The 57,671-nt window shown below is 41.4% G+C and carries 46 protein-coding genes, 1 tRNA gene, 4 pseudogenes, 1 CRISPR repeat array and 2 riboswitches (1 of these 54 running past the window's edge); of the genes and pseudogenes, 28 read left to right on the top strand and 23 right to left on the bottom strand.

Translation table 11 applies throughout. From position 1 onward, the window contains the following. Positions 1 to 207: 207 nt before the first annotated feature. The 3 genes from CDG76_RS18770 to CDG76_RS18760 all read right to left on the bottom strand — a co-directional run bounded on the left by CDG76_RS18770 (position 208) and on the right by CDG76_RS18760 (position 3,166). A complete protein-coding gene (locus CDG76_RS18770; protein WP_094350455.1) occupies positions 208 to 1,290 on the bottom strand; it encodes a glycosyl transferase in 1,083 nt (360 codons plus the stop codon). A gap of 126 nt (positions 1,291 to 1,416) precedes the next feature. After that, entirely contained in the window at positions 1,417 to 2,604 is a 1,188-nt protein-coding gene (locus CDG76_RS18765) for an aminotransferase class V-fold PLP-dependent enzyme (RefSeq protein WP_094350454.1), read from the bottom strand. A 103-nt stretch (positions 2,605 to 2,707) separates the two neighbouring features. Next, complete coding sequence (locus CDG76_RS18760) at positions 2,708 to 3,166, bottom strand: HIT family protein (RefSeq protein WP_094350453.1); 459 nt, start codon at positions 3,164 to 3,166, stop codon at positions 2,708 to 2,710. A gap of 295 nt (positions 3,167 to 3,461) precedes the next feature. Between CDG76_RS18760 and CDG76_RS18755 the strand changes: the two genes are divergently transcribed. The 9 genes from CDG76_RS18755 to ftsH2 all read left to right on the top strand — a co-directional run bounded on the left by CDG76_RS18755 (position 3,462) and on the right by ftsH2 (position 16,127). Then, on the top strand, positions 3,462 to 4,922 hold the full coding sequence (locus CDG76_RS18755) for a TM0106 family RecB-like putative nuclease (RefSeq protein WP_094350452.1): 1,461 nt from the start codon (positions 3,462 to 3,464) through the stop codon (positions 4,920 to 4,922). A 221-nt stretch (positions 4,923 to 5,143) separates the two neighbouring features. Next, the gene (locus CDG76_RS18750) at positions 5,144 to 6,328 is read left to right on the top strand and encodes an esterase-like activity of phytase family protein (protein ID WP_094350451.1); all 1,185 of its coding nucleotides are present in this window, start codon (positions 5,144 to 5,146) and stop codon (positions 6,326 to 6,328) included. A 400-nt stretch (positions 6,329 to 6,728) separates the two neighbouring features. Then, positions 6,729 to 8,351: a serine/threonine protein kinase gene (locus tag CDG76_RS18745; RefSeq protein ID WP_223265276.1), complete on the top strand. Its 1,623-nt coding sequence runs from the start codon at positions 6,729 to 6,731 to the stop codon at positions 8,349 to 8,351. 101 nt (positions 8,352 to 8,452) lie between these two features. Then, entirely contained in the window at positions 8,453 to 9,979 is a 1,527-nt protein-coding gene (locus tag CDG76_RS18740) for a serine/threonine protein kinase (RefSeq protein ID WP_094350534.1), read from the top strand. A gap of 110 nt (positions 9,980 to 10,089) precedes the next feature. Beyond that, a tRNA-Asp gene (locus CDG76_RS18735) sits at positions 10,090 to 10,163 on the top strand. 133 nt (positions 10,164 to 10,296) lie between these two features. Next, complete coding sequence (gene gltX / locus CDG76_RS18730) at positions 10,297 to 11,742, top strand: glutamate--tRNA ligase (protein WP_094350450.1); 1,446 nt, start codon at positions 10,297 to 10,299, stop codon at positions 11,740 to 11,742. Between the two features lie 208 nt (positions 11,743 to 11,950). Further along, positions 11,951 to 13,096 (top strand): RNA-guided endonuclease TnpB family protein, encoded by a 1,146-nt coding sequence (locus tag CDG76_RS18725; RefSeq protein ID WP_094350449.1) that lies wholly within the window; start codon positions 11,951 to 11,953, stop codon positions 13,094 to 13,096. 191 nt (positions 13,097 to 13,287) lie between these two features. Next, positions 13,288 to 13,782, top strand: a complete 495-nt coding sequence (locus CDG76_RS18720) for a hypothetical protein (protein ID WP_190240896.1) — start codon at positions 13,288 to 13,290, stop codon at positions 13,780 to 13,782. Between the two features lie 458 nt (positions 13,783 to 14,240). Then, positions 14,241 to 16,127, top strand: coding sequence for an ATP-dependent zinc metalloprotease FtsH2 (gene ftsH2, locus CDG76_RS18715; RefSeq protein ID WP_094350447.1), 1,887 nt, complete (start codon positions 14,241 to 14,243; stop codon positions 16,125 to 16,127). 123 nt (positions 16,128 to 16,250) lie between these two features. Here the strand turns inward: ftsH2 and CDG76_RS18710 are convergent. From CDG76_RS18710 to CDG76_RS18685, 6 genes and pseudogenes are all read right to left on the bottom strand, one after another. Beyond that, positions 16,251 to 16,463: pseudogene (locus CDG76_RS18710) on the bottom strand (putative dsRNA-binding protein); the annotation flags it as partial. Positions 16,464 to 16,562: 99 nt separating this feature from the next. After that, positions 16,563 to 18,143, bottom strand: coding sequence for a group II intron reverse transcriptase/maturase (locus CDG76_RS18705; protein WP_094347231.1), 1,581 nt, complete (start codon positions 18,141 to 18,143; stop codon positions 16,563 to 16,565). A gap of 559 nt (positions 18,144 to 18,702) precedes the next feature. Next, positions 18,703 to 19,167: pseudogene (locus tag CDG76_RS18700) on the bottom strand (ribonuclease III domain-containing protein); the annotation flags it as partial. Between the two features lie 109 nt (positions 19,168 to 19,276). Then, positions 19,277 to 19,411 carry an HNH endonuclease gene (locus CDG76_RS39660; RefSeq protein ID WP_094350445.1) on the bottom strand — a complete coding sequence of 45 codons (135 nt, stop codon included), beginning with the start codon at positions 19,409 to 19,411 and terminating at the stop codon, positions 19,277 to 19,279. Positions 19,412 to 20,000: 589 nt separating this feature from the next. After that, the gene (locus tag CDG76_RS18690) at positions 20,001 to 20,609 is read right to left on the bottom strand and encodes a hypothetical protein (protein WP_094350444.1); all 609 of its coding nucleotides are present in this window, start codon (positions 20,607 to 20,609) and stop codon (positions 20,001 to 20,003) included. A gap of 23 nt (positions 20,610 to 20,632) precedes the next feature. Next, positions 20,633 to 21,220: a Uma2 family endonuclease gene (locus CDG76_RS18685; RefSeq protein WP_094350443.1), complete on the bottom strand. Its 588-nt coding sequence runs from the start codon at positions 21,218 to 21,220 to the stop codon at positions 20,633 to 20,635. Between the two features lie 91 nt (positions 21,221 to 21,311). Between CDG76_RS18685 and bchD the strand changes: the two genes are divergently transcribed. Then, a complete protein-coding gene (gene bchD, locus CDG76_RS18680) occupies positions 21,312 to 23,345 on the top strand; it encodes a magnesium chelatase ATPase subunit D (protein ID WP_094350442.1) in 2,034 nt (677 codons plus the stop codon). Positions 23,346 to 23,417: 72 nt separating this feature from the next. Here the strand turns inward: bchD and CDG76_RS18675 are convergent, their stop codons facing one another. Continuing rightward, the gene (locus CDG76_RS18675) at positions 23,418 to 24,203 is read right to left on the bottom strand and encodes an RNA polymerase sigma factor SigF (protein WP_094350441.1); all 786 of its coding nucleotides are present in this window, start codon (positions 24,201 to 24,203) and stop codon (positions 23,418 to 23,420) included. A 532-nt stretch (positions 24,204 to 24,735) separates the two neighbouring features. Between CDG76_RS18675 and CDG76_RS18670 the strand changes: the two genes are divergently transcribed. From CDG76_RS18670 to CDG76_RS18635, 8 genes are all read left to right on the top strand, one after another. Next, complete coding sequence (locus CDG76_RS18670; protein ID WP_094350440.1) at positions 24,736 to 25,464, top strand: Bax inhibitor-1/YccA family protein; 729 nt, start codon at positions 24,736 to 24,738, stop codon at positions 25,462 to 25,464. Positions 25,465 to 25,595: 131 nt separating this feature from the next. Next, positions 25,596 to 26,751 (top strand): PCRF domain-containing protein gene (locus CDG76_RS18665; protein ID WP_143854118.1). Its coding sequence is split into 2 segments (ribosomal slippage): positions 25,596 to 25,670 and positions 25,672 to 26,751, totalling 1,155 coding nucleotides; the frame shifts between segments, so codons are not numbered across the junction. A 116-nt stretch (positions 26,752 to 26,867) separates the two neighbouring features. Continuing rightward, positions 26,868 to 27,990 (top strand): peptide chain release factor 2 gene (prfB, locus tag CDG76_RS18660; RefSeq protein WP_143854117.1). Its coding sequence is split into 2 segments (ribosomal slippage): positions 26,868 to 26,939 and positions 26,941 to 27,990, totalling 1,122 coding nucleotides; the frame shifts between segments, so codons are not numbered across the junction. Positions 27,991 to 28,120: 130 nt separating this feature from the next. Next, positions 28,121 to 28,276, top strand: coding sequence for a DUF3285 domain-containing protein (locus tag CDG76_RS18655; protein ID WP_094350437.1), 156 nt, complete (start codon positions 28,121 to 28,123; stop codon positions 28,274 to 28,276). Between the two features lie 39 nt (positions 28,277 to 28,315). Further along, complete coding sequence (ybeY, locus tag CDG76_RS18650; RefSeq protein ID WP_094350533.1) at positions 28,316 to 28,843, top strand: rRNA maturation RNase YbeY; 528 nt, start codon at positions 28,316 to 28,318, stop codon at positions 28,841 to 28,843. Between the two features lie 153 nt (positions 28,844 to 28,996). Continuing rightward, on the top strand, positions 28,997 to 29,452 hold the full coding sequence (locus tag CDG76_RS18645; protein ID WP_094350436.1) for a diacylglycerol kinase family protein: 456 nt from the start codon (positions 28,997 to 28,999) through the stop codon (positions 29,450 to 29,452). A 315-nt stretch (positions 29,453 to 29,767) separates the two neighbouring features. Further along, the gene (locus CDG76_RS18640; RefSeq protein WP_094350435.1) at positions 29,768 to 30,367 is read left to right on the top strand and encodes an anthranilate synthase component II; all 600 of its coding nucleotides are present in this window, start codon (positions 29,768 to 29,770) and stop codon (positions 30,365 to 30,367) included. Positions 30,368 to 30,370: 3 nt separating this feature from the next. Beyond that, positions 30,371 to 31,138 carry an MBL fold metallo-hydrolase gene (locus CDG76_RS18635; RefSeq protein ID WP_094350434.1) on the top strand — a complete coding sequence of 256 codons (768 nt, stop codon included), beginning with the start codon at positions 30,371 to 30,373 and terminating at the stop codon, positions 31,136 to 31,138. 91 nt (positions 31,139 to 31,229) lie between these two features. Here CDG76_RS18635 and CDG76_RS18630 read toward each other — a convergent pair whose 3' ends face one another. Next, positions 31,230 to 32,471 carry an FG-GAP repeat domain-containing protein gene (locus CDG76_RS18630; protein ID WP_094350433.1) on the bottom strand — a complete coding sequence of 414 codons (1,242 nt, stop codon included), beginning with the start codon at positions 32,469 to 32,471 and terminating at the stop codon, positions 31,230 to 31,232. A gap of 687 nt (positions 32,472 to 33,158) precedes the next feature. Here CDG76_RS18630 and CDG76_RS18625 point away from each other — a divergent pair. Further along, positions 33,159 to 34,469, top strand: a complete 1,311-nt coding sequence (locus CDG76_RS18625; RefSeq protein ID WP_094350432.1) for an aminopeptidase P N-terminal domain-containing protein — start codon at positions 33,159 to 33,161, stop codon at positions 34,467 to 34,469. A 230-nt stretch (positions 34,470 to 34,699) separates the two neighbouring features. Here the strand turns inward: CDG76_RS18625 and CDG76_RS18620 are convergent, their stop codons facing one another. After that, positions 34,700 to 35,887 (bottom strand): sensor histidine kinase, encoded by a 1,188-nt coding sequence (locus CDG76_RS18620; protein WP_094350431.1) that lies wholly within the window; start codon positions 35,885 to 35,887, stop codon positions 34,700 to 34,702. A gap of 441 nt (positions 35,888 to 36,328) precedes the next feature. Continuing rightward, positions 36,329 to 36,548, top strand: a riboswitch (cyclic di-AMP (ydaO/yuaA leader). 96 nt (positions 36,549 to 36,644) lie between these two features. Between CDG76_RS18620 and ntrB the strand changes: the two genes are divergently transcribed. The 4 genes from ntrB to CDG76_RS18600 all read left to right on the top strand — a co-directional run bounded on the left by ntrB (position 36,645) and on the right by CDG76_RS18600 (position 41,004). Next, positions 36,645 to 37,496, top strand: a complete 852-nt coding sequence (gene ntrB, locus CDG76_RS18615; RefSeq protein ID WP_190240895.1) for a nitrate ABC transporter permease — start codon at positions 36,645 to 36,647, stop codon at positions 37,494 to 37,496. A gap of 87 nt (positions 37,497 to 37,583) precedes the next feature. Then, on the top strand, positions 37,584 to 39,026 hold the full coding sequence (locus CDG76_RS18610) for an ABC transporter substrate-binding protein (protein ID WP_094350430.1): 1,443 nt from the start codon (positions 37,584 to 37,586) through the stop codon (positions 39,024 to 39,026). Between the two features lie 55 nt (positions 39,027 to 39,081). Further along, a complete protein-coding gene (locus CDG76_RS18605) occupies positions 39,082 to 39,918 on the top strand; it encodes an ABC transporter ATP-binding protein (protein WP_094350429.1) in 837 nt (278 codons plus the stop codon). A 16-nt stretch (positions 39,919 to 39,934) separates the two neighbouring features. After that, a riboswitch (cyclic di-AMP (ydaO/yuaA leader) is annotated at positions 39,935 to 40,150 on the top strand. A 233-nt stretch (positions 40,151 to 40,383) separates the two neighbouring features. After that, positions 40,384 to 41,004, top strand: a complete 621-nt coding sequence (locus CDG76_RS18600) for a universal stress protein (protein ID WP_094350428.1) — start codon at positions 40,384 to 40,386, stop codon at positions 41,002 to 41,004. Positions 41,005 to 41,335: 331 nt separating this feature from the next. Here CDG76_RS18600 and CDG76_RS18595 read toward each other — a convergent pair whose 3' ends face one another. The 3 genes and pseudogenes from CDG76_RS18595 to CDG76_RS38410 form a co-directional block, all read right to left on the bottom strand. Next, positions 41,336 to 41,548, bottom strand: a complete 213-nt coding sequence (locus tag CDG76_RS18595; protein ID WP_094350427.1) for a high light inducible protein — start codon at positions 41,546 to 41,548, stop codon at positions 41,336 to 41,338. A gap of 41 nt (positions 41,549 to 41,589) precedes the next feature. Beyond that, positions 41,590 to 41,802, bottom strand: coding sequence for a high light inducible protein (locus CDG76_RS18590; RefSeq protein WP_094350426.1), 213 nt, complete (start codon positions 41,800 to 41,802; stop codon positions 41,590 to 41,592). A gap of 41 nt (positions 41,803 to 41,843) precedes the next feature. Next, a pseudogene (locus CDG76_RS38410) lies at positions 41,844 to 42,047 on the bottom strand (high light inducible protein). A gap of 481 nt (positions 42,048 to 42,528) precedes the next feature. On the opposite strand from CDG76_RS38410, the gene CDG76_RS18580 reads away from it, so the two are divergent. The 4 genes from CDG76_RS18580 to CDG76_RS18565 all read left to right on the top strand — a co-directional run bounded on the left by CDG76_RS18580 (position 42,529) and on the right by CDG76_RS18565 (position 47,974). Next, positions 42,529 to 45,648: a hypothetical protein gene (locus tag CDG76_RS18580; protein WP_094350425.1), complete on the top strand. Its 3,120-nt coding sequence runs from the start codon at positions 42,529 to 42,531 to the stop codon at positions 45,646 to 45,648. 446 nt (positions 45,649 to 46,094) lie between these two features. Beyond that, complete coding sequence (locus CDG76_RS18575) at positions 46,095 to 46,367, top strand: hypothetical protein (protein WP_094350424.1); 273 nt, start codon at positions 46,095 to 46,097, stop codon at positions 46,365 to 46,367. Positions 46,368 to 46,649: 282 nt separating this feature from the next. Continuing rightward, entirely contained in the window at positions 46,650 to 46,892 is a 243-nt protein-coding gene (locus CDG76_RS18570; protein ID WP_094350423.1) for a hypothetical protein, read from the top strand. Between the two features lie 113 nt (positions 46,893 to 47,005). Then, the gene (locus CDG76_RS18565) at positions 47,006 to 47,974 is read left to right on the top strand and encodes an extracellular catalytic domain type 1 short-chain-length polyhydroxyalkanoate depolymerase (RefSeq protein WP_094350422.1); all 969 of its coding nucleotides are present in this window, start codon (positions 47,006 to 47,008) and stop codon (positions 47,972 to 47,974) included. A 185-nt stretch (positions 47,975 to 48,159) separates the two neighbouring features. On the opposite strand, the gene CDG76_RS18560 is transcribed toward CDG76_RS18565, so the two are convergent. From CDG76_RS18560 to CDG76_RS18540, 5 genes and pseudogenes are all read right to left on the bottom strand, one after another. Next, positions 48,160 to 48,990 (bottom strand): dienelactone hydrolase family protein, encoded by an 831-nt coding sequence (locus CDG76_RS18560; RefSeq protein WP_094350421.1) that lies wholly within the window; start codon positions 48,988 to 48,990, stop codon positions 48,160 to 48,162. Positions 48,991 to 49,296: 306 nt separating this feature from the next. Beyond that, positions 49,297 to 51,361: direct repeats of the CRISPR family, unit length 37 nt; unit sequence ATTGCAATTCATCAAAATCCCTATTAGGGATTGAAAC. A 44-nt stretch (positions 51,362 to 51,405) separates the two neighbouring features. Next, positions 51,406 to 51,928, bottom strand: a pseudogene (locus tag CDG76_RS18555) (hypothetical protein). Positions 51,929 to 51,933: 5 nt separating this feature from the next. After that, positions 51,934 to 52,455, bottom strand: a complete 522-nt coding sequence (locus CDG76_RS18550) for a DUF29 family protein (RefSeq protein WP_094350420.1) — start codon at positions 52,453 to 52,455, stop codon at positions 51,934 to 51,936. A 5-nt stretch (positions 52,456 to 52,460) separates the two neighbouring features. After that, the gene (locus tag CDG76_RS18545; RefSeq protein WP_094350419.1) at positions 52,461 to 52,979 is read right to left on the bottom strand and encodes a DUF29 family protein; all 519 of its coding nucleotides are present in this window, start codon (positions 52,977 to 52,979) and stop codon (positions 52,461 to 52,463) included. A gap of 103 nt (positions 52,980 to 53,082) precedes the next feature. Continuing rightward, entirely contained in the window at positions 53,083 to 53,706 is a 624-nt protein-coding gene (locus CDG76_RS18540; protein WP_094350418.1) for a class I SAM-dependent methyltransferase, read from the bottom strand. 93 nt (positions 53,707 to 53,799) lie between these two features. Between CDG76_RS18540 and hemH the strand changes: the two genes are divergently transcribed. Beyond that, complete coding sequence (hemH, locus tag CDG76_RS18535) at positions 53,800 to 54,966, top strand: ferrochelatase (RefSeq protein ID WP_094350417.1); 1,167 nt, start codon at positions 53,800 to 53,802, stop codon at positions 54,964 to 54,966. Between the two features lie 129 nt (positions 54,967 to 55,095). Here hemH and CDG76_RS18530 read toward each other — a convergent pair whose 3' ends face one another. The 3 genes from CDG76_RS18530 to CDG76_RS18520 all read right to left on the bottom strand — a co-directional run. Beyond that, positions 55,096 to 55,632 (bottom strand): DUF4126 domain-containing protein, encoded by a 537-nt coding sequence (locus CDG76_RS18530; protein ID WP_094350416.1) that lies wholly within the window; start codon positions 55,630 to 55,632, stop codon positions 55,096 to 55,098. A gap of 534 nt (positions 55,633 to 56,166) precedes the next feature. Continuing rightward, positions 56,167 to 57,462 (bottom strand): adenylosuccinate lyase, encoded by a 1,296-nt coding sequence (gene purB, locus CDG76_RS18525; RefSeq protein WP_094350415.1) that lies wholly within the window; start codon positions 57,460 to 57,462, stop codon positions 56,167 to 56,169. Between the two features lie 40 nt (positions 57,463 to 57,502). Beyond that, positions 57,503 to 57,671: the final stretch of a DUF421 domain-containing protein gene (locus CDG76_RS18520; protein WP_094350414.1), read on the bottom strand. 383 nt of this gene lie beyond the right edge of the window; 169 of the gene's 552 nt are visible here — the last part of the coding sequence; its start codon lies off the right edge, out of view; it ends in the stop codon at positions 57,503 to 57,505.

Below are 57,671 nucleotides of genomic sequence, written 5' to 3'. Positions count from 1 at the left end.
TTCGCTCCGAATTCAAAATTCAAAATTAATGATCCCCATAAATAAATTTAGGGGCTTGTATCATGAGTCGGTTTCGATCATTTCAAACAGTAATTTTTGCATCTTATTTAATCCATGTTTAATCCATGTTCCTTGGGTGGCTAATTCTAGAGTTTCTTTATCTATGCTTGAAGATTCCATTATTAATTGATGTTACTTTGAATAACTTTATTTCGTCTGTAAATAATTGATAACAGCTTTAGCGATCGCTTCATTACCATCCTTAGCAATTGGTTGAGGTTGCCTTGGAGGTTGTGGTAACTCATGGAGAAAATTCCAAGTCCCTTGAAAAAACTCAGATGGGGTGATGATTTGATGCTGATTATAATTAGTTATGCCTTTTACTATAAAAGTTGCTTCGGCAAAGTCTTCGCGCGGTATGGTAACAATTGGTAATCCTAGTATTGTGGCTTCCGAAAAAGTACTATAACCAGGTTTAGAGACGACTCGCGCACAAAGAGGCATAAAGTCTACAGGGCGGTATTTGCGATCGCTAATTTTCACTAAATTAGGTAAATCAGGGGCAGATTGATCGAATACGATAAATTGCCAATCTGGAAATCGCGCTAGGTTATCATAAGGGATTTGCTGTAAACCCAACCCACCAAAGGTCAACAAAATAGTTTTTTCAACTGGTGCAGTTATTCCCCACATAGAACGTAAATCATCAGCAGAGTGACGGGGGGAACCGCCTGTTAAGCCGACATCTGTGATATTATTAAAAGCTGGCATTGGTTCGTGGAAAGGCAGACGAAACAGGCGATCGCACTTTGCATACCAATCACTAATCCAATCTGCAACTGCGGTAAATTCACCTCCCCAATCTCGGTAGATCAAGTCCCAGCCAAAGTTACTCATCATCCAGCAGGGAATATTTGCCGCTTTGGCAAACCCAGGAGCGAGGAAGGGAATATCTGCCAAGATAAGATTAACGCGATTTTGACGGATAAAATTCACTTCTGAGGCAATCAGCGAATTTTGATGCTTCTTAATATCCAGCAACTTTTCTAAAGTCGCTACTTTATCCATTGTCAAACTATCTGTTTGTACCACACCCAAATCAAATGCACGAGGACGATAGATAAAATCGCCTTCTATATAGCACTCTAGCAACCAGCGTGGGGCAGTACTTACCACAATTAGCAGAACTTCTGGACATAACTTTTGAATTGTTGCAGCTACAGAAGCCGTGCGGGTAGCATGACCAAAGCCGTGGTTAGTTATTGCTAAATATAAGATTGGGCGTTCCATTTTTAAGTTAGGAGTTATTCAATTTTGGATTTTAGATTTTAGATTGACGAAAAAATCTAAAATCTGCATAGTTAGGAGTGAAAATTATAATTTTCACTCACATTTATAACTTACAATTCCTAACTTTTAACTAATGTTACAAAAAGTTTGAATCGTTTCAATCAATAAGTCGATTTCCGATTCTAAAGTAAAGTAATGAACGGTAGCGCGTATACAGCTAGGATCGGCAATTGTCCGAGTTAATATCCTTTGTGAGTCCAAAAATTGCACCAATTTCAAATTAGCTTGAGGTTGATTATTTTTAAGTTCAAAGGAGACTATACCGCTTTCAGGTGGGGAAGTTCGCAAACATTTAATATTGGGTAACGCCGTCAATTGTCGCCAAAGGTACTCACTGTTATGACAAATTTGCTCGTAACGTTCCTGTGACGTTCCCCATTGTTGATGAATTGCGATCGCTTCCTTTAACCCAAGATACAACGGATAAGATAATGTGGATACTTCGTATCGTCGCCCATCTGGAAGCCAATCTACAGGCTGAGATTGACTATCTACAACAATGCCATTCAAGCCAATAAACGTAGGTTTCAGACTTTCTCGTGCTTCTGGGCGGACATACAAGCCACCAGCACCCGCAGGGCCACATAACCATTTGTGACCAGTGAAAGCATAAAAATCTACTCCCAATTCAGTCAAGTTTAAAGGCAATAAACCAGCAGATTGGGCAGCATCTATCAGTAAAAAAGAATGATTATTCCTGCATACTTCGACAATTTTATCAAGAGGTAAAACTTGACCAGTATTCCAGAAAACATGACTCAATATCACAAGACGGGTATTGGGGCGCAAATGCTGGACAATAACTTCTACCGGATCGCCCTCATTTAAAGTCGCTTTTAGGGGACAAGTGGTAACTTCCACAGCGAATCTCCGCGAGATTTCCTGAGCTGTGGCAATCACGCCTGGATGTTCGCAGTCTGAAAGTAGCAAATGGTCGCCAGCACGCCACTCTATGCCCCACATGGCGATATTACAGCCAATTGTGACATTTTGGGTGAGAGTAATTGTTTCAGATGGTGCATGAAACTCAGAAGCGATCGCAGCTCTAGCAGCTTGAGTCTGGGGCGCTATCCAGCTATACGCCTCATTACCAAAGGGGCCTATTTCCTGAACATAAGCTTGAGTTTGGGCGATCGCATCCATTGCCCTTTGGGGCATCGGCCCTTGTCCTCCATAGTTGAAATAAGCCTTGTTACCTAAAGCAGGAAATTGCTCTCGATGCAGCTTGATTGGTGATGTAGAAATACTAGTCATAATTCACAAGGGATATCTGCTGTTTGCAGGTTATTGATATTCAAAAGTATTTGCACTTTGTGGTAAAAGCGATGAAATTAATTTAAGCCCTCACTGCTAAATTTCATCTCGTAATCAGTAACGATAAATGTTCTGTGACTTTATGTGCTAAATTGTGGGCTGTTTGAGAAGTAATCAAATGGTGTTTGAACTCTGATACATGATGCCACGGATTAGCCTTGCGGTCTGGATCGGACTCGTAACGGGGGAAGAGATGCCAATGAATATGTGGCTCACCATTTCCATAACAGGCATAATTCATTTTCCACGGATTAAAAGCGTTAACAATAGCTTTTCCTGCCAGCATCACCTCCTGAAATAGGGCAGACTGGATAACTGGGGGAAGTTCATGCAACTCTCGAATATGTTGTTTTAGAAGAATGAGGGAATATCCGCGATGAAACTGATGATCGCCAATCACAAAGATTGAATGCTCGAACTCGTGTATAAAGTAGGGATTTTGACCGTTTTTCCAGAGTGTGACACGCTCACAGATGAGACACGGTTCATGTTGTTCTGTCATGTACCCTTGTAATAATGGACAAACCGTGGTTTTGTTATTCTCCCTCAGTTGTAATTTAGGAGAAAAGCAAACGTTTATGCTGTTTACGCCAATAGCTAGCTGTTGACAGTATAAAATAAACAGCAAATTAAGCGTGGACGCGTTGGCGTAGCCCACCGTACCCCTACGGGGAAGCAAGCTACGCGTAGCGTCTGTCTACGACACGCTGCGCGAACGCAGAGAAGGTATCGCCACTTCCAAATTTTAATTGTCACAGTTACTCCCAGATTCTGCTAATTCTTGTTAACTTAAAAGGATGCTAATTAATGCTGAACTCCTACTGCAATACCAACGCTGTAAACGCCGACCTTTTCTAGATATCCACGGTGACAAAAGTCAGCGCGATGCCCCCAATGAGTTGCTACGGAAACTGCAACAGGACAAAATCGCTCATCAATTGAGTGCTTTGGCAAACGTGACTTATCACCAACCAGATTATTCTTATGGAAACTGGGAAAAGGCAGAGAAGGCAACTTTAGAATTGATGCAGCAGGGAGTTGAGTACATCTATAAAGGAGTATTGTTAGCAACTTATTCCGAAGCAGACACTCTGCTAAGTCGTCCAGATTTACTCGTGAAACAACCAGGACAATCCCATTTTGGAGATTGGATCTATGTCCCGGCGAATATTGAACTGGGTAAGCGCCCTAAGCAAGAATATCAGGTTGTTGCTGCATTTCATGCCCAAGTGTTGGCAACAGTGCAGGGAGTTGCGCCTGAAACAGCTTCACTCATATTACGAACCAAAAATAAGAATTATGCAGTGGATCTGTGCAAATGGACACCACGGATGCAGCAGATTCTGGAGGAGTTTATTCAAGTTTTAGAGTCACCGAATCCGCCAGAGGTGTTTATTTCTCGCCAAAAGTGCAATTTTTGCCATTGGTATAGTGAATGTTATGCGATCGCTCAATCTGAAAAACATCTCTCACTGCTACCAGGTGTAACACCCCTACGCTACACTCAACTCCAAGCCTTAGACATTACCACACTGGAATCTCTCGCTAATACCAGTCCCAGCAGCTTAGAAAATCTACTTGGTTTTGACAGCGAAGTAGCGCCCAAATTGGTAGTGCAAGCTCAATCTGCACTAGAAAAACGACCGTTAATTTTACCATATCCGCTACCAACAGAAGATATTACATTCACAGCGCCCATAGAGCTTTATTTTGATATTGAAGCCCAGCCAGACTTAGATTTAGATTATCTCTTAGGAGTTTTGGTTGTTAATAGACAAACTAATACAGAACAATTTTATTCCTTTTTAGCAGACAAACCAGAAGACGAAGAATTAGTTTGGCAGCAATTTTTAGATTTGGTTTGGCAATATCCCGAAGCGCCAATTTATCATTTTTGTGTCTACGAGTTTGATACAGTCAAACGGTTGGCAAAACTTTACGGTACTCCACACTCCTTAGTGCGTCCTGTACTGAATCGATTTGTGGATGTGTATGAACAATTAACCCAAAGTGTAGCATTACCAGTAGAAAGCTATGCCTTGAAAGCGATCGCTCGTTGGATAGGATTTGAGTGGCGCGATAAAGAAGCCAGTGGTGCCAAGTGTATTTACTGGTACGATCGATGGTTAGAAACAGGCGATCGCACCTTACTGGAAATTATCCAACGTTACAATGAAGATGACTGCCGCGCCACCCATAAAGTCAAAGATTGGCTCGTCAACTTTTTCCAAGATGAATATGGTTTGCGACGAGCTTAAGTAATTTCGTCTTTTCTAAAAGTTTTCAAACTCAAAATAAGTCTTGGAAAGTCTAAGTAAAAAAACATCATCTCAGACTTTCCGCAAAATTCAAAATGAAAAAATCCTGATTTAGTAAGGATTTCCAGGCTTATATCTGTCCAATTGCTTATTTAATTGATATTATTTCTAGGGACGTACAGTTATAAGTCCCTATAAATATTGATTCAACGAAAAAATCTATGCAGCTAATTAAAAAAATCTTCGTCTTTCCACGAATATTTTTGTTTTTAATTCCGATTCTAATTATTAGCATAGTATTCACAAAGCTACCATCCAATGGTGTTGAAATCAGTAGCATAGAATTTATCGGTGAAGCTACCTTACCGAAAGGTTTAATCTTTCAAAATACTGAAGTAGGAGGCTTATCTGGAATTACATATAATTCAAAAAATAACCTTTATTACGCTATTTCCGATGACCGTGGGCAAAAAGCTGCCACCCATTTATACACTTTGAAAATCGATTTGAGCAAAGGTTTACTACAAAAAGATGGGATTATTCCAGTCAGCGTTACCACATTACTAAATGAAAATGGTCAAACATTTCGTCCTGGTGAAACTGATACAGAAGGTATTGCATTAACTAATAAAGCAACTGTATTTATTTCTTCTGAAGGTAACGCTGAAAAATTCATCAATCCTTTTATTAAAGAGTTCTCACTATCTTCTGGCAGAGAAATTGTTACACTCCCCATACCAAATAAATTTTTACCAGATAAAACTAGTCAAAAAGGTATCCGCAACAATTTGGCTTTTGAGAGCCTCACAATCACACCTAATAACAAGCATTTATTCACAGCTACCGAAAATGCTCTAATTCAAGATGGTGTTGTAGCTAAACCTAATATCGGTAGTCCTTGCCGAATTTTGCAATACAACTTGCTCAACAACCAGTCAGAAAAGGAATTTCTTTACCAAACTGAACCAGTTGCACCATTTTTGAATCTGATTGGCAAATTTGCTAGTGGATTACCTGATTTACTTGCTCTCGATAATCAAGGACACTTCTTAAGTTTAGAAAGGTCTTTTACTGGTTTAGGATTTGCTATTTCCTTATTTCAGGTTTCTTTAGAAGAAGCTGATAATATTCATAATATTGATAGCCTTTTAGCAGTTGACTCCAAAAATATTAAACCTGTTAAGAAAAAACTGCTGTTAGATTTGAGAAAACTAGATGTACTGCTAGACAACATCGAAGGCTTAACTCTTGGTCCAAAACTACCGGATGGTCAACAATCATTAATTCTTATCAGTGATAACAATTTTAACTCCTTACAACGCACCCAAATACTGGCCTTTAAAATGAAAATTGAAAATCCACTTATTAAATTATTACGCCGTTTCATCCCAAATTTTAATCTTTAACCGTATAGAAATAAAAGTGTGTAGGCGTACCCGCACTTCTCTACGTTCGCGCAGCGTGTCGTAGACAGACGATGCGCGTAGCTTGCTTCCACGTTCGCTCAGTGACCATCGTAGACATCGCAGCTTGACTTCTATTTAGTTATTTTTGATTATTCCTGTGTATTCACGGAATCTACTAAGTAACTTTATCTAGCTTATTTATAGTTTACGTGTAATTTCTCAACCGTACTCCTTAATAAATATGTTACATAATGTTTAGCAGCTTTTGCGCAGAGCTTAAGCATATTTACAGCATATAATTAATTTTCTCAAAGTTCAGATATTTCTTAGATTTCAATTTAATAATTAGCTAGACTGAATTAAAGTATTTTGCCAATAACATTTTTTATAAATGATTTTTATGCCAGAAAAGAAAATTGAGAGTATGGTAGGGCAAAAAGTAGAATTAGACGATTACATCGGACAATTTTTAAACAATCGCTATTTAATCAGAGATTTGATTGGCAAAGGGGGAATGGGTAGAGTTTATCTAGCAGAAGATACTGCTAAAGGCGGTATGCCGATCGCAATCAAAATCCTATCACTCAGTTTGTCAAACCAACAAATGTCCCAACGTTTTGCCAGAGAGATTTTTATTGGCGCTCAATTGGGTCGCAAAAGTAAACATATTGTTCGCATTTTAAGTTATGGAGTTACTGAGGATAAAACTCCATTTTATGTAATGGAATATCTCCAAGGAAAAAATCTCAAACAAATTCTAAAAATTCAGCCCTTAACAATAACGAAGTTTTTAGAAATTTGTAATCAAATTTGTTTAGGCTTACAATGTGCCCACCAAGGTATCAGCCTTAAAGGAGAAATTTATCCTATTGTTCACAGAGATATTAAACCAGAAAATATATTTATTGCTGAAGATAGTAAAAAAGGTGAAATTGTTAAAATACTAGATTTTGGTATTGCCAAGTTTTTAACAGAGCGAAGTGGGATGACCCTAACAGATTCTTTTATTGGCAGTTTGCCTTATTGTTCTCCAGAACACATGGAAGGGCGTAAACTGCTAGATGTCCGCTCTGATATTTATAGTTTGGGAGTATTAATGTTTGAGATGCTGACAGGGAAACACCCATTTCAAACAAAAAGTAACTCCTTTGGTACTTGGTATCAAGCCCATCGCTTTCAAATGCCACCTACAGTTGAAGAAGTAAATCCGCAAGTTAAAATACCAGAAATATTAGAAAAAATATTAATGAGTTGTTTAGCTAAAGAAGTAAGCGAGCGCCCTCAGAATATCAACCAAATATTAGAAGATTTAGAAAAAGTTAATGCTCAAGTTAATAATGTTATTTATAGTAATAGTCCCGATATTATTAAAGTCTCACTTCCAGTTCAATTAGTACCCGCAACTTTACTATCAGAAAAAGAGTGTTTGCAGAAAAATTGGCCTAAAAATAAACCAATTGCGCTAATTGGATTTCCCCATTTACTACAGACTCCTCAAAAACCTATACCAACTTTTTGGGCAATGTTGCCCAAACAAGAGATTGCAAAATTTTTGGATAAAATACATAGTACTGAATTTATTAGTAAAATGAATGTGTACCCGATGCTACTGTGGGTAACAGTACTATATGACGCCCAACCTTCTACAACTAAGTGGCTCCCTTATTTTTTGGATCTAAAAGATAATAAGAGTCAAAATATAGCGCGTAGTTTAGCAGAAGTAGGCTACTATCATTTACTATTTTTCCCCTTAGAAGATCCAACTCATTGCTCTCATGTAACGACTTTAAATCTCACAGCTAAACAGCGTCAACAACTTATAGATTGGTTAGATATGAGTCAACAGTCAAATGAATTAATTTTGCCTAGTCAAGCCAAAAATATTCTAAAAACAGAGTACGAAAAGCTAAAGTTAGACATATTACGAAACTTAGCCACACATCAAAAATCTGAGACAGATGGTTTAAAAATTTGGATGACTAAATTCTGGGAAATGTTTTTGAAACTGCTATTGCATCGTTGAAAGTCTGCTATCAAAGTCAAAATGCTTGCCACCATTATCTAATAATAGTTTTATGTGTTTATTGCTAACTTTAAATGGACTCAGCATCAGAGGTAAACAAAGTGAATCAAAGCCCATTTACATCTCCAAGTAGTACGGGCTTACTTGCCAATCGTTATCAACTCAAGCAATTAATTGGCAGCGGTGGGATGGGTGAAGTTTTTTTAGCGAATGATGTTTTGTTAGGAGGTATACCAGTTGCTATCAAGTTTTTGACTCAAACTGTTGCTAATACCAAGATGCAACAAGACTTTGCTCGTGAAGCATTAATGAGTGCAGCCTTGAGTCAAAAGAGCGTACATATAGTGCGGGCGTATGATTATGGTGTGAATGAGAAAGGAAAACCATACTACGTCATGGAATACCTATGTGGCAAGAGTTTAAAGGATTTAATTCCGCTATCTCTGTCCATGTTTTTGACTCTCTCTCGCCAAATTTGTTTGGGCTTACAGTGTGCCCATCAAGGGATTAATATTGATGGCAAAATTTGTCCGTTGGTTCATCGAGATATCAAGCCTGCCAATATATTAGTTGTTCCCGATCCGATATTGGGTCAGTTAGTTAAAATTCTCGATTTTGGTATTGCTAGATTTTTGAATTATACATCAACAGCTAGTACAAGTAGCGGATTTAATGGCACTTTACCCTACTGTTCTCCAGAACAACTAGATGGGGAAAAACTAGATAGTCGTTCTGATATTTATAGCCTGGGTGTGATGATGTTTGAGATGCTCACAGGCAAAAAACCTTGGCAAACGGAAACTGATTACTTTGGTGCTTGGTATAAAGCACATCACTTTGAAGCACCAAAAACGATCGCAGATGTTAAACCCACTCTTAAAATACCTCAGAAACTAAATAATTTAATTATGGCTTGTCTGGCTAAAAAAGTAAGCGATCGCCCTCAAAATATCGCTGAAATTTTGCAAGTATTAAATAGTTTAGAACAGTCTAATTGTCCCAGCTTACCTACAAATTTTGCCTCTAACTCTGTTCTTAGTCGTCCCTTAAATTCTGCATTACCAATCACAGTCGAACAAAGCTATCGGCAACTTTTGTGGCCTCCAAATAAACCAATTCAAGAAATTGTTTTTCCCCAGCTTCTAGACACCCCACAAGGCTCGATGACAGCGCTATGGTTGATGTTGTCTAAACAAGAAATCAAAAACTATGCGGTTTCTACCCGTTATAACCAGTTTGTCTTTGTGACATCCCCTCACCCAATGTTGTTGTGGGTAACTGTACTCTACAATCGGCAATTCGCTCCTAAGTGGCTACCATGCTACTTAGATATGCAAAATCCCCAAAATCTTAAAATGGTAAGTTTCCTGGCTGAAAATGAACAATATCCTTTGATTTTCTTTACTTTGGAAGCACCACATTCTTGTATCAAGGTTCTCAGCAGTCGCATTGAGTCAACTCAGCGGCAAATGTTGAAAACTTGGGTGCAACAGAGTCATAGTCTACCAGCCGCTTCTCAACCCCAATTGAGCAAACAGCTATTGAAGCAGCAGTATAAACAAATGCAATCCAGAATGTTGCAACATCTTGAATCAGAGCCACAGGTTGTATTATCACGGTCTTTTTAACGTATAATTCGCACCTGGGAAATACGTAACAAAAATAATTCCTAATTCCTGACTCCGAAACACTTGACAAGTAAAGAAAAAATAGTGATAATAGCAAAGTTGCCAAACAAGGGACTGTAGTTCAATTGGTTAGAGCACCGCCCTGTCACGGCGGAAGTTGCGGGTTCGAGCCCCGTCAGTCCCGTTCTAAACTTATGAGTAGCGAATCACTTAACTAAGGTGATATTGGATTCTGAATTACCCAAAGAGGTTGACTCAGGATTCAAGATTTAAATATAAGCTACATTTATCATGCTTTGCGAAAGAGAGAATTAACTGTGACTGTTAGAGTCCGTATTGCGCCAAGTCCAACCGGAAATTTACACATTGGTACAGCTAGAACTGCTGTATTCAACTGGTTATTTGCCCGTCATCACGGCGGGAAATTTATACTGCGAATAGAAGATACAGATTTAGAGCGATCGCGTCCCGAATACACAGACAATATTCTTGAAGGACTGCGCTGGCTAGGACTTAACTGGGATGAAGGGCCATTTTTCCAATCCCAACGCCTGGATCTTTATAAAGAAGCAGTAGAAAAACTGCTAGCTCAAGGATTAGCCTATCGCTGCTACACTACTTCCGAAGAACTAGAGGCGCTCCGAGAAGCTCAAAAAGCCAGAGGCGAAGCACCTCGCTATGATAACCGTCACCGCAACCTCACCCCAGAACAACGCGCCGCCTTTGAAGCAGAAGGTCGTTCTTTTGTAATTCGCTTCAAAATCGAAGATGGGCGGGAAATTGTCTGGAACGATCTAGTAAGGGGAAAGATGTCTTGGCGAGGTAGCGATTTAGGTGGTGATATGGTCATCGCCCGCGCCTCAGAAGAGGGTAGCGGTCAACCTTTATACAACTTTGTCGTTGTAGTGGATGACATCGATATGGAAATCACCCATGTCATCCGCGGAGAAGACCACATCGCCAACACTGCCAAGCAAATTTTACTGTATGAAGCAATGGGTGCAAAAATTCCAGAGTTTTCCCATACGCCATTAATTTTGAATATGGAAGGGCGCAAGCTTTCTAAGCGAGATGGCGTCACTTCCATTTCTGACTTTCAGAAAATGGGCTTTACTGCTGAAGGTTTGGTAAATTACATGACATTGCTGGGTTGGTCGCCACCAGATTCGACACAAGAAATATTTACTTTAGAATCAGCTGCTAAAGAATTTGGCTTTGAGCGTGTAAATAAAGCAGGTGCAAAGTTTGACTGGGACAAGCTGGATTGGTTGAACAGTCAATATATTCACAAGACGCCAGTAGATAAACTCACAGATTTACTCATCCCCTTTTGGGAAACTGCTGGCTATAAATTTGATGGTGGAAGAGATCGCCCCTGGTTAGAACAGCTAGTAACTTTAATTAGCCAGAGTTTGACTCGCCTGGTAGATGGAGTAGCTCAAAGCCAACTGTTTTTTAGCGATACAGTTGAATTTAGCGAGGAAGGCAGTACGCAACTGAAGCAAGAAGGTTCGGCGGCTGTTCTTGAAGCGATTGTCACAGTTTTAGAAAATCAGCCGCAACTGTCAGAAGCCGCTGCCCAAGACATTATAAAACAAGTGGTGAAAGAGCAAAAAGTCAAAAAAGGCTTGGTAATGCGATCGCTCCGAGCAGCTTTAACTGGAGATGTTCATGGCCCCGACTTAATCCAATCTTGGTTACTACTAAATCAGATTGGTTTAGATAAACCGCGCTTGAGTCGGGCTATAACGGAAGCTAAGTAGCGATTACTTCCAGATTTTAGAAATATTTTAGATTTTAGGGGCGCACAAACGTGTGCCCCTATCCATAAGGTAAAGCAACTATGGGAACAAGAAATAATTTACTAATTACGAGTCGTAATGCGTAAAGCCCTCGCGCTTTAGCCGAGGGATATAAGTGAAGAGGACAAATTTATTTATCCGTATCTTACAGATATTGTAAGATAGAAGCATGGGAGAATTAACACTAACACTAAAACTTCCTTTCTATCGGCTAAATCAAGTAAAAGCCCTTGAGTTGGAACGGTTAACTATTGTCAATACTCAAGTGGCTAACGACTTGCTTTTAATCGATAAAAAAGAACGTGCTAAGTTGACTAGTTCTGCCTTTCGCCATGTAGAAATAGGTTCGGCTTGGATTAACCAAACTATTCGCAATACAAACGCAAAAACAAAAGTGAAGCGATTTAAGAGAGTTTGGTTAGAAACTAATAATCAAAATTTCGAGATATCTAAACAGGGCAATTTCTACACCGTTGCTTTCAATTTATTGAGAGGACGCAAAGGGCGAATCCCTATGACTGTTCATCAAGCTTCGCATATTGAGGTTTTAGATAAAGTGATTTTGGGAGAAGCTAAACTAGGCTCTCTGAAATTGTTTAAATCTAAAAAAGGTATTTGGTATGCACTGATTAGCGTGTCAATGCAAGTTGCTGACTCACAATTAATTAAAGGCTGGATTGGAGTAGATAGAGGACAAACGAATATTGCCGTCGCGGCATTGCCTAATGGTTTTGGTAAATTTTGGAAAGGTGGACGAGTTAAAGGATTGAGAAGACAGTTTCAACGTACTCGTCGCAAGTTGCAACAAGCCAAACAAATTAAGGAAGTAAAGCGATTAGAGCAACGTGAAAGACGTATCATGACCCATATTAACCATGTCATTTCAAAGCAGTTGGTGCAGTTCGCCAGGGACTTTGGAATGGGATTGCGGTTTGAAGATTTGTCTGGGTGTCGTCAGACTATGAAGCAGAAAAAGAAAACTAAATCTGATGCTGCAAACAACCGCAATACATGGGCCTTCTATCAGCTTGAATTGTTCACTCGATACAAAGCAATTCGTGCCGGTGTACCCGTTGAATCGGTACCTGCCCCATACACCAGTAAAACCGACCACCGCAACGGAGTCCTGGGTGTGAGGAATGGTAATTGGTTTAGAGGCTATGACGGGTATAGATGCAATGCTGATTTTAATGCGGCCAGAAATGTCGGTCAGTGGATAGGCTTTTCATGCCCTCTGGGTCTTAAGGAAACTGTATCTACAATGGGTGCAGTCGATCCAGAGGGTGGGGTCAATGACAGTCCCCAATTAGTGTGAACTGTCTAAGTGAGTGGATTTATCCCTCACTTAGACAACCGCTAGAATCGCCGTCAATTTATTGCGGCGAGTGTCAATAATGAATTATCCCCAATTTCACATCTAAAATAGTTAGTCAATTCTCCTCATATTGGGAACTTGGTGTGTAAAATTCATGTCTTCAAAAACACTTAGAAGCGAACGTAATTACAATGCCGACAAAAGCGCTCAATAGAGGGATGAGATTATCGTTCATGATAGTTACGCTCTTCATCACATCAACAGTTAATGCTGCGGTTGATGCTCAGGAAGCGCCAACGATATTTGGAGATGTCACCCTTAGCCCTCAGTTTTCGCCAGACCCCCTGACAGTTCGCGGGATGAGTGGTGGTTCAATATCTGGGAGTCAAGTAGGTGGGAGAAGCGAAACAGCCACTGGCCCTTGTACCGGATTTGTGGATGAAACACCAGACCACACATTAGCGTTAACAAGTAAATTTGACTACCTAAAGCTGCAAGTGCAAAGTCCTGAAGACACTACCATGATTATTAAAGGGCCCGGTGGTACTTGGTGCAATGACGACTTTGATGGCAAAAATGCTGGCATTGTTGGTGAATGGCTACCTGGAAGTTACCAAATTTGGGTTGGTTCCTACGAAAAAGGCAGGTATCTTCCTTACACTCTAAAAATTACAGAAGTAAAGTAGGAAATTGGGCATGGGAATAGGGATTGGGAATTGGGTACTGGGGACTGGGGATTGGGAAAAAACTTGTTCAATTATTCTCCCTGATCTCCCTTATCTCCCCCAATCCCAATCCCTAGTCCCCAATTCCTAGTCCCCAATCCCCAGTCCCCAGTCCCCCAGAATCATTATTGAGAGCGGCTTGGACGATACGAGGAGCATTCTGGAGAAATTCTCTCTGTCTTTGCATACCGTTGCGCTCCCTTTTCTCGTGCGATATTGTATTAAAATTAAGTTAACTTTGATTAAGATTCTTGTTGGCATTGCCATAATGCTCTAATCGCCTTATGGCAGTGCATGTAAGAGATCAAATTAAACAAAATGGATTTATAAACATCCGTTTAACAGCTTAAAGTGACAGAGTGATGAACATTCGGTTACTAGAGCTAACGAGTTGTATAGGCATCTAGAGGCAAATTAAAATGAAATTCTCTTGGAAAGTCGTAGCACTCTGGACATTGCCGGCTTTGGTAATTGGCTTTTTCTTCTGGCAAGGGGCGTTTGCAGGCGCTCCTGCCGACATGAGTAAGAATGCAGCCAATACTCGCATGACTTATGGTCGCTTTCTAGAATACTTGAACAGCGATCGCGTCAACAGTGTGGATCTGTATGAAGGCGGTAGGACAGCAATTATAGAAGCCCGCGATCCAGACCTGGAAAATCGTGTCCAAAGGTGGCGTGTGGATTTGCCTGTTAACGCTCCTGAGTTAATTAGCAAGCTCAAAGAAAAAGCCATTAGTTTTGATGCTCACCCCATGCGGAATGATGGCGCAATTTGGGGATTGTTGGGCAATCTCATCTTTCCAGTTTTATTGATTACTGGGTTGTTCTTTTTGTTCCGGCGTTCTAGCAACCTCCCCGGCGGCCCAGGTCAAGCAATGAACTTCGGTAAATCCAAAGCGCGTTTCCAAATGGAGGCAAAAACCGGCGTCAAATTTGACGACGTAGCTGGAATCGAAGAAGCTAAAGAAGAATTGCAAGAAGTCGTCACCTTCTTGAAGCAGCCAGAAAGATTTACGGCTGTGGGCGCACGGATTCCCAAGGGAGTGCTGTTAGTTGGGCCTCCTGGAACTGGTAAAACTTTATTAGCAAAAGCGATCGCAGGGGAAGCAGGCGTACCTTTCTTCAGTATTTCCGGTTCGGAATTTGTGGAAATGTTCGTTGGTGTGGGTGCATCCCGCGTCCGCGATTTGTTCAAGAAAGCTAAAGATAATGCTCCCTGTATCATCTTCATCGATGAAATTGACGCTGTGGGCAGACAACGGGGTGCTGGTATCGGTGGCGGTAACGACGAGAGAGAGCAAACCCTCAACCAATTGCTCACCGAAATGGATGGGTTTGAAGGTAACACAGGCATCATTATTATTGCTGCTACCAACCGTCCCGATGTACTAGACTCAGCATTGTTGCGTCCTGGTCGCTTTGACCGCCAAGTAACAGTCGATGCACCCGATATCAAAGGGCGTTTGGAAATCTTGCAAGTCCATGCACGGAATAAGAAACTAGACCCTAGCGTATCTTTAGATGCGATCGCTCGCCGCACTCCTGGATTCACTGGTGCTGATTTAGCCAACTTACTAAACGAAGGGGCAATTCTCACCGCCAGAAGACGCAAAGAAGCGATCACCCTCCGCGAAATAGATGATGCAGTGGATCGGGTAGTCGCTGGGATGGAAGGTACTCCTTTGGTAGACAGCAAGAGCAAGCGCTTAATTGCTTACCATGAAATTGGCCATGCCTTAGTTGGGACTTTGTTAAAAGACCATGACCCAGTGCAGAAAGTCACCTTGATTCCAAGGGGACAAGCACAGGGTTTAACTTGGTTTACGCCCAACGAAGAACAGGGATTAATTTCTCGTTCCCAGTTGAAAGCCAGAATTACTGGTGCTTTGGGTGGTCGCGCCGCCGAAGAGGTGATTTTTGGGGCTGCGGAAGTTACAACTGGTGCTGGTGGAGACTTGCAGCAGTTATCGGGAATGGCGCGGCAGATGGTGACTCGTTTCGGAATGTCAAACTTAGGCCCACTTTCCTTAGAAAGCCAACAGGGAGAAGTATTTTTGGGACGTGACTGGACAACCCGATCTGAGTATTCCGAAGCCATCGCTTCCCGCATTGATGCTCAAGTCAGGGAAATTGTTGAGCAGTGCTACGACAATGCTAAAAAGATCATCCGTGACCATCGCACTGTCACCGATCGCTTAGTCGATCTACTCATCGAAAAAGAAACCATTGACGGCGAAGAATTCCGCCAGATTGTGGCTGAGTACGCTGAAGTACCTGAGAAGCAGCAGTACGCACCGCAACTGTAATAGTTGACTCTTTTCTGGCTACTATCTGGGAATGAGTAAAGTAACAAAAAACAAAATGGGGATGGCGTATACCATCCCCATTTTTTTGAGAAATTTTTCTCAAAATTTATGAACCCATAAACTCTACAACAAACCTTGTTTTTTCAAGTTAGCTAGCGCGTCTTCAGCAGCAGCTTTTTCTGCATCTTTTTTATTGCGTCCGTTACCCGTTCCCCGTGGTTTTTTTTCTCCATCCACAGATACGTCAGATTCAAACTCTGGTGTGTGAGATTGACCACCTATTTGTCTTGTATTATATATCGGTGGAGTAGTGATACCCTTGCTTTGCACCCATTCTTGAAAGCGATTTGGTTGAGTCGATGGGGGATATTATTCCCCGCACCTCTCAGTTAGATCCGTGCGTACCCGTTTCCGTGTACACGGCTCCCGATGTTCTTAGCTTGCGCTTTTGCTCATGTGTTTGTAATCGTGGCAACTCTCGTGAATTGCTTCAAGATTACTTTTCTTCCAGTTGGCATGATTTCCGTCGATGTGGTGCAGGTGTACCTTTTCTTCATCAATGAATTTCAAACCGCAGGAGGCACATTTATGGTTTTGCTTCTTAAGAGCTTTAGAGGTTTCGCCATCGTAGAGCTTGCTTCTGCGTTCGCTCCAGTAGGCTATATTTCCGTCATAGGGGGATTTTATTCCTTGAACCATGACGTGTTTATTTTCGGAGTAGGGAACTGCTGGGAGTGCTTTGTCTAGTAGTTTCTTACTAGAGTAGCGGTTTTGCTTGGTTTCCTTGTTGAATACCGTGTAAGCTCTTTTTTGGATGTGGTATAACGAGTTTCTAGACCCGTCCATCTTGCAGAACTTATGGTAATTTCTCCAACCTCTTACTACTGGGGCTAATTTCTCAGCCTTTGTGGTAGCACCATAATTCGAGTTGTTGATGATGTGTTTTACTTTCTTACGAAAAGCTTTAAAGTTGTCCACTGAGGGAATACTTCTGAACTTTCCGTTTTTCTGGACTTTAAAGTGCCAGCCGAGGAAATCAAACCCATCTGTCGCGGCGGTAACTTTGGTTTTCTTTTGGCTTACATTCATTCCGCGTTTGCGGAGGAACTCGCTGATTCTTTCAAGTATCTCTATCGCATCGTCTTCGGGTCGAAGTATAATAACCATGTCATCCGCGTATCGGACTGATGGTTCGACAATTTTCTCGGACGAGGTTTTCGGTGTGATACTTCTACTGTTTTTGTATTCGGCGTGGTATCTGTGAATACTCTCAATCCCGTTGAGCGCGATGTTAGCTAGTAACGGACTGACCACTCCCCCTTGAGGTGTTCCTTGTTCGGGGAATTCTGGGTTTACTCCTGCCTTAAGGCATCGGAAGATACCGAGTTTTAAGCCTTTGGGGGCAATGAGTTCGTCCATTATTGCTGAGTGGTTAATCCTGTCGAAGCATTTTTCGATATCGAGTTCAATAACTCGTTTTTCTATTCCTTTGCAGGAGGAACGTAGGTTATTGTAGATGTATTTTTGAGCATCATGGGCAGAGCGCCCAGTTCTAAACCCGTAGCTCCTGGCGTGGAACGTTGCTTCGTGTGCTGCTTCTAGTGCATATTTTGCGAGGCATTGCCAAGCTCTATCCGCGATGGTTGGTATTTTAAGCATTCTGGTAGTCCCGTCCTTTTTAGGGATGGGGATTTCCCGTAGTCCTTGATGCTTCCAGTTTCCACTATTCATTTTCAGTAGTTCTTCAAGATTGAAGCGTTCTTCAAATGAGAGGGATTTCTTACCATCAATACCAGCCGTCTTTTTACCAGCATTTAGCTGAGATACAAGTCTAATTGCAAGAAATCGAGCCGAGGTGGATTTTAGAATAAGCTTTTGGAGTGACCTAGCTTTCCGTTTGTCTCCAACTTGAACGGCTTTGTACACGCGCTTTTGAAGGCGGAAAAGGTTACGGCGGAACTTCTTCCACGGTAAAGCTTTCCAAGATTCACTGGTTTTACAACTGTGTCTAATCATTTTCTCTTCTAGAGTTTGTGTATTCTGAACACCTCAGACCAATTACGGTCTGTCCTACCCGACTTGCGAGGATTCCGCTTCTCGTCTAGCCTACCTGGGGTTCGACTGCCCCAAGACCCGCAACTCGTTTTTATTCGTTCCCTCGGAGAGATTGATAGTTCCTTTTAGATGTAGCCAATTCAACTACTGGATTCCCTGGACTCTTGCCTGTTACTTCAGAATATTTTGGCGGGAATGAATCTCCAGTGAGGTCAGGGATTTTGTGTTGCGCCCTGCCTTGCAGTAAGTCGCTTTTATAGGCTCTGTTTCATCGTGGGAACTCCCTATTAGCGCCAGTGTCAACCCGCAACGGTCGTCTGATTGCGCCCTGTTCCCAGCTTCACTCTACAAGAACCGAGCTTGTTCGGTGTGGGCAGATAAGGAGTCAATTCTGAGTCTGAATGGTAGGGCTTTCACCTACATCTGACCGAGAGTTCAGCCTTTAGTGACAGTAATCTGCTGTGGGCTGGATTAGTTATTTACGGACTGATTACCGTGATTCACTAATCAACGAATCGCACTTTGAATCTACATTAGAGCGAGACACAACAATATTCTCAGGTACAGAATCAAACAGTGGTTCTACAATTGCGCGAACTTTTCCAATATCCGAACCATTATCTAAATAGTAAGCACCAAGAACAGCTTCAAATGTACTGCTAAGTAAATTAGGATTTTGGTAGCCTCCATCTCGTATTGCACCTTGTCCTAGACGCATCCGAAAATCTAAACCTACTTCAATAGCAAATTTTGCTAATTGCTTCTCATCTACCAGCGCAGAACGCCGCCGAGTTAATTCATCTTCTCCCTTTTCTCCATGCTTTTTATAGAGATATTCACCGCTTAAGAAATTTAGGATAGCGTCACCAAGAAACTCTAGGCGTTCGTTATGTTCCCCTTCTCCAGGATGTTCGTTGACATAAGAACGGTGAGTAAGTGCTTGTCGTAAAAGTTTTTCATTTTTGAAAATCAAAAGTTCGTGCATTTTTAAGTTTTACTTGTTTGTAAATTTAATTGAGTGAAAAGGCAGGCAAAGATGCCTACCTCACAATAAATATTCCTACAATTTTAGGAATATAGTTTCAAAAAGTTATCTAAACTATTCGACAGCAGTCAGGATAATCGAAAGTATTACCACGTAAATTGTTGCAACGGAAACAAGAAATAACTAAGTTGTCATTCGAGTGACCTCCGCCGTAACTGATAGGCATTAAGTGATCTAAAGTCATTTGCAAATCCTAGAGATATTTATTACACCAATGACAGCAATTTCCATCTCTGTCTTTAATTTGTTGTTTCTTGCGGCGTTTTCGTTCAGAATTCATTCTGCTCATTTGTTCTTAAATTTTGGCGTTGTATTTACTCCGCAGGGTCAGAAAATCACGCATTTAGCATTAATAAATTTCTTTAGTATTATATTTAGACTCAGCAAAATTATTGCCCGAATAGCTATATAACCAATTCAATTTAATTCACTCTTTGTAAGTGCAAATGCGAGTGTATACAGGGGTTGCATTCGTAAAAACAACTAGCCATCGGCAGAGCGTAAATTAAATATTTTTACGCTTTTCCAATGGTTCAAAGCTGATCTGTATGAAACCACTAACCTCAGTTAGACACTTTTAGATGATGACTCCTTTGCTGCGTTGAGGATAAATATAACACATATAATCGGAATACTGTGAATGGGTACTCGTTAAATATTTTATTTATCAACTTGCTAGACTATATAATATATCTGGCAGAAACACCTACTGAAATAAAAAGCAAGATTGGGAAAGAAAGCAAGGATATTAACTGATTAGAATAATTATTCATTTACGGCTTACTTTGCGCGATCGCACCATACAAAATACCCAAAATTATCTTAATATCCTTAATATAATATTCACTCAAATCAATCGAAACTACATTGCCTTCAAGCTTGAGGAATTGCCAGATAGTACCGATAGTAACAGCACCATATATAGCTTTTATTTGATTTCCACCTCTTTCGTTAAATAACTGGGCAGCTACCATTTCGGCAATACATTGTGCTAAACCAGACCTCAAATTCTCATTTTTACTTTCTACTAAGACAATTACCGGACTACGCACAAGCAACTGCTCCGAAGAAAGACTCAAAATAAAATCACAAAAGCCGTTTAATCCTCGCTGGCTGTCAACAGTAAAATCAACTCCAGAAAAAAAGCTTATTTCATAATTAAATTTGCGTCTAATTTCTAATAAAATTGGGCTTATTATCATTTCACTACGAGCTTTTTCTGAACTTATCGCTACTGCTAAGTCAACATTTTCCCTAAGAATAGTAGATAACAAATCGCTACATTCTTGCTCCTGCACATTTGCGAATAGTCCAGATGATTCATGGATAGCTAACCCAAAAGAATCAATAACTTCAATAAGTTTAAAATCAATATAAGCCATAAAACTTAATCCTATAACAAAGTTTAAAAATTCAGCTTTGGCGGAAACACCTTAGCTAAATCAAGAGATAAATCAGGGAAGCAGGGAAAAGTTATTATCTCATCTGACAGGAAAATTCGCTTATTTGAATAACCATATATGCCTTGATTATCCTGATATGGTTCACTGTAAGCTTCCAAATAATTATCGAATAAATTGAATATCCAATAATCAGTAATACCTCCTTTAGCATAGAGAGGCATTTTAACGTCTTGGTCATAGGCCAAAGAAGAATCTGAAACCTCCATTACTAAAAACACATCAGCCGCTTTAGGATGACCCGACAGATAATCATCAGCACGGTTTTGAACAATCGCAAAATCAGGCTCAGGTTCGCTATTAGGTGGCAAAGCAATCGGCGCTTGTGATTGCAAAGTAGCCTTGTCTCCCAGTATTTTGGGGAGTTCCTTCCACAGTTTTCTTAAACAAGTTTCATGGGCTGTACCTTTGGATGCCATTTCAATAATTTCCCCGTTAATTAATTCAATGTGGTCATCTTCATGGAAAAAGCCCAATTCTCCAAGCCTGTGGTATTCATCCAGTGTGAAGCGTTTAGCCTGAGCAATACTCATAACCTTACCTTTCTCTCATTGCCATAATACTTATTCTAAATGTGTCAGAAATTGGTATGCTAAAGGCCGAGACTCGCTATGAAAGCAAACAATGCCTGCGCCTACTATTAATCCCACCATCACTGCTTTTCCCTTGACAGCCGTAGTCGGTCAAGAAGCAATTAAATTAGCCTTGCTGTTAGCCGCAGTCGATCCTGGTTTGGGAGGAGTGGCGATCGCAGGTCGTCGTGGTACGGCAAAATCTGTAATGGCTCGTGCTATCCACGCTCTACTACCGCCCATTGAAGTTGTCAAAGGTTCAATCAGCAATTGCGACCCCAATCACCCAGAAGAATGGGACGATCAATTATTAGCGGAGTACGCAGACAAAGATATTCAAGATGTTCCCGTCGAAATTATCCCCGCGCCTTTTTTGCAAATTCCTCTAGGTATTACAGAAGACCGACTATTAGGTTCAGTGGATGTTGAAAAGTCCGTAAAACAAGGTGATACGATTTTTCAGCCCGGTTTACTCGCTACAGCCAACCGCGGTGTACTGTACGTAGATGAAATTAATTTATTAGATGACCAAATATCAAATCAGCTTTTAACAGTATTATCTGAGGGACGCAACCAGATTGAACGGGAAGGGATTAGTTTTCAGCATCCGTGTAAATCCCTGTTTATTGCCACCTACAATCCAGAAGAAGGCGGATTACGGGAACATTTGCTAGATAGAATTGCGATCGCACTCTCTGCTGACGGTGTACTCGGCTTAGATCAAAGAGTAGAAGCAGTAGAGCAAGCGATCGCTTATTCTAAATCTCCCCAAGACTTCCTCAAACAGTACAACGAAGATTTAGACTCACTCAAAACCCAAATAATCTTGGCGCGAGAATGGTTAAAAGAAGTAATCATCACCCATGAACAAATTGCCTATTTAGTGGATGAAGCGATTCGCGGCGGAGTTCAGGGACATCGCGCCGAGTTATTCGCCACGCGGGTTGCTAAAGCTGCTGCGGCTTTGGAGGGACGGACAACAGTTAATGCTGAAGATTTGCGCCGTGCAGTGGAACTGGTAATTGTACCACGCGCCACAGTTGTGCAGACACCACCACCAGATCAAGCACCACCACCGCCTCCACCGCCGCCGCAACAGAATCAAGAAGAACCCCAGGACGAATCAGAAGAGGAAGAAGAGGAACAAGAAGAACAGGAAGAAAATCAAGAGCAAGAACCCCCTAGCATCCCGGAAGAGTTTATCTTTGATCCAGAAGGGGTAATTCTTGATGACAACGTGCTTTACTTTACTCAAATGGCGAAGCGGCAAGGTAAATCTGGTAGTCGTAGTGTCATCTTTTCTGATGACAGGGGACGCTATATTAAGCCAATGTTGCCCAAAGGGAAAGCACGACGCATTGCAGTAGATGCCACCTTGAGAGCTGCGGCTCCTTATCAAAAAGCACGAAGAGAAAGACAACCAGATAGAAAAGTTATTGTCGAACAGCCTGATATTCGCTCGAAACGCCTGGTACGCAAAGCCGGGGCGTTGGTAGTATTTGTGGTAGATGCTTCTGGCTCAATGGCCTTGAATCGAATGCAATCGGCTAAAGGTGCGGTGATGCAACTGTTGACTGAAGCTTATCAAAACCGCGACCAAATAGCATTAATTCCCTTCCGGGGAGAACAAGCAGAGGTATTATTGCCTCCAACACGTTCTATTGCTTTGGCACGTAACCGTTTGGAAAGGTTGCCCTGTGGTGGGGGTTCGCCCTTAGCGCATGGTTTAACTCAAGCTGTGCGCGTCGGCTTAAATGCTCAGATGAGTGGAGATATTGGGCAAGTTGTTCTTGTCGCAATTACCGATGGGCGGGGTAATATTCCCTTAGCGCGTTCTTTGGGTGAACAGCTAGAACCAGGAGAAAAGCCAGATATCAAAGGAGAATTATTAGAAATTGCTGCCAGAATCCGTGCTCTGGGGATGCAACTATTAGTAATTGATACGGAAAGTAAATTTGTGTCTACGGGCTTTGCCAAAGAACTATCGCAAACAGCAGGCGGTAAATATTATCATTTGCCAAAAGCGACAGACCAAGCTATTGCTGCTATGACCAAAGGTGCGATCGCTGATTTAAAATCTAGATAATTAGTTATTAGTCATTTGTCATTTGTCATTTGTCAGTTGCTTTTCTACTAACCACTGACCATTGACTAATGACTACGAGCCAGTGGGCATTACCTGTGGTTGCAAATAACAAATCAAATCTTGAATTCCCTTTTGCAGATAGCGCGTTACTGTCATTGGACTAGTACCAATGTTCTTAGCCGCATCCTTGCGAGAAAGTTCTCTCAAGAATACCATTTCAACTGCCATACGGGGCTTTTCTTCTAACATATTGATTGCGCCTTGGAGTTGTTGGCGTTCTTCTTCTTGTTGCAGAAGCACATGAGAACGAGGACAAGGAAGTGCCTCACCCAAAGTTATTTGGCAATCAACATAGTTAACTGCGGTTGCATCTAAACTCAAAGGCATCCGATTTTGAGCAGCTAACTTGGTTTCTTGCCACTCTTGTACAGATACCCGAAGTTGACTGGCAATTTCAGCATCCTTGGGCGGGCGACCTAAAGAGATAGATAAGTCCTTGCGAATCTTTTGTCCTTCATTATATAATTCTTGCCAACGACGAGGAATTTTTAATAGAGTACTGCGATCGCGCAAAAAGTGCAGCATCTCACCGCGAATATATGGCACTGCAAAGGAACTAAAAGCATATCCTTGGCTAGGGTCGAAACGCTCAATAGCCCTAATCAAACCAAAATACCCAATTTGTTCTAAATCTTCATAAGGTTCATTACATTGATGGCTGAATTTATGAGCCATCTTCCGTACTAAGCCAGTATGTAACTGTACAAGTTTATTACGAAGTTTAATAGAAGGATTCTGGTGGTACAAGTGCAATAATTCTATACCATCAGTTCGTAAAGAGGACTCACTTGTTGCCATATACATTCCCTTGTTGTAACTCCTATTCCTGAGAAAATAGAGTTGCGTATATTTTCTTCTAAGCTGTTATTATTTTGCTGAGTCAGGGAAGAATAAGCCATCGTCGTTTCACTGAACTTGTTAGGGGTCTAACTCCACAATTCAGTATTTGTACGCATGATTTTGCGAACCCCTCTGTTACAGGTGATTTTTGCTTTTTATATAACTGTTGAATGGTAAATAATCTTTAGCTTTTGCAACAAAAACTAGCTATTTATGCTGAAAAATGCATAACTTACCTAATAGTCATCCGTCATACTGAGTGCAAGTGGATCGGTACTGAATTAATCGCAAAATAGGTTGCAATCAAGGGTAAAGAGTATGCTATCAGTACTAAAGATGCTGTGAAATCCTCAAAAACTGACGACTCTAATTTTCAACAACAAAGCCGCCCTTCAGATTTGGCAACGAGATTAAATCCTTGTCCGTTAACGGCAAAGATTGGTAAGAATAGGAATAAGCAGAATGTTTTCCTAAAAAACAGTTTTTCAATATGAGCAATACCAGTAATTTTCGTGAAGCTATCCGTGAGGCTAAATCTCACGCCCTCGTTGGCCCAAACGTGATTGCCAACGCCCTCCCCTACGTCGGTGGTGGATTGGTGCTAACGGCATTAGGAACCTACGGCGGTTTAGGAGTTATCCGTACTACCCCCGAAATATTCTTTCCCACCTTCATTGGTGCGGTGATTTTGGAGTTAATTTTGTTCTTTGTTGCCCAAAATGTTGCCCAGAAAGGTAACAAGGGACTTGCACTACCCCTGTTGGCAACTTACAGCCTGTTGTCTGGATATACTCTCAGTGGCTTGATATTTGTCGCTTTGAGATCCCAAGGTGTTGGCATTCAAGGCATTGGGTTAGCTGCCCTTGGTTGTGGTGTCACCTTTATTGCTGCCCGTCAAATTGGTTCAAATCTTTCTGAACAAGACGGGATGGCTTTGACGAAAACCATTAATCTTGGTGTCATTGCCTTGGTGGTTGTGTGTCTTGCCCAATTCGGCTTTGCTATGTTTGGTGTTTACACGCCAAATTGGTTAGAAATCGCCATCTCCGGTTTAGGAGTATTCCTGTTTGTTGGGGTTTCTGTAGTTGATTTCTACATCTTGCCCCGCACTTACAGCGATGACCAATATCTGCCTGCTGCTTTGTCGATGTACTTAACTTACATCAACTTGTTCGTCTTTATCTTGCGGTTGCTAATTGCCATCAATGGCCGCGATTAATTGTCTATAGGCGCTAACAAAAGTCAAGTTTTATAAAGTAAAAACCGTGGTTAAATTTTTAGCACCCACGGTTTTTTCATCGTTTTAATAGTAGAATATGTAGATAAGTTCAGCCTCAAGTGAGCAAAACTATGCTTGAACTCTTAAATATCAAAATTGAAGTAGAAAGGTTGTCTAATATCTTGGGTAAGGCTGAGGACTGTCTTTGACATCCAATATTTGACTGCAAGAATTCAATACTTACATCAAGTAATTGCTCAACCGGATTTTTGGAATAATCCAACCCGTGCTTATGAAGTACTTCAAGAAATTGAATACTCCATATTCTACAAGCATCAGGAATATCAGCGCTGGTGTTCGATTCTAGAAGATATCAAGGCTGCATTGGAATTGTTGGAATTATCAGCCGATGAGCAATTGTGGCAAGAGGTGCAAAGCAACCTTACCCAACTCCAACAAGAACTCGAAACAGCAGAAATACGACAATTATTGTCTGGCCCCCACGACCAAAAAGGTGCATTACTCACTATTACTGCTGAGGTTGATGCTTCAGATGCTCAATATTGGGCATATATGTTGCTGCAAATGTACTGGCGTTGGGGAAAAAGCCACAATTATCAATTGGATGTAGTAGAGATTTCTGATGGAAATGAGGGCGGAATTAAGTATGCAACCTTAGAAATTACAGCAAGTTGTGCATACGGCTACCTCAAATCAGAAACAGGCACACATCAACTACAGCAAATATCGCCCTTTGATGCTACTAACAGCTTGCGGACGAGTTTAGCTAGTGTAGAAGTTCTCCCAATATTGGGTGAGTCCGTTGAGTGGCAGATTCCAGAGAAGGATTTGGAAATAACTAGGTGGCACAGCAATAGCAGGAATATCAATCACTCCGAAACATGGGTAAAGGTGGTTCACATTCCTACGGGAATTAGTGTATTCTGCGACCAAGAACGCAGTCAAATGCAAAACAAAGAGAAAGCCTTAGCTATTCTCAAGAGTAAACTGTTTGCGATGCCTACGGCTGGCTACGCCTACGCACTAGCCCAAGGTGTCCAGATTGACAAAATTCAACCTCGGCTAATAAAATCTTTATCCAGCAAGCTCATCCGTGAATATATCTTGCATCCTTACACCAAGGTGAAAGATTTACGTACCAATGTCGAAACACCTGCTGCGACAGAGGTATTAGACGGTAAGATTGATTTGTTTATCAAAGCCTATCTGCAACAGCTAAATCACACTACTTCAGTGGGTAAAGAAGCACTTGATAATTTCAAGTAACTTTTGTCACTAGTGCAGAAAAAATTTGCCCAATTACAGCTAAAATCAAGAAACATAAGTAGAATAAAGAGCAATTTTTTAATCCAAAGCGCTCTATCTATCATTAAACAAGCATTATGGATGTCCTAGAACTTAAACGCGAAATCGAAACGTTGTCTGGCCGCCTGGGTAAAACCCAGGACTATCTTTGACGTACCTGCACTGACAGCCAAAATTCAAGACCTCGAAAAAATATCTGCTCAACCAGAATTTTGGAATGAGCAAGCCCAAGCGCAACAAACGCTGCAAGAACTCAACGACCTGAAAGCCCATCTTCAGCAATACGATCGCTGGCAGACCAATCTGGAAGATACTAAAGCAGTTGTTGAGTTATTGGAGTTAGAAACCGATGAGGCACTACTCCAAGAAGCGGAATCTACCATCACTAAACTGAATCGTGACCTAGATCAGTGGGAGTTACAACAGTTACTTTCTGGCCCCTATGATGCGGAAGGTGCTGTACTAACGATTAGTGCTGGTGCTGGTGGCACAGATGCTCAAGACTGGGCATTTATGCTGATGCGGATGTACACCCGTTGGGGTGAAGCTCACGGCTATAAGGTAACTTTAGCTGAAGAGTCGGAGGGTGATGAAGCCGGAATAAAATCGGCAACCCTAGAAATTACTGGTCGTTATGCCTATGGTTACTTGCGATCGGAGATGGGTACACATCGCTTAGTGCGGATTTCACCTTTTAATGCTAACGGTAAGCGACAAACCAGTTTTGCAGGGGTGGAAGTGATGCCGCAGATTGATAACTCTGTGCAATTAGATATTCCAGACAAAGATTTGGAAATCACCACAACTCGTTCTGGTGGTAAAGGTGGTCAAAATGTCAACAAGGTAGAAACTGCGGTGCGGATTGTTCACCTTCCCACAGGTCTTGCCGTGCGCTGTACAGAAGAGCGATCGCAGCTGCAAAATAAAGAAAAAGCCCTAAATCGCCTCAAAGCAAAACTGTTGGTCATAGCTAAAGAGCAACGTGCCCAAGAAATTGCCGAAATTCGTGGCGATATGGTGGAAGCCTCTTGGGGAAACCAAATCCGTAACTATGTGTTTCACCCTTACCAAATGGTGAAAGATTTGCGTACAAGCACGGAAACAACAGGGATTGGCGATGTGATGAATGGCGAACTTGATACATTCATCCAAGCTTATCTGCGCCAAGAAAATAAACTGGTAGAAAATACTCCAGCATAGAGGCACTCGTTGCATAACACCCCGATTGCTAAGGCGTTTCACTAAGGAACGCCTTAGCAATATATTGGCGATCGCAATTCTATCCCAGACCAACTGTTACAGTTATAAAAGAGTCTGTAGACAAATAACTATGAGCAACTCACCTTCAACAGAACCTCAACCTAGCTACGTCAAACTCGCCATGCGAAACATGGTGCGGAAGGGTGGAACTTCCCTAAAGCATTTTGGATTGACTGCTGTAGGGCTTTTAGCTCTGCTTGTTGGTCTTGCTTACCTCACTCATTAACGACAAATCGTAAACCTCAGACAAGGAGACTGTGTGCCCCTGAGAGTTGAACTATATGTGGAGGAGTATTTTTATGAGTTGTCCCCGACAACATCTGTAAAAATTGACGAGACTGATGCCCGAATTACCCCTGAAACTTGGGAAAACTGGTTTAATCACTGGTTGGAAATTCTTCAGCCTCAGATTCCACCAGCGCCAAGTTATGAAATCGGGCTGCGTTTGACAGATGACTTGCAAATTCAAGAACTGAATGCTCAATATCGTCAGCAAAATAAGCCGACAGACGTTTTAGCCTTTGCTGCTTTGGAGGTGGATTTTCCTCAAAGCAAAGAAATGCTTGCCTCTGTACCATTATACTTAGGTGATATTATTGTGTCTCTAGATACAGCACAACGCCAAGCTCAACAACAGGAACACAGCTTACCAACCGAGCTAGCCTGGTTAGCTGCTCACGGTTTATTGCATCTGTTGGGCTGGGATCATCCTGATGAAAAAAGTTTGGAGCGAATGTTAAAACAGCAAGTGGGATTGCTGAATGCAATAGGTATTGCTATTGACATGGAATAGTAGTAGCTGATGTATCTCTTAATGTCAATTTTGGGTAATACTTTTATAATACTTCTGTGGAAAATTGCCTAAAGATTGCCTCAAAGTTAATTCTGCCATTAAGATCGGCGAATATTCCCACTGTAGCAACTCTGTTCTTGTGTTTTTAAGTCTATGTCCCAAAAAATTTCTCCATCACCAACGCCTACCTCGTTACAAACACTAGTGTCTAACGAACGGGAATTCTCCTGGAAAGTAGCCTCTAATTTATTTGTTAGTTTTAAATATGCCTGGGCTGGAATCAGCTATAGTTTTCAAACTCAACGTAATTTTCGCATCCATGTAAGTGTTTGTGCAATGGCGATCGCTTTAAGCGTTTTCTTGCATCTGCAAGCGGTAGAAATAGCGGTAATTGGTATAACTAGTGGTTTAGTTTTGGCATTAGAGTTACTCAATACAGCGATCGAGTCCGTTGTGGACTTAACCGTTAAGCAGACATACCATGATTTGGCAAAAATTGCTAAAGATTGCGCGGCTGGTGCAGTGCTTGTCTCTGCTTTCGTAGCGATGTTAGTAGCAGGTACGCTATTGCTCCCTCCTCTGGTAACGTTGATTATATCGGCTTTGTAAAGGTAATTTGCGTCGGCTAGCAAAAACCGCAGGCATCCGTGAGTGACTCACTAAGAGAATCACACTCTGTCCGAATCCCCTTTGCAGAATATATTCAAAATTTAAGTCGTGCGATGTCTACGACGGTCTACGCTTAGGGACTTGCATCCTGGCTAAAGGATTACTTGGTAATCTTTAGAAAGTGGCCGCAGAGTAGCCGCTTTATATTTACGTGTCTACGTCAGCGTTATTTTTACACCTAACGAACAAATAGCATGAGATACTTATCTATGCTTTTTACAACTGATGAGTGGTAAAAACCAGGAGTGATGAGCTTTGATTATAGTTATAGACAATTACGATAGTTTTACATATAACTTAGTGCAGTACCTGGGAGAATTGGCATCAGAGTTCCCAGTGGCAGATGATATTAAAGTTTTTCGTAACGACAAGATATCCTTAGATGAGATTCGGGCATTAAAACCGGAAGCTGTGGTTATTTCTCCTGGGCCTGGTCGCCCGGAAGATGCTGGTATTTCTTTAGAATTGATTGAACAGCTAGGACAAGAATTACCAATTTTGGGTGTTTGTTTGGGACATCAAAGCATTGGTCAAGTATTCGGTGGTAAAATAATTCCTGCTCCAGAGTTGATGCATGGCAAAACCTCTCAGGTGTCTCACACTGGAGTGGGAGTTTTCCGGGGATTAGAAAATCCTCTAATCGCCACTAGGTATCATAGTTTGGTAATCGAACGTGAGACTTGCCCAGATGTGTTAGAAATCACCGCTTGGGTTGAAGATAACACCATTATGGGAGTGCGACATCGGAACTATCCTCACATTCAGGGCGTCCAGTTTCACCCAGAGAGTGTCCTGACAGCTTCAGGAAAACAGTTATTGCGAAATTTTCTGGAACAGTTACAGTCAAGAGCATAATTAATGAAACGACGACAGTTGATGGGCTATGCTGGGGCGGGGTTGGTAACAGCTTTGGTTACTACCTTGGGTTCTGAATCTCAAGCTGACGCACAATCTAGCGGTTTATCAGTTAAGTGGTTGGGTCATACTTGTTTTCTTTTTACTGGTGGTGGTGCGAAAGTTCTCGTCAATCCATTTCGGACGGTTGGCTGTACTGCTAAGTATCGTCCCCCAAAAGTTGCAGCAGATTTGGTACTGATTAGCAGCCAACTGCTTGATGAAGGTGCTGTGGATGTACTACCGGGAAATGCAAAACTGATCTACGAACCAGGGGTTTATGAGTTTAAAGGCATTAAATTCCAAGGAGTTGCTATAGACCACGATCGCAAAGGTGGTAAACAGTTTGGCTCAAATACCGCTTGGAGTTGGAAGCAAGGCGGAATTAATATCCTACACTTAGGCGGAGCCGCTGCACCCATTTCTATTGAGCAAAAAATCTTGATGGGGCGTCCCGATGTGGCATTTATTCCAGTGGGAGGCAGTGCAAAAGCCTACAATGCTGAGGAAGCAAAGCAGGCTGTTCAAGTTTTAAATCCCAAGTTAGTGATTCCGACTCATTACCGCACACAAGCCGCTGATGCTGCTAAGTGCGATCTTTCGCCATTGGATAATTTTCTGACCCTGATGCAAGGTATGCCAGTGCGGCGTAGCAATGAAGATAGTATTTCCATTAGCCCTGGTAAATTGCCGGAAAAGGGGGAAATTCAGGTTTTGAGTTACAAATTTTGAATAAAGGGGATTGGGGACTGGGAAAAAAGCAGGGGAAGCAGGGGGAGAATAATGACTCCTGCCTCCACCTGATGAATTCTGAATTCTGATTTTAGAAAGTATACCACTCTCCGGTCAGCTTATCTGCGTCGCTGATGGGAGTCTCAACTGCTGTCGTTTCATTTATAGTCCAAATGTTGTCTGTACCTGCTGTCTGATCGCGCCAGTAGATATCAGTCTTGCCATCGCCGTTGAAATCACCAAGCGATGGTGTCAAGGCCGCGTTATTAGCTGGTAAGAAAGCTTCAGTAGCAACTGTTGTACCATCCATCAACCAAGCGGTGTTCTCACCAGTTGTGCCATTGTGCCAGAAGATATCAGTCTTGCCATCGCCATTGAAATCGCCAATTTTAGAAGTCCAGGATGAGTCAAGTGTACCCAAAGCACCTTCTGTGACTAAGATACCATTCATCGTCCAAACTTTGTTCTCACCTGTTTGAGCGTTTCTCCACAGAATGTCTGTCTTAAAGTCGCCGTTGAAATCACCAAGGCTAGAAGTCCAGGCGGCATCTTGTGATTGTAGAGCAAAGTCAGTCTTTTGCGTACCATCCATAAACCAAGCGACGTTATCGCCAGTTGTCTGATTGCGCCAGAAGATATCGCTCTTGCCATTGCCGTCGAAATCAACAATGGTAGGAGTATACGCTGCGTCTGTAGTGTCTAAAACAGTTGCATTCAGAACTGTAGTGCCATCCATCTCCCAAATAGCGTTCTCACCAGTGGTTGTATTATGCCAGAAGATATCGGTTTTGCGATCGCCGTTGAAATCTCCAATCTGAGGACTCCAGGCTGGATCGACGCTACTTAGAGCAGCCGCACTACCAACTTTGGTGCCATCCATCAGAACAATGCTATTCTCACCGGTTGTCTTATTGCGTAATAAGAAGTCGGTTTTGCTATCAGCATTGAAGTCAGCAATTTTGTAATCATAGGCGGATAGATCAAATTGACCCAAAGAACCCTGTTCGACAACTGTTGTTCCATCCATCAACCGAATGATAATCTCACCTGTTGAAGAATTGACCCAAACTTTGTCTGTTTTACCATCACCGTTAAAGTCAGGAGTAATCGCCGCACTAGTTAAGTATGGATTAGGATTGGGATTTGCTGACGTTTTAACAGGCACAGTTGCCGGTTGACTTTCTAGTGCTAGAAAAGAACTCTTATTTCCAAACCCCAAATCATAATTTAAACTCTTAAAAGAATCTGTCAAGATTTGTGATTTTTCAAAAGAATCTAATGCTAATCGAGATGTATTCAAACCTAAGGGTGAGGAATTTTGATTTTCAGGCATGGTGAATTTTTATTATTGGCTGCCATATTTTTTTAACTTTTTTTGGCAATCTCTTTCTGTAACGAAATAACATTTACCTGGTTTTCAACATTTCTTTATAACTATTTTTTATTTATTAATGTCACTCTTTGAAGATAAATCTTTGTTTGTTTTAAACTATTATTCTAAAATTTTCAAGTCCTATATAAACAATTGTAAAATATGTTTTGTAATTTATATATGATTATTGATAGATAAAATAATCATTTTTTATCTATGTTCTTTGACATTTGAAGGTTGTATCAAAAATGTACCTACGAACCAGACATTTATTTTATGTTTAATTAGACAGACTTAATTAAAATAGACGCGATCGCTTTTTTTATTAGGGGCTGATTAGACATATTTTTTACTATGTATTGTTAAATGTCTGAAATCACAAAGTTTGTATAAAATAAACGTTTAAAACTTATTTAACTTCATGGATATCCTCAATTATTCGATAACAACAAGATCCCCGACTTCTTTAAGAAGTCGGGGATCTGAGTCTTTCGAGATAATTGATTATTCTCCACTGATTTATAACTTAAGTGGAAACAAATATTGGTTAGAATAACTTAGATTAGCAACTATTAAGAGGCATCATCTGTGCATCTGCTAGTTGCCAAAAGTGTAAAATAACACAATACTTTTAGAAGTAGATCAACTATGCAAGCAGAATATCGGCAACGTCGCGAGCAATTAATGGCAAAAATTGGTGATGGGACAGCCATTTTTCGCAGTGCGCCAATGGCAGTGATGCACAACGATGTCGAGTATGTTTATCGCCAAGAAAGTGATTTTTTTTACTTGACTGGTTTTAATGAGCCACAAGCAGTAGCAGTGTTAGCGCCGCATCATTCAGAACACCGGTTTGTGCTGTTTGTCCAACCGAAGGATCGCGAAAAGGAAGTATGGACTGGTTATCTTTGTGGGGTAGATGCAGCCAAAGAAATTTATGGCGCTGATGAAGCTTACCCGATTAGCGAGTTAGATGAAAAGTTACCGCAGTATTTAGAAAAAGCCAGCCGGATTTACTATCACTTAGGACGCGATCGCAATTTTAATGATCAAATCCTCAAACATTACCAAAGTTTATTGCGGACTTATCCGAAGCGCGGTACAGGTCCGATCGCTATTGAAGATACTGGCCCTGTACTCAACAGTATGAGATTGATCAAAAGCGAAGCTGAGTTGGAATTGATGCGTCAAGCAGCTGCGATCGCAACTGAAGCACACAATTATGCCCAAGAAATTGCCGCACCAGGACGTTATGAGTACGAAATCCAGGCGGAGATGGAACGCATTTTTCGAGTGCGGGGTGGAATGGGGCCAGCTTATCCTTCCATTGTGGCTTCTGGCGTAAATGCTTGCGTACTGCACTATATTGAGAATAATCGTCAAATGCAGGATGGAGAATTACTGCTAATTGATGCTGGTTGTGCTTATGGTTATTACAATTCCGATATTACGCGGACATTTCCTGTCGGGGGTAAATTTACGCCAGAACAAAAGACACTGTATGAGATTGTTTTGGAGGCGCAAAAACAAGCGATCGCTCAAGTCCAACCAGGTAATCCCTTCAAATTAGTTCATGATACAGCAGTGCGCGTTCTCACAGAAGGTTTAGTCGAACTTGGCATTCTCAAAGGTGAAATCGATCAGTTAATTGAAGAAGAGAAATATAAACCATATTATATGCACCGCACCAGTCATTGGTTAGGTTTAGATGTCCATGATGTCGGTGTTTATCAGCATGGTGAAGATAAACCACAGATTTTACAACCAGGTCAAATTTTGACAGTGGAACCGGGACTATATATTGTGCCAGATACTAAACTAGCAGAAGACCAGCCACAGACCGATCCTCGATGGGTTGGCATTGGCATTCGGATTGAGGATGATGTCTTAGTTACACCTGGGGGACATGAGGTGTTAACTGCGGGGGTTCCCAAAGAAATAGATGAAATCGAAAGATAAAAAATGGCGATGGTAGACATCATCCCTAAAAAAAGCCCGGCGATTGAAATGGCGCGCCAGTTGCTCATGGGGGAAACCCCCAAGACCGCACTGGCTTGGCTATACAGACTTGTGTTGAGCGGAGTCGAAATACAAAACCCACCTCCGTGGGTTTAAAACCCTTTATTTTGTATTAGTCCACGGAGGTGGACTTTGCTTGTGTAGCCCTGATTTCCAGTCGCCCAATACTTCTAAAATTCCACTAAAGGAAAAATTGTGGTGAAAGTAGAACCAACACCTACCTGTGAAGCTAGATTAATTTGGCCTTGCAATAGTTTTACTAAACGCGAGACGATCGCTAATCCCAATCCTGTACTATCAGGAAGATAGGGGCGATCGCTAGAACTCACGCGAAAGTAGGGTTCAAATATCTGGGCTTGGTTTTCGGGTGCAATGCCAACTCCAGTGTCAGAAACTGCGATCGCCCATCTCTGCTTCTCCAACACCTGACACATGATAATAACAGTCCCCGACTCTGTATAACGAATCGCATTACTAATAAGATTTGTAACAATTTGTTGCAACTGAAAAGAATCTGTAATTAATTTTTCAGGGATGCGATCGCAATCGACTACGATTTGTAAATTTTTTCCCGCAGCTAAAGGTTCCAACATCTCACACACATTACCGATTAATTCACGCACATCGGTAGGTGCTAATTGGAGTTTTATCTGTCCTGCCTCATAGCGCGAAAGTTCTAGTACATCATTAATTAGATGAAGTAACTGTCTACCATTGCGTAGTACGCGTTCAATATGTTCTAGATTGGTAAAGCTGTCTTTGATCTCAGTCTTTCGTCGTTGTTGGCGTAAAAATAGATCCGAATAACCAATAATGGAAGTTAGAGGATGTTTCAATTCGTGGGCTAGTTGGGAAAGATACTCTTGATTAGCGCTAATTAGCCGCGTGAGTTCTTCATTATGGAGCGTTAGTGATGCTTGCAACTTATGTAATTCCCGCAAGCGTTCCTCAACATAACTCTTGAAACATCGAGCGATCGCTTCGTCTATAATAGCGTCAATCAAACGCATGGAACGAATTATCTCTGCGGGGATTCCCTTTAATAAATCTGCTTGTAGAGCATCAAATATTACTGTTCGCAGCAGATGATATTCTCTAGCAATTTCTGCTGGATCAAAACCTTGTTCGGCTCGAATCGCTCCATGCTGAAAACTGGCAGTAACCATTGACTGAATATCATTCTCTTGAGATTTTGAAAGCACTGTCACCATAGCTTTCAAAACATCAGGAATGTGATCCTTTACTCCTGTATAAGATAGGTCATCAGCACTTTCAATCCGTCTATCCTTGCGAACTGCTAAAATCCATTTATCAAGGATGGTGTCCTTTTTTTCAGCCAAGAGTTGACTAAAATCCATTATGTTAAATTCAGCTAGGAGATAGATGAGTAAAGTTCCATATGCAAATAGTTTAACGACTAGAGTCGTTTTTTACCAAAATTAGTAAGATATTTCACCTACCAAAAGAAATAGATTTTACAGATTCTGTTGTTGGTGAAATGAGTATCCGTACAGAAAGCTTAAAAAGTATAATATATATCTTGATATCATAAATCAAAATCTAGCAGTTAACAGCCTTGTGACTTGATTGCCAAAATTTTTTAGCTTACTATGCAAGGATTTAATTCACAAGATAACCAAAATTATCAATTTTCTGAATTAGCGAAAAGTTAGGAGAGGCAGTTGATTTAAGTAACAAAATAAACAACAACTATCAGAAGACAGATATTTTTACTGAAGTATCTATGTTAGATTATGTATACCAATGTTATAATGCGCATAATAACCTAGTATTTACTTAGAGTAAGTCAGCCTAATCCAACAGATCGCAGTGCGTGATGTTGGAGCGGAGGAACCAAATTGTGGGGCGTATCTCATAGAAAGTGAGGAGTTGAGAGTGAGGAGTTAGGAATTAAATAAAATTTAGTAACTCATAACTCATAACTCATAACTTTCTACAGAAGGGCATCTCTCAGCCCTAGCCCGTCAGCTAACTTCGTAGGCATTGAGAGGAGACTGAAGAGACGGCATTTTTCTAATGTTCCGATCTCATCGGTTTCCAAGGCTGGTACTGCTCGATTTTTTGTACCCGCACTTAAATCTGTTGAGGTCGTAAATGATATTTCAACTAAACTTAGCAGCGATCGCGGCGATCGCTGGACAAGCAACTTGGAAAAAGGCAAAACCGATCATCCTTAGAGATGTCTTCATTTTACCTGTATTAGGCTTCTTGGGAATAATAGTGTTGTGGTGGATTATTGCACTTGCCAATCATGAATTGATGCCCACCCCAGCAGAAGCGCTAATTGCGAATCTAGACTACATCTTAAATCCCTTCTACCAGAGGGGCCCAGGCAACTTAGGAATTGGTTGGTTGTTGATAGCAAGTCTGCGTCGGGTATTGCTGGGCTTTTTGTTAGGTGCGGTAGTAGCGATTCCTCTGGGGTTTCTAATTGGGATGTCTAGACCGGCAATGCTAGCGCTTAATCCGATCATTCAAATTTTTAAACCTGTATCGCCTCTAGCTTGGCTACCCATCGCCTTAGCAATTTTCAACTTAGCAGATCCTTCCGCCATTTTTGTCATATTTATTACTTCCTTATGGCCGACAATTATTAATACCGCCTTAGGAGTTTCTAGCGTTCCCAAAGATTATTTAGATGTAGCACGAGTCTTGGAAATGCCTCGTTGGCGACGGATTACAAAAATAATTTGGCCTGCAAGCTTACCGTATATTTTTACCGGTTTACGAATTAGTTTAGGGATAGCTTGGCTAGTAATCGTCGCGGTGGAAATGCTCACAGGCGGTGTTGGTATCGGCTTTTTTGTCTGGGATGAATGGAGTCGCTTAAACCTAAGTTCAGTATTTTTAGCTGTGTTTATAATTGGCTTAACTGGGTTAATTTTAGATTACGCCGTGGGTAAAATTCAGGAATTAGTCACCCATCGCCCTACAACTTCTAACTAACAAAATTTGGCTGAGTTCAAAACAGCAAAATCTAACAATACTCTGCACCTGGAGCGTGAGTAATTAATCACCAATGGAGCTACAAAAATGGGTGATAATAACTGGACTCGACGAGATTTTATCAAAGGAATCGGAGCAACCACAACTGGAATAGCGTTATCTTCCTGTGCAATTTCAGGAGATCGATCCGCCAAAGGATTAACAGAAGAAGCCTTAGCTGTACAACCACTAGTTAGATCCCAAGACCTAGAAAAATCCGATCTCACCATTGGTTACGTTCCCGTTAATGATTGTGCGCCATTTGCGATCGCTTGGAAAAAAGGCTTCTTCCGCAAATATGGCTTGAACGTCACACTTAACCGCGAGGCCAGTTGGGCCACTTCCCGCGACGGTTTAATATTTGGTCGTCTGGATGCTTCGCCCGTCGTATCTGGTGCTGTCACCAACGCCAGAATTGGTGCCGAAGGCGCACGCCACGCCCCCTTATGTGCAGCCATGACTATCCATCGCCACGGTAACGCTATGACGATGAACAAAGCCATGTGGGATTTTGGGCTGCGTCCCTGGTACGAGTATCAAGAACAATATGGCGATGGCGCGCTAGAAGCCTTTGGGCGCGATTTTCGAGGCTACTTTGACAAGCAGCCGCCAGAAAACAGAGTTTGGGCAGTAGTATTAAGTTCCGCCATTTACGAATACTTTGTCCGTTACGTATCCGCTGCTGCTGGTGTCGATCCGCTTAAAGAGTTTCGGATCATCATCGTTCCGCCTCCCCAAATGGTAACAAACGTGCGGATTGGTGCTATGCAAGCTTATATGGTTGCAGAACCCTGGAATACACGAGCAATAACAGGTAACGAAAACATCGGCTTTACCTTCGCACAAGGTAAAGAAGTCTGGTTGGGACACCCAGATCGTTTATTGGGGGTGATGGAATCTTTCATTGACAAATACCCCAAAACCTATCGTTCCCTCGTCAAGGCGATGATTGAAGCTTGCCAATATTGCAGCAAAGTAGAAAACCGCCAAGAAGTTGCCGAACTACTTACAGAACGCTCCTTTACAGGTGCTAGACCCAAAAAGAAAGATGCCCTAATCGCGAAATTTACAAGTCCGGGAATTCTCGGCAACTATAACTATGGCGGCTTTGACGGCAAAGACCGCACCATCAAAGCTGCTGATACCACGATTTTCTTCGATATTCCTGACAACCTTCCCAAACAGCCAGGAGAACACTCAACATTTTTATGGAGATCCAGAAGTATCTGGTTAATGACACAAGCAGCGCGGTGGGGACAAATTAAGGAATTTCCCAAAAATGCTGAGAAATTTGCCGAACAAGGCTGGAGAACAGATTTATATCGGGAGATAGCATCAGAAATGGGCATCGAATGCCCCAAGGATGATTACAAGGTCGAACCACCAGAAGTATTTATAGATAAGAAAGGCTTCGACCCCAGCGATCCTGTGGGTTATCTGAATAGTTTTGCCATCAGGGCTAACGCTCCCTCTAGTTTTTTCATGTCTTAAAATACCAAGTTTAAATTTTGATTGATTGAGTAAATTATTTGCGGAGCATTGGATGATGGAATATACCTCATTACCTATTAATACTCAGAACCAAGTTCTGCCCCGCACTGGATTTTTAGAAATTGAAAATTTAGTCAAGTCTTATCCGACACCTGATAAAGATAACTTTGTCGTTTTAGATGGAGTTAATCTGACGATTGGTGAAGATGAATATATTTCTGTAATTGGTCACTCTGGTTGTGGAAAATCAACTCTACTAAAGATAGTAGCTGGTTTAGAAAAAGCAACTTCCGGCTCAGTAAGACTAGATGGACAAGAAATTCGTCAGCCTGGAGCCGAGAGGATGATGGTATTTCAGAACTATTCGCTGTTACCTTGGTTAACAGTGCGAGAAAATATCCGTTTAGCCGTAGATGAAGTGCTAAAAAATGCTAATCGTGCCGAGAAAATTAGCATTGTAAATCAACACTTGGCAATGGTAAACTTGACGGCGGCGGCTGACAAATATCCTGATGAAATTTCTGGAGGTATGAAACAACGAGTAGGTATTGCCAGAGCTTTAGCAATTCGTCCCAAAATGTTGCTGATGGATGAACCTTTTGGGGCACTAGATGCACTAACTCGTGGCAAATTGCAGCGGCAGGTATTGGATATTTGGGAAAATAATCGTCAAGCAGTGATGATGATTACCCACGATGTAGACGAAGCAATTTATATGTCCGATCGCATCGTTTTGATGACCAATGGCCCAGCTGCTAGTATTGGGGAGATTTTAGAAGTTCCTTTTGAGCATCCACGCGATCGCGCCGCCATGCGAAACTCAAAAGAGTATTTTGAACTCCGCAACCACGCCTTAAATTTCCTGGATCGATATTTTGCCCAAGACGAGTAAATTAGATTATCATTTTTTTAGTGGGTAGCCTAATTCAAATTCATGAAAGCTGGATTTGGAACGGAGGAACCAATGTTTGGGGCTAATCTTGCAGAGAGCGGCAATTTAAGAGTAAAAAGTTTTAACTCAGCACGGGCTATACGCCCCGCTTACGCTAACAGCACTCCTAAGAGAGAGACACCTTCCAGTCTTAGCCCGTCAGCTAACTCCGTAGGCAATGGAAGGAACCCCCAAGACTTTGGCTGTAATACAGTTATTATTGGGGTTTCCTTGACTAATTTAAGATTTTGGTTATCGTCACTCAGTGTAAAATCGTTCAACTGAGCGACTTTTGCCGAGCATCTCGACTTCGCTCGATGGAACCGGAGCGGAGGTAAGCCGAAGTCCAAAATCCAAAATTTGTCCCCCTGCTTCTCATTGCTAATTCATTTCATTAGGAGAAGTAAAGCTGTGCAAATTAAGCCAATGTTAGCACGTCTGCAAAGTGCCACGGGTCGAGATGACTTAATTGAACAAATGGTACTGCTGCCAGAACCAAACAAACCTTTTTCTAAAAAACCTCAAAAGGCGAAAGCAGTTAATCTAATTGTTGCTTATGACGCATCTCCCAACAGTCATACGGCATTAGATATTGCCTTTTGGATTGCCCATCAAACGCGTTTGGCCACCAATACAGAAGTTACAGTTCAAGCCGTTTATGTACTAGAAGATAATCAAAGCAATCAGTATCCAAATATCTTAAGCTTTCCACAACAACAGCGTTCATTGGAATGTCAAGTTAGTGAAGTATCAAAGTCTGTCACACAGGTATTAACTCAACCTAAATTACAGACAGCGATCACTCCTCTACAACAAGCAGATATAATTCTCTGGCAAGCCCGAAGTCTGGCTGAAGAATGGCAGGGTTCTTTCAAATCTCATTTACGGTTTGGTTCCATTTCCACAGAACTTAACAAAGTTGTTGAATCAGAAAGTGCCGATATTTTATTTTTAGGTTGCAACTCTGTCAATCATCCAATGATTGAGGCTCTAGGTTCTAATTTCCCCTGTGCCGTTTTGGGTATTCCCAGTTGTATTGATGAATAATCGCTGTTTAAAATTTCAGTAATTTTTGTCAAATTTTGATCGGAGAAAAGTCACCTAAAACTAGGTGACTTTTTTGCTACTCAATAAATAAACTTCGAGAGTATATGGAAAACTGGCAAGCATTTATAGAAGCCAATGCAATACTGCTAAGGCTAAAAAATAAAAATGTGTAGGTTGGGTTGAGGAACAAAACCCAACCTACGAATTAACAATCTTGGTAAATTTGCCAAATTGGTGCAATGTTGTACCGTCTCTGAATGGGAAGCGCTATAAGCACTTAAGTGCTTACTACAAACATATCTTAACCTGTGATAATGTTTGTGGCAGACGACTAATAGCCAATCAGATGTAAAACGTCGCGCAGGACACTATAACCAGCTAAGTCCCAAAGCAAATAGGCAAGAAAGCCAATAGCTGCCAAGCGACCATTCCAAATTTCCGCTTGAGGAGTCCAACCAAACAAAAATGCATTGCGGTCTATACCATTGTATGCGGGTGCAACAACTGGTAAATCGGTAGAAGGACGAGTTTCTTGAGTTGCCATTTTTTTCTCCAAAATCTAATAGTTTTTTAGGTGTTTAGTTTCTAGTAGCCAATCAGATGTAAAACGTCACGCAAGACGCTATAACCAGCTAAATCCCAAAGTAAATAAGCTAGAAAGCCAATTGCTGCCAAGCGACCGTTCCAAATTTCCGCTTGAGGAGTCCAGCCAAACAAAAATGCATTGCGATCTATGCCGTTGTATTCGGGTGCAACAACTGGTAAATCAGTAGAAGGGCGAGTTTCTTGAGTTGCCATTTTTTTCTCCGAAATTTAGTAGCTTTTTAAGTGTTTAGTTTCTAGTAGCCAATTAGATGCAATACGTCACGTAGGACGCTATAACCAGCTAAATCCCAAAGCAGATAGGCAACAAAGCCAATCATTGCAAAACGAACGTTTAAAATTTCGGCTTGAGGAGTCTAATCAAACAGAAAATCATTGCGATCGCAACTATTATATTCTGTTGACATTATTGGCAAATCTCTAGAAAAAGGAGTTACCATTTCCTGCCCTCAACAATTCGTTTGTTAACTTTAATGTAGCTATTAATATCTAGAATGCTTTCTGTCTATAGGCACAAAAGACAAGCACTTCTTCTGGCCGATGCTCAAACGTATTGTTATAAATAAATCCACCTAGAGAGAGTGATAAAAATAGATATTTAAAGAAATCTAAACTATTTGAAAGCAAACTATTATTAAAATAAAATTAATCACTAGAAATTAAATAATTAAAATTAGCACTACATAAGTAATATTGCTTGCCAATTTAATTATGTCTTTTACCAAGAGATAGCAAAATTTATATCTTCCGCTGTATGAGGGTTTCAGCCTTTGGAGAGATGCTTTAAAGAGGTAAATTCTACGATTGTGATCTAAAGAGTTAGGTATTGCCATAGGTACAAACATAATAAATACTAAGAGTTGCTTCTCAAGAAATTCTTAATTCCCCCAAATTTAAACTTAGTAGGTAGAAGGAAATCCAATGTTCCAAAGTACGGAAATCATGGTGGGACTCTACAAACCACTATTGTGGTTAGCACAGGTTCCAGTAGAATCCTCAAACGTCACGCCAGAACAGGCATCAGTTCTCATTTCTGGGCCGCGCTTTTTTGTAGCTTTAATCTCCGGCGTGATTCTTGCCTTTGCTTTCCAATTAGTTCTAACTAATCTCTCCCTTGCAGCCGGTATTTCCTACCTGGGGCACTCATCTGATTCGGATTCAGATAATGGGGAAGTCGGAAGTTTGGGCGGCAGCATTCGCAAAATCGGCACAGCAGTGGGTATTTGGACATTATTCACTGTGACTGTCGCCTTATTAATCGCTTCTTACCTAGCAGTAAAATTGAGCCTTGTGATCTCAGACCGAGGATTGGGAGCGATTCTCGGTTTAGTGATTTGGGGTGCTTACTTTTTGCTCCTAGTTTGGGTCAGTTCCACCACCGTAGGCTCCTTAATTGGCTCAGTTGTCAATACGGCAACATCTGGGTTTCAGGCGATTATGGGGACTGCTACCGCCGCACTAGGCGCTAAAGCTGTCAATAGCCAAGTGGTAGCCACAGCTGAAGCCGCCGCCGCTGCTGTCCGTCGAGAACTCGGAAGCGCCATCGACCCCATAAGTATCCGGGAAAACATTGAAGATTACTTAGAAAAGATCCGTCCTCCAGAACTCGATGTGTCAAAGATTCGGAGTGATTTTGAAAATTTACTCAACGATCCCCAATTAAAAGCGATCGCTGGGACTCCAGATATCCGCAACATCGACCGCCAAAAGTTTATCGAGTTAGTCAGCAGCCGCACCGATCTTTCCAAAAAAGATGTTAGCCGGATTGCTGATACATTGTATAAAGTTTGGCAGCAAGTGGTGGGTCAGCAAGCACCCACCGAAGATCGTTTGGGTGAGTTGATGGATTATTTGAAATCACTCCAACCAGGACAAACCAAAACAGATGAACTCAACGCCAAACTGGATCGGTTATTAGCAGAAAAGAGTGGTTCCAAAGAATCTGACCAAAACCAAAAGGCAGCCTCTGGGCCAATTCAAAGTACAATCCAGCAAGGACTATCTGCTTTAACCGCCACTGTGTTGGGACGGGCAGATTTGCCTGATTTGGATGTGGAAAAAATCTTGCGTAGTCTCACCACCGCCAAAGATAAAGTCACTCAACAAGCAGATAAGCTAGGGTTGCCAACACCATCACAACCTTATAGCCCAATTCGGGCTGATGTCGAAAACTACCTGCACAACACTTATGCTTGGCAACTGAGTCCAGAAAAAATTGCCCAGGAATTTCGTGATGTCATCTACGACCCAGCAGCCGACCCTGGAATCGTCCGCCGGGAACTAGAGTTACTATCCCGCAATGATTTTGCCAATATTCTGCAACAACGGGGATTGCTTACCCAAGCCCAAATTCAGCGCATTGCAAATCAGCTAGAAATTGTCCGCCAAGAAGTGGTAGTAACAGTGAGAGCTGTTGAAGAAAGAGAGATAGTCCAAGACTTGCAACGCGCAGTAGAAAGTTATTTACTCGTTACTCCCAAGGCAGATTTGACACCTGAAGGCATTGAGCAGAATTTTAAACCACTGTTGGAAGACTCAGAGGCAGATTATGAAACCCTGACATTGCGACTAGCGCACATTGAGCGCCAAGAAATTCGGGAGATATTGTTACAACGTAATGATGTCCAGTTATATGAAGTAGACAGCATTCTTGATGAGTTGGAAAAACAACGCGATCGCGTCTTGGTAGAATCCAAAGGACTAGCAGAACAGGCACAATATCAAGCAGAAACCCTGTGGCTGAATGTAGAATCATATCTGCGTAACACAGGCAAATCAGAACTGAATCCTGATGCTATCCGTGCTGACTTCAAAAGGTTACTGGAAGATCCTCAAGCTGGAATTAGCTCAATTCGGGCGCGGTTGTCTCGCTTTGATCGCGATACCTTAGTGCAATTGTTGAGTCAGCGGGAAGATTTAAGTGAAGATCAAGTTAATCAAATCATCAATACAACTGAGGAGTCATGGCATAGTATTCGCCACACACCCCAAGCTGTAGTGGATAAAGCGAAAGAGCAATACGACTCTGTGACAACGACGATCGCAGATTATCTACGGAATACTGGTAAACAAGAACTCAATCCTGAAGGTATTGGGCGAGACTTGACCAGATTGTTTGAAAATCCCAAAGAGGGAGCCGTCGCACTGCGCCGTAGATTGTCGCAGGTAGACCGGGATACACTAGTGAAATTACTCAGTCAACGCCAAGACTTGAGTGAAGAACAAGTCAATGAAATCATTGATTCCACCCAAACTTCGATTCGCAACTTTGTACGTGCGCCTCGTCGCCTAGCTAGCCGTACACAGCAGAGAGTCGAAACATTCAAAGGTTATCTCGAAGAGTATCTGCGCCAAACTGGTAAGGAAGAACTCAATCCTGAAGGTATTAAACGCGACTTGCAATTATTGTTGCACGATCCGCGAGTCGGCGTAGAAAGTTTTGGCGATCGCCTTTCCCAGTTTGACCGTGATACCATCATCGCCCTGCTGAAAATTCGGGAAGATATTTCTGATGAAGAAGCAGCACGGATTGCCGATAATATGGTGTCCGTAAGGGATCAATTTGTCGAACAAGTACGAAGCATTCAACGGGGCATTCAAGATGCAATTGACGGGGTTTTCGCCCGCATTCGTAACTATCTCAACTCCCTGGATCGCCCAGAACTTAACTATGACAGTATTAAGCGCGATATTCGCACAGTTTTTGACGATCCCCAGGCTGGTTTCGATGCCCTGCGCGATCGCCTGTCCTCCTTTGACCGTGATACCCTAGTGGCAATTATGAGTTCTCGTGAGGACATCTCCGAAGAAGATGCCAACCGGATCATCGACCAGATTGAACGGGCACGCAACACAGTATTGCAACGTGCAGAACGCATACAGCACGAAGCCCAACGCCGTCTAGAACAGGTAAAGCATCAAGCACAGCGGCAAGCAGAAGAAACCCGCAAAGCCGCAGCTACAGCAGCGTGGTGGCTGTTTGCCACAGCATTCGTCTCCGCCATTTTCTCTGCATTAGGAGGAGCGATCGCTGTAGTTTAACAAGTTGTCTCCGCTAACTTTTCAGCCTCCCAGAATGGGAGGCTTTTCTATGTTAAGGATGAATACTCCTACGCAGAAGCAAGCTACGCGTAGCATCTGGTAAAGAAGAAAGAAAAGGAAAAAATACGTATTGACAGATTTCGTGTAATACCAATTTGAAAAAAGAATGCGACAAATAGACCATCTGTAGAGACGCGATTCATCGCGTCTTTACTCAAAGATGTGTTGCAATCATTAATTGAATTGCTACAAGTATGCCTTTCAATATAGTCATATATGAATATCCTTTACTGCTCTAATCTCAGCAATTAGATGGGTGGAAATAGATTTTGTTTAATGTTTTAATATTATTAAATAGCTTGCAATCAAAACTCAGTCTCTTATCAATACATCACTCCGTAATTTTTGCAAGTTAATAACTATTACCTAAGTAGCAATCTCAAACAATGGAAAATACATTAGTTGATAAAACCTTCCGTGACAGCAATGGCAAAATTGTTTTGGCTGAAATGCCAAACCCACCACTGATTCTTTGGATAGTAGCTAGTTTGCTAACCCTAGTTTTTACCAGTGGTAAAATCAATACAGTGTTAGACTTTTTGGCAAATGGCGCCTTGTTTACTTGGGCGTGGATGGAGCTATTTCAAGGCGTTAATTATTTTCGTAGAGCGCTAGGTCTTGCCGTATTGATTGCTATGATCGTATATAAAATTCAGTAAAGCTAAATAATTAAGTAATAAATAATACTAACAAAAGAGGAGTTCTCAACTCCCTTTTTTTTTGTCCAAAGTTCCAAATGTGAATAAAGTCATACTTAAGTTATGACTTTATTCCACTGTGTTTTCTGATTTAGTATTTTAAACTCAGAGCAATACAGCAAATCAATTAACTCGTGCAACAAACAAAACTTCCTGTAAAGTTAACAGATAAGAATATCTGTTCACAAATTATTGATAAATGCTGTATAAAACTCAAGAAAATTAATTGATGGAGATTTGAACATGAAACGTATTTTATTAGGTACATTACTTGCTCTCCCATTTGCAATTTCCTCCTTGCCGTCACAAGCATCAGCGGCAGAAATCATTGTTAGACCCAATGTTCATAGAGCTGCTATTGTGCGTAAACCTGTTGTCGTCCGATATCAACGAAAGTTAATTCCTGCACATTGGGAAACAGTAAGACGCGGTAACAGGTGGGTTAAAGTTAGAGTTCCTGCTCGTTATGTAAATGTCAGAGTTTAATATCTAAATAGAGGCTAACAACTAAAGCTGTTAGCCTCTATTAGTTAAAATTTTGTTGCTGAATAAGACTTAGAAGTAAATACAAGTAGCTGACATAAGTCAATTTAATCAACATGAATATATATCAAAATTCTCAGGTTTTTAAAAAACTTTTAATATTTATAATAGGAATTAGTTTAGTAACAGCCTGTGATTCAATTCAGGCTGATGAAAAAAGTATAACTAAAGACAAAATCTTGATTGGTGATAATTATGGAGAACTATACAATCAAGGAAAGTTACGTAATTACTACTTTTACACTCCAAAATCTTATAATTTAGACAGCCCGATGCCGTTAGTTTTAGTATTTCATGGAGATGATGGTAATGGTCGGTCTATCAGTAATGTAACTCGCTTCAATGAATTAGCAGAGCAAAAAGGATTTATTGTTGTTTATCCAGATGGAATTGACCAAAAATGGAGCCTTAGAGGTAACGCTCAAGGAAGGGTAGATGATGTTTTGTTTGTCAGTGCTTTGATTAATCATCTTCAGCAGCAACTTAATATTGATAGTCATAAAGTTTATGCCACCGGTTTTTCTAGAGGTGGCATACTTACCCAAGCACTGGCTTGTAAGTTACCTGATAAAATTGCTGGTTTTGCATCAGTAGCTGGTTCGCTCCCAGTTAGACTCAAACCTAATTGTCAGCATCAAACTCCCATATCGATGTTAACGATCAACGGTACAAACGATCGCGACGTACTTTATGAAGGTGACGATCGCACTCAACGAGGAGCGCTGGTTTCGATCTCAGACATGGTAGAGTTTTGGCGATGTCTGACGACAAGCCGCTTCGCGTCTACGCACGATCGATGTACCTTATCTAATCAATCTCCGAATTTTTCTGAAGATAAAGTGAAAACCGCTATCTACACAGGTTGTAGTGGCGACTCAGAAGTCTGGCAGCTAGCGGTAGTAAACGGTGGACATTTCTGGCCTGGTGGTTCTTCAACTGACGAGAGCCTAAACAAATTCAATGCCAAGCTGGGGCTGAACGCCAGTGAAACAATTTGGGACTTTTTTCAGCATCACAGTTCATGAGTCGCTAATTTTTTAACGTGAATTCGACAGACCTCACCCACCCAGCCTCCCTCTCCTGCGTTCGCGAAGCGTCTCGAAGAGAGGAGAGGGAGGAGCAACGAAAAATTAGGCTTTTTGCTCCCCTCTCCTGTTAGGAGAGGGGCTGGGGGTGAGGTCAAAATCCTGTGCATCGAACTCACGTTTTTTTAAACACCATTTTCCTTAAACCATCCCAAGAGGCGTTTCCAACCATCCTGAGCTTCTTTTTCACGGTAGGAGGGGCGATAATCGGCAAAAAATGCGTGGGGTGCATTGGGATAGACGATAATTTCAGATTTGCTACTGCTGGACTTTAAGCGATCGCGCATCTGCTCTACTGTATCAAGAGTAATACCTGTATCCTTCCCACCATAGAGTCCGAGAATAGGGACTGTCAGTTTTGATGCAATCTCAACGGGATACTTGGGCTGAAGTTCGGTAGCATCGCCTACAAGCTTCCCGTACCACGCCACACCTGCCTTTACCTGGGGATTATGTGCCGCATATAACCAAGTAATGCGCCCGCCCCAGCAGAAGCCTGTAATTCCCAATTTCTCGCCATTGCCCTTAGCTGACTTCTTTGCCCACTCTACTGTGGAATCAAGATCGGATAACACCTGGGCATCTGGTACTTTGGCGACAATTGGACGAATTTCGTCTATATTGCTTAACTTCGAGACATCGCCTTCACGCACAAATAATTCTGGTGCGATCGCTAAATATCCCAACCGAGCAAAGCGACGAGTGATATCCTGGATATGCTCGTGTACACCAAAGATTTCCTGGATTACCAGAACAATTGGGAAATTTTCACCAGTAGCTGGTGCTGCTCTATAGGCAGGAATTTCGCCATCTTTGACGGGAATTTTCACTGCACCAGCTACTAAGCCCTTGGCATCAGTAGTGATGACTCCAGCAGAAATGGGTTGTACTGCGAGGGCAAAACCTGTCGCCACTGTAGCTGTTGCAATAAATTTGCGGCGCGTTATTTCTTTCATCATCTCTACGTTGAATTACTAAGTTCCCTTATATTTAGGTTACTGTATGGTCAAATGCGCGGAGGGGTAGGTGTACAAATTTCATACCCGAAAAAAAGTGCTTCTATCTCAACACCAGCAAGCGTTTCACCCCACTAATTATCCAAATTCATCCGCGCAATCTCTGAAATGCTTACAGTAATTAGGTTTCAGCCTTCAACTTTTCCCAACACTCTTTCCAAACGAATTCTCTAATGCTATGATCACTTTAGATTCGCGCAACCGCACCTTGAAAACTAAATATAGCTTGGCTTTCAGGCTCCTGCTATTGCAATTCATCAAAATCCCTATTAGGGATTGAAACTTAAAGTGGATGGTTGAGTTACTTAGATAGATCAATTGCAATTCATCAAAATCCCTATTAGGGATTGAAACTTAAGGACATCCAATGCAAAGCAGCGCTAGTAGACATTGCAATTCATCAAAATCCCTATTAGGGATTGAAACATCCCACAACTGGACTTTGCGAATTGACTCCGAATTGCAATTCATCAAAATCCCTATTAGGGATTGAAACATAATCGCCAAGACTTTAGGAGAAGCTCTAGCGGATGCAATTGCAATTCATCAAAATCCCTATTAGGGATTGAAACTTGTCCGCTGATTTACATCATCGGGATATTCATTGCAATTCATCAAAATCCCTATTAGGGATTGAAACAAAGCATACATACAGCAGAGCGAATAACCAGGGTATTGCAATTCATCAAAATCCCTATTAGGGATTGAAACATCCAAGCCCAGCCAGTCAGCGAAAAGATGTTTTGATTGCAATTCATCAAAATCCCTATTAGGGATTGAAACAGGTAAATCCCAGATAGACTTACCACCTACTCGTATTGCAATTCATCAAAATCCCTATTAGGGATTGAAACATAAATCTAGTATCCACGCCGGAAGGCGGCTTGATTGCAATTCATCAAAATCCCTATTAGGGATTGAAACGATTGCAACCCATTGCCCAACGGCGAAGTGAGAGGATTGCAATTCATCAAAATCCCTATTAGGGATTGAAACGTTGCAATCCATTGCCCTGCGATTCTGGGGGAGCCGTCAAATTGCAATTCATCAAAATCCCTATTAGGGATTGAAACATTAAAAGCAAAAATCAAGAAGTTGAACGAGCAAGATTGCAATTCATCAAAATCCCTATTAGGGATTGAAACAATTCTTCTCTTATTGATTCTGTGATCATACTTTCTTGAATTGCAATTCATCAAAATCCCTATTAGGGATTGAAACGAATGCTTCTGGACACCGGATGCGATCGCTGATGAAAATTGCAATTCATCAAAATCCCTATTAGGGATTGAAACGAAAAGCCCGACGGTTCACAATCTTACTCTCGCAGATTGCAATTCATCAAAATCCCTATTAGGGATTGAAACACTGATACACTTGCCACTACAGCCAGTACCACCGCAATTGCAATTCATCAAAATCCCTATTAGGGATTGAAACAACAATTCCTGCCTAGAAGTAACACGAGATTTACCAATTGCAATTCATCAAAATCCCTATTAGGGATTGAAACATACAACTCTTTACGAGTAGAAGCAAGGGCTAATTGCAATTCATCAAAATCCCTATTAGGGATTGAAACTTACTGTATTCCTCTATCCACTCAGGGATCATGCGATTGCAATTCATCAAAATCCCTATTAGGGATTGAAACATCAGAACTACCTACAATCTGACCATCAAAAACTAGATTGCAATTCATCAAAATCCCTATTAGGGATTGAAACTCATCTGAGAGTTTTTTAATGTGCATCTTAATGGATTGCAATTCATCAAAATCCCTATTAGGGATTGAAACTCAGAAACAATCAGGAACATCTTAAATCTTTCTAACATTGCAATTCATCAAAATCCCTATTAGGGATTGAAACAATGTACCCAATGATGAACTCGCATGAAACGAAACCCATTGCAATTCATCAAAATCCCTATTAGGGATTGAAACGTAGCCTTAGAAATTTGTCGGATTTTGCTGATGATTCAAAAAATTGCAATTCATCAAAATCCCTATTAGGGATTGAAACAATCAAATTAACAATGCTAAAAACGACCAGGAAAGAATTGCAATTCATCAAAATCCCTATTAGGGATTGAAACAGGGGACTTAACTACTGGGCAATTTAACCAACTATTGCAATTCATCAAAATCCCTATTAGGGATTGAAACCATAATGACGGTATGATAATTATTGAGGGACGATAATTGCAATTCATCAAAATCCCTATTAGGGATTGAAACATGCTGCTTTTTACCCAAAGAGCGGAAAAGTATTTATTGCAATTCATCAAAATCCCTATTAGGGATTGAAAGAATCAAGTAAAGTTAGTATCAATACTAGACAAATAGCGATAGCCTTATTTTTCCCGATTTATCCAATCTTCTCCACCAGCTAACTGACTGAGATAATCATCCATAACCGCTGGTAATTCCTTTGATGAATAAGTATATGTTAAAGCTAGTAAACTAGTAGTTGTAATTAAAATCTGGCTTTTATCTAGCATTGCTGACAACTGAGAACGAGTAAATTTANCCATTCATTACTTCCTCGCTAGCATCTGCGATCGCATCTTCAATTACTTCCTCTTCTATCAAATTCTCCCATTCGCCTAAATTAATGTAATAAGATGTTTTATTATCTTTGATATTCAGCTTTTTAATTTCTCGGATGGAATTACGAATAGAATTTGCCCATGAACCAGTTAATCGTTGCTCTACTTGGTTCTTAATCAAATGAATCAGCAGAATGTTTAAATAAGTTTGGATATTTCGTAAAATAGCTTGTTTACTCATGCCTTCTAATTCATCAACAATTGCCAAGGCATCTGCATAACGTCCTTCCAAAATACTTTTTTTGAGGTCTATTAATTCCTGCGTCATCTTTTTTACCGCCTACCTGCTTTCCAATCTTCTCCACCAGATAGCTGAGTTAAAGCTTCAGCCACGACTGCGGGTAACTCCTTAGCTGAATAGGAATAAGTTAGTGCCAAAAAGTTCAAAGCAGTCTGAATTATCTGGTTTCTATCTACCATTTCAGCCAGTTGGAATTGATTATATGCTCCATTCATTACTTCCTCGCTAGCATCTGCGATCGCATCTTCAATTACTTCCTCTTCTATCAAATTCTCCCATTCGCCTAAATTAATGTAATAAGATGTTTTATTATCTTTGATATTCAGCTTTTTAATTTCTCGGATGGAATTACGAATAGAATTTGCCCATGAACCAGTTAATCGTTGCTCTACTTGGTTCTTAATCAAATGAATCAGCAGAATGTTTAAATAAGCTTGGATATTTCGTAAAATAGCTTGTTTGCTCATGCCTTCTAATTCATCAACAATTGCCAAGGCATCTGCATAACGTCCTTCCAAAATACTTTTTTTGAGGTCTATTAATTCCTGCGTCATCTTTTTTACCGCCTACCTGCTTTCCAATCTTCTCCACCAGATAGCTGAGTTAAAGCTTCAGCCACGACTGCGGGTAACTCCTTAGCTGAATAGGAATAAATTAGTGCCAAAAAGTTCAAAGCAGTCTGAATTATCTGGTTTCTATCTACCATTTCAGCCAGTTGGAATTCATTATACATTCCATTTAAAACTTCTACACTGGCATCACGCACTGCTACTTCTAGTTCATCTTCAATATAGGTATCCCATTCGTTTAAATTGATATAATAGGATTTTTTATTGTCTTTAAGATTGAGTTTTTTAATTTCTATAAGTGAATTACGAATAGAAGCAACCCAAGAATTTGTTAAGCGCTTCTCTAGTTGATTCTTAATCAAATGAATTAGTAGAATCCTTAAATAAGCTTGGATATTCCGTAGAATAGCTTGTTTACTCATGCCCTCTAATTCATCTACAATTGCCAAGGCATCTGCGTAACGTCCTTCCTGGATACAAGTTCTGAGGTCTATTAATTCCTGTGTCATTTCTATTAACCTCAAAATTCTATTATGCTAATTTCAATATAACAATCACCTCTACTTTATTAATAGCAGAGTCTCTTAGCTGCCATTAATAAAGTAGTATTGTTCATTTATTCGCCTGTATCACTTGCAAACTGCCACCTGCATATAAAGTAGACTTACTCACTTCAAAGCCAGTCTTAGCTAACAACTCAGCTAAATCAGTTTTCAACAATTCCCAAGCTGTTTCCGTCTCAAACAACAACAAAAACACCGATATACCAGGCCAAAATATCGGATTTGTGGGAGCGTGAAAATCCACCAACGTAAACACTCCTCCTGGCTTCAGCACCCGATAAACTTCATTAATAATTTTTCGTAATTGCTGAGGCTGCATCTCGTGTAATGCAACGCTGGTATGCACCACATCAAACAAATTATCTGCAAAAGGCATCTCCTCGGCAAAAGCTTCTACATAAGAAGCTTCCGGTACATTTAGCCGCGCCCGTTGCAAAGACTTAGGTGAAGCATCCAATCCTGTTACGTTTTGTGAAGTTTTTACTAAAAACTCCGTTGTTTGACCACTCCCACAACATAAATCTAAAACCTGAGAATCTGAGTGAATTGTTAAGCCTTGCAAAGCAAGTTGCCGAAAACGCGCTTCACCACCTACACTTAAGGCTGCTAAACGAGAGATACCATCATATAACCACTGATAACGGTAACTCCAATCTCTTAAAATTGTTGCCATTGCATATTTCCTTGCTATTAAGCTTTATATTTAATAAAGATATATTGTTAACATTAGTAAAAAACCTGAAAAGATTGGGGGAAAGTAACTGCTATGGGTCGTGTAGGCGTCTTATTACTCAATCTCGGTGGCCCTGATAAGCTAGAAGATGTTGGGCCGTTTTTGTACAATCTATTTTCCGATCCGGAAATTATTCGCCTACCATTTCGCTGGTTGCAAAAGCCCCTAGCCTGGTTTATTGCCACGCGGCGAACCAGAACATCTCAAGAAAATTATAAGCAAATCGGTGGCGGTTCCCCATTGCGGCGGATTACAGAAGCCCAAGGGGAAGCTTTAAGAGAACAGTTAGGTTTTTTGGGGCAAGAAGTTAATATTTACGTGGGAATGCGTTATTGGCATCCCTATACAGAAGAAGCGATCGCACAGATTACCCAAGATAAGGTAGAACATCTGGTAATATTACCACTATATCCCCAGTTTTCTATCAGTACCAGTGGTTCCAGCTTCCGGCTTTTAGATAAGCTTTGGCAAGAAGATCCAAAACTTCAACCGATTGATTACACCGTCATTCCTTCTTGGTATAAACAACCAGGCTATCTTCAAGCAATGGCGCAACTCATAGCTCAGGAACTTGAGCAGTACCCTAACCCGGATGATGTTCATATATTCTTCAGCGCTCACGGCGTTCCGAAAAGCTACGTTGAAGAAGCAGGCGACCCTTACCAGGTGGAAATTGAAGAATGTACTGCGTTGATTATGCAGACTCTCAATCGACCCAATGCCCATACCTTAGCTTACCAAAGTCGTGTCGGCCCAGTAGAATGGCTGCAACCCTATACTGAAGATGCCCTCAAAGAACTAGGCGCAGGAGGCGTGAAAGATTTGGTTGTCGTGCCAATCAGTTTTGTCTCAGAGCATATCGAGACACTACAAGAAATTGATATTGAGTATCGAGAAGTAGCCGAAGAAGCAGGAATTCACAACTTCCGCCGCGTACCGGCTCCCAATACCCATCCAGTATTTATTAATGCACTAGCTGAATTAGTGATTGATGCACTGAGAAACCCCAGTTTCAAGCTTTCGCAAGCTGCCCAAATGAAAAAAATGGTAAAGATGTACCCTCAAGAGCGTTGGGAGTGGGGTCTGACGACTAGTGCTGAGGTATGGAATGGTCGGATTGCGATGCTGGGTTTTATTGCCTTAATCGTAGAGCTGATTACCGGTCACGGCTTTTTGCACATGATTGGGCTTTTGCAGTAAAGAGTATTGGGGACTGGGGGCTAGGGACTGGGGACTGGGAAAGAAGCTGAGGGAAAGGCGAAAAGGAGTAGGAGAGGCAAGGGAAGAATAATCACAAATCCCCAATCACCAATCCCCAATCCCCAATCCCTAGTTACGCCGATACCAGTCATACCACTGCTTCGCACTACGAACTGCAAACCAGAGCAGTATTAAAGCAATTACTCCTCCTTGCCAAGGAGCATCAAAGGCAAATAGTACTAGAGCAATGCACAAGGTATCTTGAAGGAAGACTGCCCACAACGGTAAGCCACGTAATCGATAGAACCAACCAATTTGGACGAGCTGGAGTACCAAAGCTAATAAACCTCCAATTATGGCAATCAGCCAGTTTGGGGTTGCTGTTGCTGTAGCTACTCCTAACCCCATAATTGCGCCTACAAGGGGAGACATGAATAACTGAACCACTTGGAGCAATCTTTGCCCCCAGAGCTTTTTTGAGACTAATAATTCAATTAATGACCAACTGGTGAGGCAACATAATAATATTGGTGGAGAAATGTGAGATAAAATTGGAACTTGTGACCACAAGTTGCTACCCTGCAATAATCCAATAATTAGCAAAGGTATGCCTATTCTCATTCCTGCTGCCGCAGAGGCAGAAAGTGTGGCTAGGATTTCAATCATCAAAGCACTCGTAATATTAATAAATAACTAAGTATTTGTTATGTATACTACCCAGTGCTGGCAATAATTCGAGCATCAAACAGATTGCAATATTAAATTTTGTTGGTATCTTTATCAAAACAGAATTCAGGAGTCAGGAGTCAGAATGGGCTAAACCTTAGCTATCCGCTAACAGAATTGAATTCTGAACGAAAAAGTGGATAGCGCCGGCGGCAAGCGAGTACTCGTACTCTTACAGAGAAGCAAGCTACGCTTTTAGCGTCTCGTAGAGAGCGTCTTGATTCTGACTCCTGTTAGCGGTAGCGGGGCGTTTAGCCCATTCTGACTTCTGAATTCTTCTTCAATTTCTAATAAAAATTCAAAAATCTAGCTAAAGCCTGAAAACCGAAGTCTCGTAAGCCTTGCAGCGATTGCTTTTCCCAAGACTGATGGAAGAGCGATAACTTGAAATTTCTTTTTTGATAATATCTGCGTATTTTTTGGGGTAACAGGTTTGTAGTAAGCGGTTAAACGCTTACTACAAGCAAATTAATTCTAAATACCTAATCGTTGGTAAACTTCTTCTAAATGCCGCAGATGTTGCTGGGGGTCGAAACAAACCTCTAGTTCTGCCGAAGACAATTTTTGGGTAACACGCGGATCTTTGCTAATCAAGTCTTGGAAATTTCCTTCTGGCTGATTCCAAGCAGCGTGAGCGCTTTCTTGAACGATCGCATAAGCCTCTTCTCGGCTACTTCCCTTGTCTATTAAAGCCAGTAGCACTTTTTGGCTGAACACAACGCCGCCGTAACAGTTGAGATTCCGTTTCATGTTCTCAGGATACACCAACAGGTTTTTTACCAAATCAGTTATTTCTGACAACATAAAGTGGGTCAAAGTACAAGCATCTGGCAAAATTACCCGTTCTACAGAACTGTGGGAAATGTCTCGCTCATGCCATAAAGCAACGTTTTCTAAAGCTGCACCGGCATGACTTCTGACGAGTCGTGCCATTCCTGTCAGTCGTTCCGAACGGATGGGGTTGCGCTTGTGTGGCATGGCTGAGGAACCTTTTTGACCTTTGGCGAAGAATTCTTCAACTTCCAAAACGTCTGTTTTTTGCAGGTTGCGAATTTCTACAGCAAAGCGATCGATGGTTGCGGCTACCAAAGCTAATTGTTGCACGTAGTCGGCGTGGCGATCGCGGGAAATAACTTGGGTTGAGGCTGTATCAGGTTCGAGTCCGAGTTTCTGGCAAGCGATCGCTTCTACACGCGGTTCAATATTGGCATAGGTTCCCACTGCACCAGAAATTTTACCGACAGCGATCGTTTGACGGAGTATTCTCAGGCGTTCTTGGTGTCGCAAGACTTCTGCTAACCAACCAGCTAGTTTAAAACCAAAAGTAATTGGTTCAGCGTGAATACCGTGCGATCGTCCAGCCATCACTGTATGACGATGTTCTCGTGCTTTTTGGCGAATTACCTGAATCAAATCTTCCAAACGTTGCAATAATATATCCAGGCTGGCAACTAATTGCAGTGCTAAAGCCGTATCCAAAACATCCGAACTAGTTAAACCCAGGTGAATGTAGCGTCCGGCATCACCAACATATTCATTGACATTTGTCAAGAAAGCAATGACATCGTGGCGGACTACAGCCTCAATTTCCAGCACCCGCTTTGGATCAAAATCTGCCTTGGCCTTAATTTCTTCAACAGCCTCAGATGGAATGTAACCAAGTTCAGCTTGAGCCTCACAAACAGCAATTTCCACTTGCAACCAAGTTTTTAGTTTATAGGCTTCACTCCACAGATTAGCCATTTCGGGTAAAGTATAACGCTCAATCACAGTTCGGCACAGAATACAACCGTCATATTTTACAGTCTAATTAATGTAGATCGCTTTTTAACGCTACTTTTTGCTCAGGGACGGAACTAGTTTTTGAATCGGACATGATAATACTAATCCTGCCGTCAGCCTCTATATACGCGAACTTCACATCAGCTAAAAATTCTACACCTTGCTGACGTAACTTGCTCATCAACTCATCATCTGTA

It is taken from the genome of Nostoc sp. 'Peltigera membranacea cyanobiont' 210A, from assembly GCF_002246015.1.
GTDB lineage: Bacteria > Cyanobacteriota > Cyanobacteriia > Cyanobacteriales > Nostocaceae > Nostoc.
Note: the sequence above shows the minus strand (reverse complement) of the source record. Positions and strands in the feature narration are given on the sequence as shown.

Excerpts from the sequence above, each read along its gene's own strand:
- CDG76_RS18770 (WP_094350455.1), bottom strand. The coding sequence starts at position 1,290 with ATGGAACGCCCAATCTTATATTTAGCAATAACTAACCACGGCTTTGGT.
- CDG76_RS18765 (WP_094350454.1), bottom strand. The coding sequence starts at position 2,604 with ATGACTAGTATTTCTACATCACCAATCAAGCTGCATCGAGAGCAATTT.
- CDG76_RS18760 (WP_094350453.1), bottom strand. The coding sequence starts at position 3,166 with ATGACAGAACAACATGAACCGTGTCTCATCTGTGAGCGTGTCACACTC.
- CDG76_RS18755 (WP_094350452.1), top strand. The coding sequence starts at position 3,462 with ATGCTAATTAATGCTGAACTCCTACTGCAATACCAACGCTGTAAACGC.
- CDG76_RS18750 (WP_094350451.1), top strand. The coding sequence starts at position 5,144 with ATGCAGCTAATTAAAAAAATCTTCGTCTTTCCACGAATATTTTTGTTT.
- CDG76_RS18745 (WP_223265276.1), top strand. The coding sequence starts at position 6,729 with ATGCCAGAAAAGAAAATTGAGAGTATGGTAGGGCAAAAAGTAGAATTA.
- CDG76_RS18725 (WP_094350449.1), top strand. The coding sequence starts at position 11,951 with ATGGGAGAATTAACACTAACACTAAAACTTCCTTTCTATCGGCTAAAT.
- CDG76_RS18720 (WP_190240896.1), top strand. The coding sequence starts at position 13,288 with ATGCCGACAAAAGCGCTCAATAGAGGGATGAGATTATCGTTCATGATA.
- ftsH2 (WP_094350447.1), top strand. The coding sequence starts at position 14,241 with ATGAAATTCTCTTGGAAAGTCGTAGCACTCTGGACATTGCCGGCTTTG.
- CDG76_RS18705 (WP_094347231.1), bottom strand. The coding sequence starts at position 18,143 with ATGATTAGACACAGTTGTAAAACCAGTGAATCTTGGAAAGCTTTACCG.
- CDG76_RS39660 (WP_094350445.1), bottom strand. The coding sequence starts at position 19,411 with ATGACTTTAGATCACTTAATGCCTATCAGTTACGGCGGAGGTCACTCG.
- CDG76_RS18690 (WP_094350444.1), bottom strand. The coding sequence starts at position 20,609 with ATGGCTTATATTGATTTTAAACTTATTGAAGTTATTGATTCTTTTGGG.
- CDG76_RS18685 (WP_094350443.1), bottom strand. The coding sequence starts at position 21,220 with ATGAGTATTGCTCAGGCTAAACGCTTCACACTGGATGAATACCACAGG.
- bchD (WP_094350442.1), top strand. The coding sequence starts at position 21,312 with ATGCCTGCGCCTACTATTAATCCCACCATCACTGCTTTTCCCTTGACA.
- CDG76_RS18675 (WP_094350441.1), bottom strand. The coding sequence starts at position 24,203 with ATGGCAACAAGTGAGTCCTCTTTACGAACTGATGGTATAGAATTATTG.
- CDG76_RS18670 (WP_094350440.1), top strand. The coding sequence starts at position 24,736 with ATGAGCAATACCAGTAATTTTCGTGAAGCTATCCGTGAGGCTAAATCT.
- CDG76_RS18655 (WP_094350437.1), top strand. The coding sequence starts at position 28,121 with ATGAGCAACTCACCTTCAACAGAACCTCAACCTAGCTACGTCAAACTC.
- CDG76_RS18645 (WP_094350436.1), top strand. The coding sequence starts at position 28,997 with ATGTCCCAAAAAATTTCTCCATCACCAACGCCTACCTCGTTACAAACA.
- CDG76_RS18635 (WP_094350434.1), top strand. The coding sequence starts at position 30,371 with ATGAAACGACGACAGTTGATGGGCTATGCTGGGGCGGGGTTGGTAACA.
- CDG76_RS18630 (WP_094350433.1), bottom strand. The coding sequence starts at position 32,471 with ATGCCTGAAAATCAAAATTCCTCACCCTTAGGTTTGAATACATCTCGA.
- CDG76_RS18625 (WP_094350432.1), top strand. The coding sequence starts at position 33,159 with ATGCAAGCAGAATATCGGCAACGTCGCGAGCAATTAATGGCAAAAATT.
- CDG76_RS18620 (WP_094350431.1), bottom strand. The coding sequence starts at position 35,887 with ATGGATTTTAGTCAACTCTTGGCTGAAAAAAAGGACACCATCCTTGAT.
- ntrB (WP_190240895.1), top strand. The coding sequence starts at position 36,645 with ATGATATTTCAACTAAACTTAGCAGCGATCGCGGCGATCGCTGGACAA.
- CDG76_RS18610 (WP_094350430.1), top strand. The coding sequence starts at position 37,584 with ATGGGTGATAATAACTGGACTCGACGAGATTTTATCAAAGGAATCGGA.
- CDG76_RS18605 (WP_094350429.1), top strand. The coding sequence starts at position 39,082 with ATGGAATATACCTCATTACCTATTAATACTCAGAACCAAGTTCTGCCC.
- CDG76_RS18600 (WP_094350428.1), top strand. The coding sequence starts at position 40,384 with ATGTTAGCACGTCTGCAAAGTGCCACGGGTCGAGATGACTTAATTGAA.
- CDG76_RS18595 (WP_094350427.1), bottom strand. The coding sequence starts at position 41,548 with ATGGCAACTCAAGAAACTCGTCCTTCTACCGATTTACCAGTTGTTGCA.
- CDG76_RS18590 (WP_094350426.1), bottom strand. The coding sequence starts at position 41,802 with ATGGCAACTCAAGAAACTCGCCCTTCTACTGATTTACCAGTTGTTGCA.
- CDG76_RS18580 (WP_094350425.1), top strand. The coding sequence starts at position 42,529 with ATGTTCCAAAGTACGGAAATCATGGTGGGACTCTACAAACCACTATTG.
- CDG76_RS18575 (WP_094350424.1), top strand. The coding sequence starts at position 46,095 with ATGGAAAATACATTAGTTGATAAAACCTTCCGTGACAGCAATGGCAAA.
- CDG76_RS18570 (WP_094350423.1), top strand. The coding sequence starts at position 46,650 with ATGAAACGTATTTTATTAGGTACATTACTTGCTCTCCCATTTGCAATT.
- CDG76_RS18565 (WP_094350422.1), top strand. The coding sequence starts at position 47,006 with ATGAATATATATCAAAATTCTCAGGTTTTTAAAAAACTTTTAATATTT.
- CDG76_RS18560 (WP_094350421.1), bottom strand. The coding sequence starts at position 48,990 with ATGAAAGAAATAACGCGCCGCAAATTTATTGCAACAGCTACAGTGGCG.
- CDG76_RS18550 (WP_094350420.1), bottom strand. The coding sequence starts at position 52,455 with ATGACGCAGGAATTAATAGACCTCAAAAAAAGTATTTTGGAAGGACGT.
- CDG76_RS18545 (WP_094350419.1), bottom strand. The coding sequence starts at position 52,979 with ATGACACAGGAATTAATAGACCTCAGAACTTGTATCCAGGAAGGACGT.
- CDG76_RS18540 (WP_094350418.1), bottom strand. The coding sequence starts at position 53,706 with ATGGCAACAATTTTAAGAGATTGGAGTTACCGTTATCAGTGGTTATAT.
- hemH (WP_094350417.1), top strand. The coding sequence starts at position 53,800 with ATGGGTCGTGTAGGCGTCTTATTACTCAATCTCGGTGGCCCTGATAAG.
- CDG76_RS18530 (WP_094350416.1), bottom strand. The coding sequence starts at position 55,632 with ATGATTGAAATCCTAGCCACACTTTCTGCCTCTGCGGCAGCAGGAATG.